Source organism: Hamadaea sp. NPDC051192 (genome assembly GCF_040682475.1).
GTDB lineage: Bacteria > Actinomycetota > Actinomycetes > Mycobacteriales > Micromonosporaceae > Hamadaea > Hamadaea flava.
Genome location: NZ_JBFBAZ010000051.1, coordinates 1 through 52277 on the forward strand (window position 1 = coordinate 1; position 52277 = coordinate 52277).

At 70.7% G+C, this 52277-nt stretch carries 50 protein-coding genes; 22 read left to right on the forward strand and 28 right to left on the reverse strand.

Going from position 1 to position 52277, the window contains the following annotated elements:
- Positions 1-444: 444 nt before the first annotated feature.
- The 3 genes from AB0M47_RS21975 (at position 445) to AB0M47_RS21985 (ending at position 4146) form a co-directional block, all read left to right on the forward strand.
- The gene (locus AB0M47_RS21975) at positions 445-774 is read left to right on the forward strand and encodes a hypothetical protein (RefSeq protein WP_363416642.1); all 330 of its coding nucleotides are present in this window, start codon (positions 445-447) and stop codon (positions 772-774) included.
- A gap of 8 nt (positions 775-782) precedes the next feature.
- A complete protein-coding gene (locus AB0M47_RS21980) occupies positions 783-2939 on the forward strand; it encodes a bifunctional polysaccharide deacetylase/glycosyltransferase family 2 protein (RefSeq protein WP_363416645.1) in 2157 nt (718 codons plus the stop codon).
- A gap of 85 nt (positions 2940-3024) precedes the next feature.
- A complete protein-coding gene (locus tag AB0M47_RS21985) occupies positions 3025-4146 on the forward strand; it encodes a peptidoglycan DD-metalloendopeptidase family protein (protein ID WP_363416648.1) in 1122 nt (373 codons plus the stop codon).
- A gap of 154 nt (positions 4147-4300) precedes the next feature.
- Here the strand turns inward: AB0M47_RS21985 and AB0M47_RS21990 are convergent, their stop codons facing one another.
- Positions 4301-5191, reverse strand: coding sequence for a serine hydrolase domain-containing protein (locus AB0M47_RS21990; protein WP_363416650.1), 891 nt, complete (start codon positions 5189-5191; stop codon positions 4301-4303).
- Positions 5192-5323: 132 nt separating this feature from the next.
- On the reverse strand, positions 5324-5965 hold the full coding sequence (locus tag AB0M47_RS21995) for a class I SAM-dependent methyltransferase (RefSeq protein WP_363416653.1): 642 nt from the start codon (positions 5963-5965) through the stop codon (positions 5324-5326).
- Positions 5966-6058: 93 nt separating this feature from the next.
- On the opposite strand from AB0M47_RS21995, the gene AB0M47_RS22000 reads away from it, so the two are divergent.
- Complete coding sequence (locus AB0M47_RS22000; protein WP_363416656.1) at positions 6059-6661, forward strand: DJ-1/PfpI family protein; 603 nt, start codon at positions 6059-6061, stop codon at positions 6659-6661.
- Here AB0M47_RS22000 and AB0M47_RS22005 read toward each other — a convergent pair.
- Entirely contained in the window at positions 6652-7236 is a 585-nt protein-coding gene (locus tag AB0M47_RS22005) for a hypothetical protein (RefSeq protein WP_363416659.1), read from the reverse strand. The genes AB0M47_RS22000 and AB0M47_RS22005 overlap by 10 nt on opposite strands.
- 226 nt (positions 7237-7462) lie before the next feature.
- On the opposite strand from AB0M47_RS22005, the gene AB0M47_RS22010 reads away from it, so the two are divergent.
- The gene (locus AB0M47_RS22010; protein WP_363416662.1) at positions 7463-7855 is read left to right on the forward strand and encodes a RidA family protein; all 393 of its coding nucleotides are present in this window, start codon (positions 7463-7465) and stop codon (positions 7853-7855) included.
- On the opposite strand, the gene AB0M47_RS22015 is transcribed toward AB0M47_RS22010, so the two are convergent.
- Entirely contained in the window at positions 7856-9028 is a 1173-nt protein-coding gene (locus AB0M47_RS22015; RefSeq protein WP_363416665.1) for an ROK family protein, read from the reverse strand.
- 105 nt (positions 9029-9133) lie between these two features.
- On the opposite strand from AB0M47_RS22015, the gene AB0M47_RS22020 reads away from it, so the two are divergent.
- The gene (locus AB0M47_RS22020; RefSeq protein ID WP_363416668.1) at positions 9134-10408 is read left to right on the forward strand and encodes an MFS transporter; all 1275 of its coding nucleotides are present in this window, start codon (positions 9134-9136) and stop codon (positions 10406-10408) included.
- Between the two features lie 65 nt (positions 10409-10473).
- Here the strand turns inward: AB0M47_RS22020 and AB0M47_RS22025 are convergent, their stop codons facing one another.
- From AB0M47_RS22025 to AB0M47_RS22035, 3 genes are read right to left on the reverse strand one after another with little or no spacing between them, the layout of a single operon-like run.
- On the reverse strand, positions 10474-12942 hold the full coding sequence (locus AB0M47_RS22025) for a hypothetical protein (RefSeq protein WP_363416671.1): 2469 nt from the start codon (positions 12940-12942) through the stop codon (positions 10474-10476).
- Complete coding sequence (locus AB0M47_RS22030; RefSeq protein WP_363416674.1) at positions 12939-14267, reverse strand: SWIM zinc finger family protein; 1329 nt, start codon at positions 14265-14267, stop codon at positions 12939-12941. Before AB0M47_RS22030 ends, AB0M47_RS22025 begins: the two co-directional genes overlap by 4 nt.
- A gap of 53 nt (positions 14268-14320) precedes the next feature.
- Positions 14321-14716: a VOC family protein gene (locus AB0M47_RS22035; RefSeq protein WP_363416677.1), complete on the reverse strand. Its 396-nt coding sequence runs from the start codon at positions 14714-14716 to the stop codon at positions 14321-14323.
- A gap of 59 nt (positions 14717-14775) precedes the next feature.
- Between AB0M47_RS22035 and AB0M47_RS22040 the strand changes: the two genes are divergently transcribed.
- The 4 genes from AB0M47_RS22040 (at position 14776) to AB0M47_RS22055 (ending at position 20481) form a co-directional block, all read left to right on the forward strand.
- The gene (locus AB0M47_RS22040) at positions 14776-15237 is read left to right on the forward strand and encodes a MarR family transcriptional regulator (RefSeq protein ID WP_363416680.1); all 462 of its coding nucleotides are present in this window, start codon (positions 14776-14778) and stop codon (positions 15235-15237) included.
- A gap of 192 nt (positions 15238-15429) precedes the next feature.
- Positions 15430-17328, forward strand: a complete 1899-nt coding sequence (locus tag AB0M47_RS22045) for an FAD-dependent oxidoreductase (RefSeq protein WP_363416682.1) — start codon at positions 15430-15432, stop codon at positions 17326-17328.
- A gap of 55 nt (positions 17329-17383) precedes the next feature.
- Positions 17384-18727, forward strand: a complete 1344-nt coding sequence (locus AB0M47_RS22050) for an MFS transporter (protein ID WP_363416684.1) — start codon at positions 17384-17386, stop codon at positions 18725-18727.
- Entirely contained in the window at positions 18724-20481 is a 1758-nt protein-coding gene (locus AB0M47_RS22055; RefSeq protein ID WP_363416687.1) for a sugar-binding domain-containing protein, read from the forward strand. Before AB0M47_RS22050 ends, AB0M47_RS22055 begins: the two co-directional genes overlap by 4 nt.
- Positions 20482-20488: 7 nt before the next feature.
- Here AB0M47_RS22055 and AB0M47_RS22060 read toward each other — a convergent pair whose 3' ends face one another.
- Entirely contained in the window at positions 20489-21466 is a 978-nt protein-coding gene (locus AB0M47_RS22060) for a DUF2804 domain-containing protein (RefSeq protein ID WP_363416689.1), read from the reverse strand.
- A 168-nt stretch (positions 21467-21634) separates the two neighbouring features.
- On the opposite strand from AB0M47_RS22060, the gene AB0M47_RS22065 reads away from it, so the two are divergent.
- Genes AB0M47_RS22065 through AB0M47_RS22085 form a run of 5 tightly spaced genes read left to right on the forward strand, consistent with a single transcriptional unit; the run spans position 21635 to position 28274 of the window.
- Positions 21635-22432 (forward strand): M15 family metallopeptidase, encoded by a 798-nt coding sequence (locus AB0M47_RS22065; protein ID WP_363416692.1) that lies wholly within the window; start codon positions 21635-21637, stop codon positions 22430-22432.
- Positions 22433-22458: 26 nt separating this feature from the next.
- Positions 22459-23103 (forward strand): N-acetylmuramoyl-L-alanine amidase, encoded by a 645-nt coding sequence (locus tag AB0M47_RS22070; protein WP_363416695.1) that lies wholly within the window; start codon positions 22459-22461, stop codon positions 23101-23103.
- 29 nt (positions 23104-23132) lie between these two features.
- Positions 23133-23780: a peptidoglycan-binding protein gene (locus AB0M47_RS22075; protein WP_253755201.1), complete on the forward strand. Its 648-nt coding sequence runs from the start codon at positions 23133-23135 to the stop codon at positions 23778-23780.
- Positions 23770-27009 (forward strand): BTAD domain-containing putative transcriptional regulator, encoded by a 3240-nt coding sequence (locus AB0M47_RS22080; protein WP_363416698.1) that lies wholly within the window; start codon positions 23770-23772, stop codon positions 27007-27009. Before AB0M47_RS22075 ends, AB0M47_RS22080 begins: the two co-directional genes overlap by 11 nt.
- Positions 27006-28274 carry a phospholipase D-like domain-containing protein gene (locus AB0M47_RS22085; protein ID WP_363416701.1) on the forward strand — a complete coding sequence of 423 codons (1269 nt, stop codon included), beginning with the start codon at positions 27006-27008 and terminating at the stop codon, positions 28272-28274. The genes AB0M47_RS22080 and AB0M47_RS22085 overlap by 4 nt, the downstream gene beginning before the upstream one ends.
- A 46-nt stretch (positions 28275-28320) precedes the next feature.
- Here the strand turns inward: AB0M47_RS22085 and AB0M47_RS22090 are convergent, their stop codons facing one another.
- Positions 28321-29091, reverse strand: coding sequence for an alpha/beta hydrolase (locus AB0M47_RS22090; protein ID WP_363416704.1), 771 nt, complete (start codon positions 29089-29091; stop codon positions 28321-28323).
- Positions 29092-29232: 141 nt separating this feature from the next.
- Here AB0M47_RS22090 and AB0M47_RS22095 point away from each other — a divergent pair, with 141 nt between their 5' ends.
- Complete coding sequence (locus tag AB0M47_RS22095; RefSeq protein ID WP_363416707.1) at positions 29233-30087, forward strand: helix-turn-helix transcriptional regulator; 855 nt, start codon at positions 29233-29235, stop codon at positions 30085-30087.
- A gap of 9 nt (positions 30088-30096) precedes the next feature.
- On the opposite strand, the gene AB0M47_RS22100 is transcribed toward AB0M47_RS22095, so the two are convergent.
- The 11 genes from AB0M47_RS22100 to AB0M47_RS22150 form a co-directional block, all read right to left on the reverse strand.
- Positions 30097-30474 (reverse strand): SHOCT domain-containing protein, encoded by a 378-nt coding sequence (locus tag AB0M47_RS22100; RefSeq protein WP_363416710.1) that lies wholly within the window; start codon positions 30472-30474, stop codon positions 30097-30099.
- 11 nt (positions 30475-30485) lie between these two features.
- A complete protein-coding gene (locus tag AB0M47_RS22105) occupies positions 30486-31607 on the reverse strand; it encodes an aminopeptidase P family protein (RefSeq protein WP_363416713.1) in 1122 nt (373 codons plus the stop codon).
- Between the two features lie 67 nt (positions 31608-31674).
- Entirely contained in the window at positions 31675-31962 is a 288-nt protein-coding gene (locus AB0M47_RS22110) for an SHOCT domain-containing protein (protein ID WP_363416715.1), read from the reverse strand.
- A gap of 53 nt (positions 31963-32015) precedes the next feature.
- A complete protein-coding gene (locus AB0M47_RS22115; RefSeq protein ID WP_363416718.1) occupies positions 32016-32444 on the reverse strand; it encodes a DUF6325 family protein in 429 nt (142 codons plus the stop codon).
- Between the two features lie 5 nt (positions 32445-32449).
- Entirely contained in the window at positions 32450-33814 is a 1365-nt protein-coding gene (locus AB0M47_RS22120) for a dipeptidase (protein WP_363416721.1), read from the reverse strand.
- Positions 33811-34254 carry a hypothetical protein gene (locus tag AB0M47_RS22125; protein WP_363416724.1) on the reverse strand — a complete coding sequence of 148 codons (444 nt, stop codon included), beginning with the start codon at positions 34252-34254 and terminating at the stop codon, positions 33811-33813. The genes AB0M47_RS22120 and AB0M47_RS22125 overlap by 4 nt, the downstream gene beginning before the upstream one ends.
- A complete protein-coding gene (locus AB0M47_RS22130) occupies positions 34251-35714 on the reverse strand; it encodes an APC family permease (protein WP_363416726.1) in 1464 nt (487 codons plus the stop codon). The genes AB0M47_RS22125 and AB0M47_RS22130 overlap by 4 nt, the downstream gene beginning before the upstream one ends.
- Positions 35715-35779: 65 nt before the next feature.
- On the reverse strand, positions 35780-36040 hold the full coding sequence (locus AB0M47_RS22135; protein ID WP_363416729.1) for a hypothetical protein: 261 nt from the start codon (positions 36038-36040) through the stop codon (positions 35780-35782).
- Complete coding sequence (locus AB0M47_RS22140; protein ID WP_363416732.1) at positions 36037-36252, reverse strand: hypothetical protein; 216 nt, start codon at positions 36250-36252, stop codon at positions 36037-36039. Before AB0M47_RS22140 ends, AB0M47_RS22135 begins: the two co-directional genes overlap by 4 nt.
- Before the next feature lie 96 nt (positions 36253-36348).
- Positions 36349-38901, reverse strand: coding sequence for a LuxR C-terminal-related transcriptional regulator (locus tag AB0M47_RS22145; protein WP_363416735.1), 2553 nt, complete (start codon positions 38899-38901; stop codon positions 36349-36351).
- A 126-nt stretch (positions 38902-39027) separates the two neighbouring features.
- Positions 39028-40536: an MFS transporter gene (locus AB0M47_RS22150; RefSeq protein WP_363416738.1), complete on the reverse strand. Its 1509-nt coding sequence runs from the start codon at positions 40534-40536 to the stop codon at positions 39028-39030.
- A gap of 377 nt (positions 40537-40913) precedes the next feature.
- Between AB0M47_RS22150 and AB0M47_RS22155 the strand changes: the two genes are divergently transcribed.
- Positions 40914-41504 carry a peroxidase-related enzyme gene (locus tag AB0M47_RS22155; protein WP_363416740.1) on the forward strand — a complete coding sequence of 197 codons (591 nt, stop codon included), beginning with the start codon at positions 40914-40916 and terminating at the stop codon, positions 41502-41504.
- A 53-nt stretch (positions 41505-41557) separates the two neighbouring features.
- Complete coding sequence (locus AB0M47_RS22160; protein ID WP_363416743.1) at positions 41558-42043, forward strand: GNAT family N-acetyltransferase; 486 nt, start codon at positions 41558-41560, stop codon at positions 42041-42043.
- A gap of 29 nt (positions 42044-42072) precedes the next feature.
- Here the strand turns inward: AB0M47_RS22160 and AB0M47_RS22165 are convergent, their stop codons facing one another.
- Together AB0M47_RS22165 and AB0M47_RS22170 are read right to left on the reverse strand one after the other, a co-directional pair.
- Positions 42073-42531: a hypothetical protein gene (locus AB0M47_RS22165; RefSeq protein WP_363416746.1), complete on the reverse strand. Its 459-nt coding sequence runs from the start codon at positions 42529-42531 to the stop codon at positions 42073-42075.
- 187 nt (positions 42532-42718) lie between these two features.
- The gene (locus AB0M47_RS22170) at positions 42719-43549 is read right to left on the reverse strand and encodes an alpha/beta hydrolase (RefSeq protein WP_363416749.1); all 831 of its coding nucleotides are present in this window, start codon (positions 43547-43549) and stop codon (positions 42719-42721) included.
- Positions 43550-43689: 140 nt separating this feature from the next.
- Here AB0M47_RS22170 and AB0M47_RS22175 point away from each other — a divergent pair, with 140 nt between their 5' ends.
- Positions 43690-43896, forward strand: coding sequence for an RNA-binding S4 domain-containing protein (locus AB0M47_RS22175; protein WP_253755171.1), 207 nt, complete (start codon positions 43690-43692; stop codon positions 43894-43896).
- 4 nt (positions 43897-43900) lie between these two features.
- Here AB0M47_RS22175 and AB0M47_RS22180 read toward each other — a convergent pair whose 3' ends face one another.
- Positions 43901-45124 (reverse strand): MFS transporter, encoded by a 1224-nt coding sequence (locus tag AB0M47_RS22180; protein ID WP_363416752.1) that lies wholly within the window; start codon positions 45122-45124, stop codon positions 43901-43903.
- A gap of 249 nt (positions 45125-45373) precedes the next feature.
- Between AB0M47_RS22180 and AB0M47_RS22185 the strand changes: the two genes are divergently transcribed.
- Positions 45374-46846 carry a multicopper oxidase domain-containing protein gene (locus AB0M47_RS22185; protein WP_363416755.1) on the forward strand — a complete coding sequence of 491 codons (1473 nt, stop codon included), beginning with the start codon at positions 45374-45376 and terminating at the stop codon, positions 46844-46846.
- A 58-nt stretch (positions 46847-46904) separates the two neighbouring features.
- Here the strand turns inward: AB0M47_RS22185 and AB0M47_RS22190 are convergent, their stop codons facing one another.
- Both AB0M47_RS22190 and AB0M47_RS22195 read right to left on the reverse strand, forming a co-directional pair.
- The gene (locus tag AB0M47_RS22190; RefSeq protein WP_363416758.1) at positions 46905-48413 is read right to left on the reverse strand and encodes a family 43 glycosylhydrolase; all 1509 of its coding nucleotides are present in this window, start codon (positions 48411-48413) and stop codon (positions 46905-46907) included.
- A 217-nt stretch (positions 48414-48630) separates the two neighbouring features.
- A complete protein-coding gene (locus tag AB0M47_RS22195) occupies positions 48631-48888 on the reverse strand; it encodes a helix-turn-helix transcriptional regulator (RefSeq protein ID WP_363416761.1) in 258 nt (85 codons plus the stop codon).
- A 349-nt stretch (positions 48889-49237) separates the two neighbouring features.
- On the opposite strand from AB0M47_RS22195, the gene AB0M47_RS22200 reads away from it, so the two are divergent.
- Positions 49238-49438 carry a hypothetical protein gene (locus tag AB0M47_RS22200; protein ID WP_363416764.1) on the forward strand — a complete coding sequence of 67 codons (201 nt, stop codon included), beginning with the start codon at positions 49238-49240 and terminating at the stop codon, positions 49436-49438.
- A gap of 2 nt (positions 49439-49440) precedes the next feature.
- Here the strand turns inward: AB0M47_RS22200 and AB0M47_RS22205 are convergent, their stop codons facing one another.
- From AB0M47_RS22205 to AB0M47_RS22215, 3 genes are read right to left on the reverse strand one after another with little or no spacing between them, the layout of a single operon-like run.
- Positions 49441-50637 (reverse strand): MFS transporter, encoded by a 1197-nt coding sequence (locus tag AB0M47_RS22205; protein WP_363416776.1) that lies wholly within the window; start codon positions 50635-50637, stop codon positions 49441-49443.
- Between the two features lie 9 nt (positions 50638-50646).
- Complete coding sequence (locus tag AB0M47_RS22210) at positions 50647-50907, reverse strand: MFS transporter (protein ID WP_363416767.1); 261 nt, start codon at positions 50905-50907, stop codon at positions 50647-50649.
- Positions 50904-51470 carry an NAD(P)H-dependent oxidoreductase gene (locus AB0M47_RS22215; RefSeq protein ID WP_363416770.1) on the reverse strand — a complete coding sequence of 189 codons (567 nt, stop codon included), beginning with the start codon at positions 51468-51470 and terminating at the stop codon, positions 50904-50906. The genes AB0M47_RS22210 and AB0M47_RS22215 overlap by 4 nt, the downstream gene beginning before the upstream one ends.
- A 76-nt stretch (positions 51471-51546) precedes the next feature.
- On the opposite strand from AB0M47_RS22215, the gene AB0M47_RS22220 reads away from it, so the two are divergent.
- Positions 51547-52191, forward strand: coding sequence for a TetR/AcrR family transcriptional regulator (locus AB0M47_RS22220; protein WP_363416773.1), 645 nt, complete (start codon positions 51547-51549; stop codon positions 52189-52191).
- Positions 52192-52277: the final 86 nt, after the last annotated feature.

The following is a 52277-nucleotide window of genomic DNA, read 5'->3' on the forward strand; positions in this document are numbered from 1 at the left end:
TCTTCGCGTTGATCATGGAGTTAACCGTGGTCTCGACGGTGTGTCGAGGGGGCAAACTCCATGATCAACGCGCGCGGGGGGTGGGGTGGGGAGGGGGCGCGGGGGAGGGGGTGGGGGGAGGGGGGAGGGGAGGCGGTGGGGGGATGACGAGGGGGTGTGACAGCGGGTGGGCTGATCGGGTTGAACCGGAGGGTGGTGCGGGTTCGTGCCCCGGCCCCGTCGGGCCTGGTGAGGCGGCATATCACCGACCTCATCGGATTCCGTGCCGCGCATCACGCCCGGTTTGCCGACCGCCTCGACGCGGGATCAAAGCCTGACGGTGATCGCGAGCGGCGGAGGCGGGAGCGGATGGGCAGCCAAGCGAAACGGCACATCGGACGTGCCCGGCCGAAGCTGCGACCGCCCAAACCGCCGGGTCAACGGGAACCGCTGGGGACCCGGGCCTTGCCGGTGGCACCGCAGCCGCCGCCGGTGTTCGTCGACGCCAGCGGTCGCCGCCGCCGGGTGCTGCACGTGGCCGCGCTGCTGGTCGTGCTGGCGACCGTGGCGGGGGCGATCGTGCTGCTCGTCGGGGTTTACGCCCAGCCGGTCGACCCGGCCCCACTCGAAGTCTGCCCGGCTGCCCCCACGAACCCAGCCGCTCGCACCAACCCGGCTGCCACTACGAACCCGGCCGCGCGCACGAATCCGGCCGCTGCCTCGAACCCGACGGTGTCGGTGAAGCGGGCCGGGGCGACGGTCCCGGTCGGCGGAGGGTCGTGTGCGCGCCGATGAGCCTCTACGTGAGCCGAAGCAAGGCGCAGACCCCTGCGTCACCCGGGCCGGGCGTACGCCGAGTGGCCTCACGCTTGGTCCGGGTGGCGCTGACCGCCACCGTCCTCGGCGTCGTCGCCGTGCTGCTGGCGATCGAGGCGTACACCGATGCGGCGTTCGCCCCCGACGCCCGTCCACCGTCGGGCCAGACGAGCGGGCAGGTTCCCACAGCGGTGAAGGACGACGGGGGACCGGTGATCGACGCGACCGGCGACCAGCCGCGTACGCTGCGGGTGCCGCGGAACCAGATCGTGCTGACCTTCGACGACGGCCCCGATCCACGCTGGACGCCTCAGATCTTGGACGTGCTGGCCCGGCACCACGTGCCCGCGACCTTCTTCGTCATCGGCTCCGAGGTGGCCCGTCATCCGGACCTGGCCCGGCGCGAGGTCGCCGAGGGGCACGAGATCGGCGTGCACACCTTCACCCATCCCGACCTGGGCGCGATCGGCGGCTGGCGGCAGCGCCTGGAATACGCCCACACCCAGCTGGCGATCGCGTACGCGACCGGGGTGAAGACCTCGATCCTCCGGCCGCCGTATTCGTCCACTCCGGACGCCGTCACCGACCGGGACTGGCCGGTGCTGGCCGCCACGGGCCGATCCGGTTACCTCACCGTGCTCGACGACACCGACAGCCAGGACTGGGCGCGTCCGGGGGTCGACCGGATCGTGGCGAACGCGACGCCCAGCGGCGACGGCGCGATCGTCCTGATGCACGACGCGGGCGGCGACCGTGCCCAGACCGTGGCGGCGCTGGACCGGTTCATCCCGCAGATGCAGGCCCGCGGCTACCAGTTCGCCACCGTCTCGCAGGCGCTGCGCGATTCGCTTGCTACTCCGGTGAACCAGCCGTCGTCCACGAACGACCGGTGGCGGGGCGCGGTGGTCGTGCACACCGTCGGGCTCGCCGATTTGACGCTGCGCCTGCTGTGGGTGCTGCTGCTCACAGTCGGCGTCCTCACGCTCGCCCGCACGCTGCTCATGTTCACCGTCGCCGTCCGGCACAGCCGATCACGTCGCGCGGCGGGCTTCACGTGGGGCGTACCGGTGACGGAGCCGGTCTCGGTGATCGTCCCGGCCCACGACGAGCAGGACACGATCGCCGCCACTGTGCGTACCCTCGTCGCCTCCGACCACCCGGTGGAGATCGTCGTGGTCGACGACGGGTCTGACGATGCCACCAGCGAGCGGGTCCGCGAGCTGGAGCTCGACAACGTGCGGCTCGTGCGGGTGCCGGGCGGTGGCAAGGCCACCGCCCTGAAGGCCGGGGTCGCGATGGCCAGTCACGCTCTGATCGTCATGATCGATGCGGACACAGTGGTACGCCCAGAGACGATCCGGCGCCTGATCCAGCCGTTCGCCGATCCCGCCGTCGGAGCGGTGGCCGGGAACGTGAAGGTCGGCAACCGGGCGAGCCTGATCGGCCGCTGGCAGCATCTGGAGTACGTGATCGGGTTCAACCTGGATCGGCGGCTCTACGACTCGCTCGGCTGCATCCCGACCGTGCCGGGTGCGCTGGGCTCCTTCCGCCGCCAGGCGCTCGCCGACGCCGGCGGCCCACCGACCGACACTCTGGCCGAGGACACCGACCTCACGATGGCCGTCCTGCGGGCGGGCTGGCGAGTCGTCTACGAGGAGAGCGCGCAGGCGGTCACCGAAGCCCCGGCCACCCTCCGGCAGCTGTGGCGGCAGCGGTACCGCTGGAGTTACGGCACCATGCAGGCGATGTGGAAGCACCGCCACGCGGTCGTCGAGCGCGGCGCGTCCGGCCGGTTCGGCCGCGTCGGGCTGCCGTTGATCGCGCTGTTCAGCGTGATCCTGCCGGTGTTCGGCCCGCTGCTGGACATCCTGGCCGTCTACGGGGTGCTGTTCCTCGACCGGTGGGCCACCCTGGCGGGGTGGATCGCGGTGCTGATCGTGCAGGCGATCACTGCCGTGCTGGCGTTCCGGCTCGACCGGGAACCGTTACGACCTTTGTGGGCACTGCCGCTCCAGCAGGTCGCGTACCGGCAGATCATGTATCTCGTGCTGGTCCAATCGGTGGTGACCGCACTGGCCGGACGCCGCCTCGGCTGGCAGAAGATCGGCCGCAGCGGCGAGGTCGCCCAGTCCGTCGGCGGTTAGCCGAATCCGCGGTTTCGTTGGGTTGTCCCCAGTAAATCGAGCGTGCTTGATTTTAACGAGCGTTGATTCCAGCTGGGGAGGACCGATGTACGAGGACAACCCAACGCAATCCTGCTGTGGCGGCCCGGGCGACGGACCGGCGACCGCTCCGGTCAGCCGCCGTGATCTGTTGCGGCGCAGCGCCATCGTCGGCGGCGGTGTGCTCGCGGGCGGGCTGCTCGTGCCGGGGACGGCCCTCGCCGCGCCGTCGATCTACAACCCGTTCAGCGCGTACCCGATCACCGGCACGTGGCAGGACCATCTCAACCGGGGTTCGCTGGGCGGCATCGACTTCGCGATGGCCGTCGGCACCCCGTTGCCCGCCTGCGGAGCCGGAACCATTCAGAACATCCCGTACAACGGCACCGGCGGTCACACCGTCACGATCAACCACTCCGAGGGATACCGCAGCCAGTACATGCACCTGTCACAGTTCCGGTTGGCCAATGGCACGGCGGTCGCGGCCGGGACCGTTGTCGGCTGGTCCGGCGGGGCGGCCGGAGCCGACGGGGCGGGCAACTCCACCGGTCCGCACGTGCACTGGCACATGATCGACCCGAACGGAGTGCGGATCAATCCGCTCACCTACGCGCCCGGCCCGAGCACCTCGTCGGAAGGCCGGATCCTCCAGGAGATCGGCCAGGCCGGCGGCTACACCGGGCCCGTCGACGGCGTACCCGGCGTCAACACGTGGAAGGGAGTGCAGACCGTCGTGCGTGGATACGGCTACACCGGCCCGATCGATGGCGTACCTGGGACGAACACCTATGCGGCCCTGCAGCGGCTGGCGCAGAAGGGCGGCTACGCCGGTCCCGTCGACGGCGCGCTCGGGCCCAACACGTGGAAGGGCATTCAGACGGTCCTGCGCGGGTTCGGTTACAGCGGCCCGATCGACGGCGTACCTGGGACGAACACCTATGCGGCGCTGCAACGGCTGGCCAAGCTCGGCGGCTACACCGGGCCGATCGACGGCGCGCTCGGGCCCAACACGTGGAAGGGCGTCCAGACCGTCCTGCGCGGGTTCGGTTACACCGGCCCGGTCGACGGAGTGGCCGGCGTCAACACCTACGCCGGATTGCAGCGGATGGCCCGCCTCGGCGGCTACGCCGGCCCGATCGACGGCGTACCAGGCCCGAACACGTGGGCCGGCCTCTCGCGGCTCATCTGACTCCGGCTCCGTGGGCGACCGGCGCGACGACCTGCGATCGGCTCCGGCGGCGTCCCCCGCGGCGGTCGGCTCCGGCGGCGTCCCCCGCAGCGGTCGGCGTCCGGCCCGGTTCAGTCCGGTGCCCGCCTCGGCTGATCCGGGACGGGCACCGGAGTCACGGGACGAGCCGAACCAGATCGTGGAGGATCGGCAGCGGGTCGGTCGTCTCCTCGTTGGCGAGGATGGCGATGCTCGCCCGCTGCTCGGGGAACCACACCGACAGCGTCTGGAAGCCGGGATTGTCGCCCGGGTGCAGGTACGCCGCCTTCCCGTCGACGGTCCCGGCGTAGAGCCCGTAGCCGTAGGACTCGGTGGTGATGCTGTCCTCGTCGGTGACCATCGCGACGTGCCCGATCAGGTCGCGTACGCCGCGCAGGGTGGAGGTGTGCAGCCGCGTGGTGAAGTCGGCCAGACCGGCGGCGGTCGCCCAGACGTCCCTGGTCCCGGGCAGGCTCGTGAGATCGTTCGTCGGGACCGGCTGCCCGTCCCGGTGGCCCTGGGCGATCGTCCGGCCGGCGGGCGGATCGCCGGCCGTGATCGCCGTTGCCCCCAAAGCTGCGAAGACGTACGCGTTGAGGCACTCGGCATACGGCCGCCCGGTGGCGACTTCGAGGACGCGGCCGGCGAGGGCGTACCCGGGACTGCTGTAGTGCCACGCCGCACCAGGCTCGGCGATCAACGGAGCCCCCTCCATGAGCCGCAACCGTTCCTCGACCGGCATCGGGACGTCGATGTCGAACCCCGGTACGCCTGGCTGCCAGTGCGCGACACCGGCCGTATGCGTGAGCAGATGATGCAGCGTGACCCGATCATCCATTGTGGGCAGCCAGGCGGCGACCGGCGTGTGAAGGTCGAGTCCCGCTTGGAAGATCGCGGTCGCGCAGATGTGCTTGCCGACCGACGCCAGCCGGTACCAGGTCGTCTTCGTCTCCGCCGACTCGAAGACCACTTCGCCCTCGACCGTCACGGCGGCCGCGCCCCGGAAGGCGCTCGTGCTCGTCCCCATCCGCAGTACGGTACGTGGCACAGACTCAACTCGTGGGGCGTGCTAGGCCCCGAAACCTGTCGGCCTCGGGCCCGTCGTCCAGGGCTCCCCGGCTCGGGCCTGAGCCGCGCTTCGCGGAGGACCTGGTTAGGCTCAGGCGTGGGGTCGTGCTTCGCCCAAGACCCAGTCGTCGCCGTCGCGCTGGATGTCACACTCCCAGCCCAGCTCGCGAAGCCGAGCGGTCATGTCGTCCGGCTCCACGAAGTACTTGACCACACGGAACGTGCTCCCGTCGGACAGCCGCCGCTCGACGACGCCTTCCCGGAGGTAGGACTCCTTCCCGCGTTCGTCCACGTGCTCGTCGAGGAACAGCACCCGGCCGCCGTCGGCCAGCATCGGTCGCAGCGAGTCCCAGAATGCGCCGAACCGCTCCGGCGGCACGTGTGACAGCCACGCCGAGAAGAAGATGACGTCGAACTGCGCGTCCGGCGTCCAGTCGAAGACGTCGGCTACTACGAACGTCACGTGCGCCGAAGTCACCCGCTCCCGCGCGATGTCCAGCGCCTCCGGCGCGGAGTCCACGGCCGTCAGCGAGTCGGCGTACGCGGCCAGCGGCTCCGTCCACACTCCAGTGCCGCACGCGATCTCCAGCACCCGCCCGGCCGGCCGCATCTGCTCGACCAGCCGTGCGATGCGTGGCCGTGCCACCGCGAGATCCCCGTACGCCGTCGCGTCATATTCGGCCGCCCGCCGCCGGTAATAGTCGACCTGCTCCGCCACTACGTCGTCGGTCATCCCGCCATCGTCACACGCGGGCCGGCTCCCGGCAGGCCGCTGTCGCCGGATTGGCCCTCGACCCGACTGCGCCGGATCGGCCATCGTCAGCTCATGCAGGTAGCCGTGGTCACCTTCGACGGGTTCAACGAGCTCGACAGCTTCATCGCCTCAGCGCTGATCAACCGCTGTCGCAAGCGCGGACTGGAAGCGTTCATCACCACGCCGACGCCGGTCGTCACGTCGATGAACGGCGTCGAGGTCACCGGCCAGCGGCCGCTGGAGTTCGTGACCGAAGCCGAGGTCGTGCTGATCGGCAGCGGCATCAAGACCCGCGACGTCATCGCGGACGACCAGCTGGTCTCCCGGCTGCCGCTCGACCCGGCCCGGCAACTCATCGGCTCCCAATGCTCGGGCGCACTGGTACTGGCCCGCCTCGGGCTGCTGGGCGACATGCCGGCCTGCACGGACATGATCAGCCGCCCGTATGTCGAGGCCTGCGGCGTCACCGTCCTCGACAAGCCGTTCCACGCCGAAGGCAACATCGCGACCGCCGGCGGCTGCCTCGCCTCCCAATACCTCGCCGCCTGGGTCATCGACCGGGTGCTCGGCGAGGACGCCGTCCGGGACGTCGTCGGATACGTGGCCCCGGTGGGTGAGAACGAGGAAACGGTCGAGCGAGCCCTCCGCGCGGTTCGCGTACCAGTTCAGGCGTAGAGCCCGAGAGTGGTGACAGCCGCGTCGTCGATGGTGTTCGGATCGAAGCTCCAGGCTGCGGCCATCAGCAGGACGTCGCCCTCCGACGGCGTCGTGCGGACCCAGGCCTCCGCCTCGTCGTCCGACCAGTCCGCGTAATCCGCGACCGGGCCGAGCACTCCCTTACCGATGCGGATCTCGTCCGCGGTGGGGTCGCCGACGAACAGCGGAATCTCGCCCTGCTCGCCGATGTAGCAGTAAGCCCGCAGGACCTCGCCCGCGCGGGCGATCGCCCACGCGTGATACCCGATGACCCGCTCGTTGGCGAAGAACTGGACCTCGCCCAGGCTGCGGCTCAGGTCGGCCAGCTGTTCGACGAAGCCCGAGTCGTACGCGCTGAGCGGCAGATCGCGTCGGCTGTGCGCGATCGTCCATTCCGGTATCGCCGAGCCTAGGTATACGCCCTGGCCGTAGGCGAGGTCCACGCCGGTGGCCCAGTCCATCGGCTGCCGGTCGCGCAGTCCGAGGGCGTCGGCGACGTCCGCCACGGTCCGGTCGCGTACCGCCAGCCAGGACGTCTTGTATCCGAAACCCACGTCTACCCTCGCTCTCTCGTCGCTCGTGCCCGAGGGTAGGCGCGGTATCGTCGGCGCGGTGCAGCGGCCCGCGATCTTCGCCTCGCTCGGCCCGGACCCCGCGCGCCTTTCCTCACTGATCAGTCCCGTAAGGAACTGATCAGGGCGCTGCGGACACGACACACCGGTCGATCACGACCGACAGTTCATGATCGCGCGGAAAGGGCGGGGAGGTAGCGTGGGCGGGGTGACAGAGCGACGCGCGATTCTCAGCGGTTCGACTTTCGAGGAGCAGATCGGCTACGCCCGCGCCGTGGTCCTCGGGGACGCGATCTACGTCTCGGGCACCACCGGCTTCGACTATGCCACGATGACCATCTCCGAGGACGTGGTCGAGCAGGCCGCGCAGTGCCTGCGCAACATCGGGGCGGCGCTGGCCGAGGCGGGCAGCTCGTTCGCCGACGTGGTCCGCGTTCGGTACCTGCTGCCCGACGCCGCGGACTTCGAGCCGTGCTGGCCGGTCCTGCGCGAGTGCTTCGGCGAGGTGCGCCCGGCGGCGACGATGCAGGTGTGCGGGCTGGCCGATCCGCGGATGAGGATCGAGATCGAGGTCGACGCGCGCCGGACCAGTCAGTCCTGATCATTTGCGGGCGCGATGGTCCTGTTCGTCGCGGATCAGCGCCACCGCGCCGAGCAGGTCGGCCTGGCTGCCGAGCGCACCGGGGACGATGCGGACAGCTGCCGCCGTCGTCGGGGCGGCGTACCGGACGACCTGCTCGGCCAGCCCGTCGATGAGGTAGGTGCCGGCTGGTCCGATGCTGCCGTCGATCACGATGGCGTCCGGGTTGAGCAGGGTGCACAGATCGGCCAGCGGACGGCCGATGACGCGCCCGACGTCACCGAGGATGCGGCGGAGCCCGACGTCGCCCTCGGCGGCCAGATTCAGCATCGTCTCGAAGGTGAGTGGTTCGGGATGGGCCGGGGCGAGTACTCGGGTGAGCCCCGGGCCGATCTCATCGATCAGGCAGCCCCGGCCGCCGCAGGCGCACAGGACGCCGTCGTCGCGGATCTGAATGTGGGCGAGTTCCCCGGCGAAACCGTTCGCGCCCCGGTGCAGGCGGCCGTTGATGATGAGCCCGGCGCCGATGCTCCGTGGGCCGAGTTTGAGGTAGACCAGGCTGTCCAGCCCCTGCCCGGCGCCGAAGGCGTGTTCGCCGAGCGCGCCGAGGTTCGCGTCGTTCTCGACGACGGTCGCCGTCCCGCTGCGCCGGCTGAGCGCCTCGCCTGGGTTGTCCCGAAGCCACCCCACGTACTGGCCGGTCGGGCCGCCGGTGGGGCGTACCGGCATCCCGACGCCGCGCTGATAAGGCGCCGGCACGCCGAGTACCAGCCTGGTCAGGCCGCCGATGGGGGCCTTGGCCTCGTCGGCGGCTTCGCGCAGCATCGTGAGGCCCGGATCCAAGAGTCCGTCGATGTCCTGCTGCGGCGTCATCGGTGCGGTGCGTTCGGCGACGATATCGCCGAGCAGCGTCGCGACGGCCACTCGCAGCAGGCCGGTCGACCACACCAGGACGCCGACGGCTGGAGGCGGTCCCGCCAACGCCAACGTCCGTGGCGGTCGCCCAGCTCCACCGGCGGGCGATGGTTCGCTCTCGACGACGAGCCCCCGGGTGATCAGGTCCTCGACGAGTCCGGCGACGGTCGCCTTCGGCAGGTCGAGCCGTCGGCTGAGATCGCTGCGGCGCAAGCGTTCGGCGTGCGACAACTCGGTCAGGATCCGGCGGTGGCTGGGGCGCAGCGAGGGGTCGTCCACGGCACGATCGTAGCGTCGTTCGTTCAGATCCGATCGAATGGGTTGATCGAGGACTGACCGGTGAACCGAGCCAAACCATTGTGCTCCAACACATACGGTCGGGCGGTGACGACGACAGGGCTGCGTACCAATTCGAGCGAATCTGAACTAATGGAGACCGGATCGGCGCAGGAAGGCATTCGCGGCGCCGTGGGCGCCCTGCGCGAACCGGCATTCCGCTGGTGGTTCTTCAGCCAGGTGCTGTCCGCGTCCGGCGGCATGACCCAGGCGGTCGCGCTGTCCTGGCTGGTCCTGCATCTGACTGCCCGACCGGTCGACCTCGGCGTCCTCGGGGCGATCACCTGGGCGCCGGTGCTGTTCGGCGGGGCCTACGCGGGCGCCGTGCTTGACCGGGTCGACACGCGCCGCACGCTGATCGTCACGCAAGCGGCCTACGTCGTGCTCGGCATCACGCAGGCGGTCCTGGTCGCGACCGGGTCCATGCAGATCTGGAGCTTGTACGCGACCGCGGTGCTGACCGGTGTGGTGACCGCGTTCGACGGCCCGGCCCGGCAGGTGTACGTCCTCGAAATCGTCGGCCGACAGCGCCTGGTCAGCGCGGTCAGTCTGCACGAAGTGGTGCTCAACTCCTCGAGGGTGATCGGCCCGGCGGTCGGCGGGCTGATTCTGGCGACGGCCGGGCTCGCCTGGTGCTTCGTCCTCAACGCCGCGACCTTCGTGCCGGTGCTCCTCGTGCTGACGCTGGCGCGTCGGCGTGCGCGCGACACAGTGGACAGGACCGTGCCGTCCCGGCGTGGCGGCGGCGCGAAGGAGGGGATCCGGCAGGTGTGGCGTACGCCGGTCGTCCGGTCGTGCGTCCTGGTGGCGATCGCGGGCGGCACGTTGTTCAACCTCGGCGTCGCGTTGCCGGTCCTCGTCACCGACACGTTCCACTTGGGCGGTGCCGGATTCGGCCTGATGATGGCGGCTTTCGGGCTCGGCGCGATTCCCGGGGCGCTGGTCGCGGCCGGGACCAGCGGTCCGAGCGGTCGTCGCGTACGCGTCCTGGCGGTGCTGTCCGGCGTGACTGTGCTGCTCACCGCTGCTTCGCCGCTGGCCGCACTCGCCTTCGTCGGCATCGCCGTCGCCGGATTCCTGTCGATCTGGCTGATCTCTGTGGCGAACACCCTCGTCCAGCTGCGCGCCGATCCCGCGTTGCGTGGCCGAATCATGGGGGTCTGGACCATGGCCCTGCCCGGCACGGTTCCCTTCACCGGTCTGCTCAGCGCGGCGGTCAGCCAAGGGCTCGGCGCGCGGGCCGGGTTCGGCTTCGCCGGAGTGGTGCTGACCGGGGTCGCGATGGTGACCTGGCGGGCGTTGGGAGATCGTCCCATCGTCTGATGCCGGGATCCTCGTCCCCTGCCCGGCCGACCCTCCAGGCAGGGGACGAGTGCTTCACGGGTCCGTCAGAGGACCCCGGCCAGGGCGTCGCGCAAGCCCTTGGCTGCCTTGGCGAACTGGCTGCTGCCGCCGCGATCGGCCACCGCGTCCAGGCCTTCGACCCGAGCCCGGCGGCCGAGCGTACGGGTGCACCGTTCGGCGAGCTGGAGGAGGTCGGCGGTGCCCACGCGAGGTTTGGGCAGGGCGAGCAGGGCCGGCAGCGCGCCGACGCTGATCTGCCACGCGGTTTCGATCGCGCCGGCCTCGGCCGTGTCGCGGAGCACGGTCGCGGCGCGCGTGAGGACGAGTGAGCCCGCCGCCACGCAGTCGCCGAGGTGCTGGCCGGTGGCCTGCCAGTCCACCGCCGTGCCGAAGCCGAGCAGGGCGTCGACGGCGGCGACCCGGTCGGCAGCCTCCGGGGCGGTCATGCCGTAGACGAGGGCGAGCTGGGTGGCCGGTCCGGTCGGCCCGTGATTCTCCGCGAGCAGCGGCAGGATCTGCGCCGCCGCGCCACCGGCGTTGGCGCTGTCGGCCGACATGGCCAGCTGCGTCAGCGCCCAGGCGGCGACCACCTCGCGATGCGACGGGAACGCTCCGGTCCACAGTGGTGCGCCGGAGCCCGGAATCCACGGCGAACTCCGCGGCTTCTGATGCCTCGGGTACGCGAACAGCGCGGCCTCGACGGGATCGGCGTTCGCCGGAGGCTGCATCATGACGGCCATCCGGCGATCCGGTAGCTTGCCGTACCACGAGTAGCGGCTGCCCCGGCCGTCTTGGGCGTACGCGGTGACGACGGGATCGCGATGGCCGTCGCGGAAAAGGCGGGCGAGCGCCTGCCCGGCCGGGCTGGTGAGCCGGCCCGCCCGTGCGCGTACGCCGTCGCCGGGGTCCACCCGGGGCAGCCGTAGCAGCGCCTGGACGAGGTCGGCGTGCCACGGCTGCCAGCCGTCCCGTTCGGCCTGCTCCAGGCGGCCGAGTAGAACTTCGGGATCGAGGTGGCCGTTGGTCTGCGTCGGGGTGGCCACGAGCCGGGGAACCGGAGTACGCCGTAGGTAACGCTTGATCGTCGCCAGCCGGATCTCCAGCAATGTGGACGGCGAGCGCTCCGAGTCGGACAGCGGCCTCGCCAGGGCGTGGTCGGCCCGCAAGTCGGCGAACGCCTCCATGAGCCAGGTCGACCGGCGCCCGGGCGGTTCGAGGAGGTCGACCAGCATCGCCCCGCATTCTCGCCAGAAGTCGCTCGTCCAGTGCGAGAGCAGGTTGTTGCGGCTCGGGTCGACAACCGGGGTGATCGCCGCGATCAGCCCGGCCCGGTCGCGACCGTACAACTCCACGACGGCGGCCATGACCCGCTCCATGGTGACCATCGAGCGGTCGCCGCTCATGATCGCGGCGATCTCCTCGGCGACCTCGGCCGGAGTCATGATCGGCGGCGGCATCTGCGGCACCGTCGGCGCGATCGGCGGCGTCGACGGCAGCAGATCGGGAGTCTCCGGCAGGTCGAGCGACGCGAGCAGCTCCGTCCTTCGCGCCGGATGCCGCTTGGCCGCCTTGCGTACCCAGCTGATCTGGGTCTTGATCAGTCCCTTCTCCTTGCGCCGCAGGATGATCGCGGTGACGTCGAGTAGGGTGTCGACCTCCAGCAGGCCGGCTTCGTCGGCCTGGCGCAGGCTGCGCTGGGCGAGTGTGGCGAGGGTGCCGAGGTCGGCGTCGGCGAGCCCGGCGAAGTCGGCGACGCGGGCACCGATCTCTTGTGGAGTGACGTTCAGCTCGTCATACATCGCGATGAACGAGCGCAGGTCACCGGGCCGGCCGCCGCGCAGAAGCCGGGCCAGGCAGCCGTCGACGAGCATCGTGCGGATCGAGGGGTCGTCCCCGGCGAGGCGTAGGAGCGCGGTGTTGAAACTGGTGCTGGGGTGGGTCAGTTCCGGCTCGCGGCCCATCGTGTCGTCCTCGAACAGCATCGGTAGCAGGCGGTGGGCGTAGGTGCCGGCCGTCAGGGCCGCATAGGAGTCCGGTTGCCGGTGGACCCAGGCGATCCAGCCGCGCGCGAACCCGGCTGTCTGCGGCCGTTCGGCGCCCGCCGCGCCCGCGATGGCATCGACCAGCTTCCACTCAGCCACGTCCGACAGCCGCGAGGCCTGCGCCCACAGCTGGGCCAGCTCCGCCAGCCACGGCACGTCACGGACGGCGAGCAGGTCCAGGGCCATCCGCCGGGGGATCGATCGCCGCTCCCACCGCAGGCTGCCTCGGTTCAGCGCCGTCATCGCCCGCTTCGCGGTCGGGGCGCACCCCAGGAACGCCAGGCCCGCGACGGCCGCATACCCGCCGCGCCAGTCCCGCAATTCCTCCTTTGTGTACGCGACCACGGCGGGGAACGCGGCCTTGCGTTCCTTCTCCGACAAGGTACGCAGATAGGCGTGCACGAGTTCGGTGGACCGTTTGTCGATGGCCCGGGCCAACTCGGGAGCCAACACGGGCGGGGCCGCGGTCATGCCGCGACCTCCTCGAGCACGCCGACGCTGATGAGTGCCGCCAGCTGGTGCTTGCACGGTCCGCGACCGCCCCGGTACTTGCCCCACCACTGGCAGGTGCAGCCGGCGGGCCGCCCGTCGGCCATCCGCACCTGATACGTCGTCTCACCACTGTCGACCTCGACCCGATCGGCGAGCGGCCGGACGGCACCGGCGTCGATCAGCGCACGGGCGCCGGCCAGCCGTGGGTTGAGCCGGGCGGCGGCGTCGGTGCCGAACGGCATCACGCGGTGGAAGTAGGCGCCCTCGGTCACGTCGAAGCCGACCCGTCCCGCCGTCCCGAGCAGCGTCAGCGCCGCGCGTACGCGGTCGGCGGGCAGGTCGCACGCGCTGGTGAGGCCGTCTACGTCGATGACCGGGTCCCAGGCCAGCAGCGCGCTCACCAGGTCGGCGTCGTCGGTGATCTGATCACCCGCCAACTGGTTCAGCACCGCGCCCTCGCCGGAGAACCCTCGGGAGACCTCCGGCGACAACGTCAGCAGCAGGCGTACCGTCGGCGTTTCGAGCAGCCAGGCGCTGGCCAGCGGGGGACTGGCCGGGCCGGCGGGCGGGCCGAAGACGGTCAGCGTGGTCGCGTGCCGCAGCAGGCCGCGCAAGGTGGCGAGCCGGGCGCCCCCGGACAGGCAGACCGCCCCGGCGACCGGCCGGGAGGTCAGCCGCAGCGACCGTCCCGCCGGGACGACCCACATCACCTTCCGGTCGTTGGGCAGCCGGCGCAGGAAGTCGGCGGCCTCGGCCGCGCCGATCGTGGCCCGGGGCTCCATGCCGGACGCGATGACAGCCACCTCGGCGAACCCCCGCAGCCATCGTCCGGGCAGCGGCACCTTCCGCTCGACCCGCGTACCGTCCATCGTGGAGACGGTCAGGTCGTCCGGGCCGACTGCGAGGTGCAGCGGATCCATTCCGGCCACTCGGGCCAGGCTCAGCCGCAGCGGATTGTTCACGTCTACATTGGTCGTGCCGTGGTCGGGCGTACGCCCGTCGAGTCCCGCCGGCAGGACGTCCATCCGGGCGTACACGCCGCAGCAGCCGCTGAACGACTCGAACCGCAGCATGTCCCGGCTGCCGGTGACGACGGGGTCCAGGCTCGCCCGCGCGGTCGGCTGGTAGTAGCGGGTGCGGGCCACGTCGGCCACCGCGAGCAGGCCCAGCGCCACCGGCTGCGGGGTGGTCACGAAGCCTTCGAAGAACCGCGGATTCGCCGCGTCACCACCGGACGTCTGCAGATCCAGGCCGCTGCCGGACAGCTCCGACGGCCGGGCGTACGCGTAACTCGCAACGGACATGCGGGGAAGATAGCGGAGACCGCCGACAAAGTTCGGAGCCTCCGCTATCCGTCCTAGTAGGACTGAATTTCGATCAGAACGCCGCCGGGCGCCCGAAGATGAGCGGTACGCAGATTCGGTCCCCATTGTGGACGGTCGGTCGGCGGGGCCACTACGGACGCACCGTTTTCCACGCAGGTGCGGGTTCCGGCGTCCACGTCGGCGACCCGGCAGACCAGCATGACGGAGTTCTGTGGGTCGGCCGAGGTCTCGACGCCGACCGCGGCTGCCATCAGTTTCGCGTCGAACATGGACAGCAGTCCTTGCCCGTCGACGTCCCAGCTGGCGTAGGGCCCGGCCGGGCCGCCGGCGGCGAGGTTCGCCCCGGCCAGTTCGGGCAGCACGGCGGCGTAGAAGGCGTATGCCGTGGCGAAGTCGGCGACCAGGAGACGGGGGTGCAGCGCGTCCATTACTTCTCCAAAATTAGTGGGTGCGCACCCACTATAGGGCATCGCCTACAATTGCCGTCATGGAGAAGCCACCGACCCTGCTGGCCATCGACGCGTACCTGCTGTCACGCAGTGGCAAGGCCGGCCGCGACCGGGTGGCGGCCCGGCTGGCCGCGTACGGGTTGCGGCTGTGGCACTTCGCCGTGCTGGCCGCCCTCGCCGACTTCGGCCCGCATTCGCAGCGCGACCTGAGCGCACGGCTCAACGTCGACGTCAGCGACATGGCCAAGGTGATCGACCAGCTCGCGGTGGACGCGCGGATCGACCGTGTCCGGGACGAGGCGGACCGGCGGCGGGTGCTGGTCAGCCTGACCGATCGCGGACGGGGGTTGCTCGCCGAGCTTCAGCGGGAGGCGGCCGACGTGGATCGCGAACTGCTGGCAGGGCTCGACGCGGGGGAGCGCAAGCAACTACGTGCGCTGTTGCTGAAGGTGTTCGCCCAGGTGGACGGGGCCTCAGGTGCAGTTGTAGATCAGTTGTAGTGGCGCTCGCTAGCGTGCGGGCTGCGCCTGCCGGTCCGCGACACGACTCCGGTGCCGGGGTGGCGACCGAGGTTCCGGAGGGGGCCGTCGTGGCTGGGTCGCAGACCGGCGCCCCGGCTCCCTCCGGCAACCGGTACCGCGTGCGGTGGACTGATTGGACATAATGCGTTATATGTCCGATAACCTGCTAATGTGGAGAAACCCAGTGTTCTGGTGATCGGTGCGGGCATCGCCGGGCTCACCGCTGCGCGTGCCCTGCAAGAGCGCGGCCACCGAGTGACGGTCCTGGAGGCCCGCGACCGGGTGGGCGGGCGCATCTGGACCGACGAGGACGGCGTCGACCTCGGCGCGCACTGGATCCACGGCACCGAGGGCAACCCGATCACCGACCTGGTGGAACAGCTGGAACTGCCGTACAGCTACGTCGGCGGCGACAGCTCCTACACCGGCGGCTTCGACAACCTCGACCTCTTCGGCACCGAAGGCCTGCTGACCGGCCAGAACGCGAAGCATCGCACCTTGCACCTGGCCGACGAAGTGCTGCAGGAGCTGGAACGACGAGCCGAGTTGGCCCGGCGCCAGGGGCATCCGGACACGTCGCTGGCGTACGCCCTGCGGGAGATCCTGGCCGCCCGGAGCTATCCGCCGCAGGACGAGCAGGCCGTCCGCTATCACCTCAACGTGATCCTGCGCGAGGACGTCGCCGAGGACGCCGACCGACTCTCCTTCAAGCACTGGGAGGAGGGCTATCTCGTCTACGGGTACGGCGACAGCGTCCTGCACGGCGGCTACCAGACGGTCGTCGACGCGCTCGCCGACGGGTTGACGATCCACCTCGGTCAGGTCGTGACGCGGGTCGAGATCGGCGACACGGCGTGCGTACGCACGGCGGCTGGGCGCTTCGAAGCCGACCGGGTGCTGGTCACGGTGCCGCTCGGCGTGCTGAAGAGCGGTGCGGTGACCTTCGACCCGCCGCTGCCCGAGGCGAAGCGGCAGGCGATCGAGCGCCTCGGCTTCGGCACCCTCAACAAGATCGCGCTGCACTATCCCGAGCGTTTCTGGTCCGAGGAGCAGTACGTCTTCGGCTACCTGTGCCGCGACACCGACCGGTATCCCACGGTCCTGATCAACATGTGGAAGTCGCACGGCAAACCGGTCCTGGTGATGCTGCTGGGCGCCTCGCTCGGCCGGGACTTGGAGACCTGGCCCGACGAGGAGGTCCACCGGTACGCCGTCACCGTCGTCCGCGACGTGTTCGGCCCGGACGCGCCCGCGCCGCAGCGCATCTCGCGTACGGCGTGGACCGCCGACCCGTACGCCCGCGGTTCCTACACCTGCATCGGGGTGAACGCGTCGCCGGCCGATCTGCGGGCGCTGGCCGAACCGGTCGGCGACCGGTTGCACTTCGCCGGTGAGGCGACCAACGGCTATCACTGGGGCTGCGTGCACAGCGCTTACGAGTCGGGACTGCGCGAAGCCGCGCTGATCAGCGGGGACGGCTCCATCTACGCCCCGCCGAGCGCGGGCGGCGTACGCCGGAATCGGCGCGACATCGACCGGCTGAAGCGGTTCTCGAAGCTGCGCATGCTGCATCTCAGCGATGCCGAGCTGCGCCGCCGGGTGGCGTGCCTGCGCGAGAGCGTCGATCCGTACGGGGTCCGGCTGTTCGACGGACTGCTGGAGTCGGAGCTGGAGACGCTGGCGTCGATGCTCGACGAGCTGCCGTTCGCCGCCGGGGAGGCGATCTACCGCGAGGACGACGCCGCCCAGGGCATCTGCCTGATCGCCGACGGCGAGGTGACCGTGGACTTCGGCGGCATCTACGAGCGGGCGTCCATGGCGCGCGGCGCGTTGCTGGGCGCGCACGACCTGTTCTTCAACGCCCGGACCACCACGGTCGTCGCCGTCACCGACGTCCGGCTCTACTTCCTGGACCACTACCGCTACAAGACGTTCCTGTACGCCTTCCCCGACACGTTGATGACCATGACGGCGGACCTCGTCACCCGCTGGGAGCAGCTGGAATCGGCGTTGGGGCAGGAAGTCCTCCAGGGTGCGTTGCGGCGATCGACTCCGGGGTCGCGTATGTAGAATCCGCTTCACGTTCGGGCCGCCCGGCCCGGTTCCACCCCTCTGGAGGCAGGTCGTGACTGTTCCCACGGCCACCGAAGCCGCCGCCACGCCGGCCGTCGCCGGTTCGGCGGACCGCCTCGGCGTACGCGTCTGGACCTCCCTGGTCCTGCTCGGCTTCGTCGGGCAGCTCGCCTGGACCGTCGAGAACATGTACCTCAACCTGTTCGTCCACGACACCGTGTCCGGCGACCCCAACGCCATCGCGACCATGGTCGCGGCCAGCGCGGTGGCGGCCACCGTCGCCACCCTGCTGATCGGGGCGATCTCCGACCGCCGGGGCCGCCGCCGGGTGTTCATCTCCGTGGGCTACCTCGCCTGGGGTGTCACCACCGCCGGGTTCGGCCTGATCACCGTCGGCGGGATCGGCGACGTCCTGCCCGGCGCGGACGCGGTGCTGCTGGCCGTGGTCGCCGTGATCGCGCTGGACTGCGTGATGTCGTTCATCGGCTCCGGAGCCAACGACGCCGCGTTCCAGGCCTGGGTCACCGACGTGACCCGGCCGGCGAACCGAGGCCGGGTGGAGTCCGTCCTCGCGGTGATGCCGCTGGTCGCGATGCTGGTCGTGTTCGGCGGCTTCGACGGCCTGACCCGGGCCGGGCACTGGCGTACGTTCTTCCTGATCGTCGGCGGGCTGATCACGGTGATCGGCGTGGTCGCCTGGTTCCTGGTCCGCGACGAGCCGACCCCGGTGCGACGCGAGTCCGGCCTGCTCAGCTCGCTGCTGCACGGGCTGCGCCCATCGGCCGTCCGCGCGAACCCCGGGCTCTATCTCGCGCTGTCGGCCTGGTGCCTCTGGGGCGTCTCGACCCAGGTCATCCTGCCCTACCTGATCATCTACATCCAGCGATACCTCGACATCGACGGGTACGCACTGGTGCTGGCCGTGGTGCTGATCGGGTCGTCCGTGGTGAGCATCGTGGCGGGCCGGTTCATCGACCGGATCGGCCGCATCCGCTTCCTGGTGCCCGCCGTCGGCGTCTACGGAGCCGGGCTGCTGGCCATGTACTTCGCGCGCGGCACCGTACCGGTGATCCTGGCCGGGCTGGTCATGATGTCGGGCTTCATGCTCGTGCTGGCGCCCATCGGAGCCCTCGTCCGCGACTACTCGCCGCCGGATCGGGCCGGGCACGTGCAGGGCCTGCGCATGATCTTCGCGATCATGGTGCCGATGATCGCCGGCCCGTTCCTCGGCGCGGCCGTCATCAGCAACGCGGGGGAGACCTACACCGACCTCGGCGTGGTCAAGCAGGTCCCGACCCCGGCGATCTTCCTGGCGGCGCTCGCGGTGCTGGTCCTCATCGCCGTGCCCATCGTGGCGCTGCGCCGCCGCCACCAGCCTCCGCAGGCCACCGCATGACCGAGCTGCTGACGCCGTGGGGTGCGGATCTCGACCCCGACCACGTGCTGACCGAGTATCCGCGCCCGCAACTGGTCCGCGACAGCTACCTGAACCTCAACGGACACTGGGATTACGCCATCACCGACGGCGGCATCGCCGACGGCGAGCCCACGGCGTACGACGGGGTGATCCTGGTGCCGTTCTCCCCGGAGACGCCGTTGTCGGGCGTCGGCCGGCAGCTGGGACCTGACCAGACCCTGTGGTACCGGCGTACGCTGCGGCTGCCCGACGGCTTCCGGACCGGCCCGGCGACCCGGGTCCTGCTGCACTTCGGCGCGGTCGACCAGATCTGCGAGGTGTTCCTCAACGGCGTCGCCGTCGGCGCGCACGTCGGCGGCTACCTGCCCTTCCACTGCGACGTCACCGACGCGCTCACCGACGGCGACGACACCCTGGTCGTGGCGGTACGCGACAGCACCGACACCGGCCACCACTCGCGAGGCAAGCAACGTACGCGGCGCGGCGGGATCTGGTACTCCCCGCAGTCCGGGATCTGGCAGACCGTCTGGGCGGAATGCGTACCCCAGACGCATGTGCGGCGGCTGACCCTGACGCCGCGACTGGATTCCGACTGCGTCGAGATCACCGTGCACACCGACGCGGATGCTCCACACGCGACGGTACGCGTCCTCGACGGGGACACGGTGCTCGGCACCGCGACGGCCGCCCCGAACCGCCCGGTGTGCGTACCAGTGCCTGATGCGCGGCGATGGAGTCCCGACGATCCGCAGCTGTACGACGTGACCGTGACCCTCGGCGACGACGCGGTCCGCAGCTATGTCGGAATGCGATCGTTCGGCGTGGGCCCAGGCCCCGACGGTACGCCGCGGCTGCTGCTCAACGGCGAACCGTATTTCCACGCGGGCATCCTGGACCAGGGCTACTGGTCGGACGGGTGGTACACCGCGCCGTCGGACGAGGCGATGATCCACGACATCGCGACGATGAAGCGGCTCGGCTTCACCATGCTGCGCAAGCACATCAAGATCGAGCCCGCGCGCTGGTACTACCACTGCGACCGGCTGGGCATCCTCGTCTGGCAGGACATGGTCAACGGCGGCGGCCGATACCGGCCCCTGGTGGTGACGGCGCCCGCGGTGACCCCGCTGCGGCTGTCCGACCGGCATCACAGCTGGTTCGGCCGCGCCGCCGCCGAGGGACGCGAGCAGTTCCGCGTCGAGCTGCGCGAGACGATCGAGCACCTGCGCAACGTGGTCAGCATCGCGGTCTGGGTGCCGTTCAACGAGGGCTGGGGTCAGTTCGACGCCGCACGGATCGCCGCCGAAGTGGCCGCGCTCGACCCGACGCGGACCGTCGACCACGCCAGCGGCTGGCACGATCAGGGCGCCGGCGATCTGCGCAGCCTGCACATCTACTTCCGGCCGTTCCGCGTGCCCCGGCGCGGGCGGGATCGGCGGGTGCTGGTCCTGTCGGAGTACGGCGGCTACAGCCTGCCGGTCGCCGGGCACACCACGACCGAGCGCGAGTTCGGCTACAAGCGGTTCGCCGACGCCGAAGCGTTCGGCGCGGCCTTCCGGCGGCTGCACGCCGAGCAGATCGCGCCTGCGATAGCGCGAGGGCTCAGCGCGACCGTCTACACCCAACTCTCGGATGTGGAGGATGAGGTCAACGGGCTGCTGACCTACGATCGCCGCGTCCTCAAGGTCCCCGAAGACCTCGTCCGGGAGGTCAACGGGCAGCTCCGGCTCTGAGCGCCGGCTACCAGCGGTTGCGGGCCTCCTCGGCCCAGCCGACCAGCCCGTCCAGGCTGACCCGGTCGCCGTCGTCGGTCAGCGCCCAGCCGTCGAACGTCCCGAAGCACTGGTGCGTCTCGTTCGCCACGACCGCCAGATTCGTCTTCGCGACCTTCTCGTGGAACGGGTGGAACTGCGCCTGCACGCGCTCGCCGCTGATCCGCCACGGGCGCAACCAGTCCGACCGGTCGTAGTCCCAGCGCAGCTCCTCACCGATCTTGTGCAGGCGGCCGTCGACGAACAGACCGTTCTCGGTCACCCCGGTGCCGTCGGTCCACTTCCCGCCGAGCTGGATCGCCCGGCCGTCCGCCGCACCCGCCGCCCAATTCCAGGTGATCGAGTAGGGCCATTTGCCGCGTCCGTGGTCCAGGACCGCGAACGCCCCCGGGCCGATCTCGTGCGTACGCCCGTGCAGCACCAGCGTGCCGGTGACCGGCCGGCCGAGATCCTTCACCGTGTACTGGAACCGCCGGTCGCTCCACGGCACCACCACGCCGAGCGACTCGTGGCCCGGCGGCAGTGGGATCTCGACGTCCAGCCGCACGTCGCGGGCGGTCGCTGTGATCGTGGTGCCGTCCGGCCGCTGCGTGATGTCGATCGACAGGCCGCCGCCTCGCGCTGACGCGTCGCCCTCGCCGCTGCGCGGCGGCATCACCACCCCACGAGCCAGCGGGACGACCGCGTCCGTGCTGGTCTCGCGGCCGGTCGCCCGGTCCAGCACATAGACGCCGTGTACGCCGGCGTAGTCGATCGACGAGGCCACCAGGCCGACGATGTGATCTGGCGTCACGATGCCCCAGTACTCCCAGCGCTTGGCCCGGCCCCAGCCCCGCAGGTTCGCCGTGTGCAGCGGGCGGCGCGTCCAGCCCACCGCGGCGCGGTTGAGCCGTCCGTCCGGCAGGCACAACTCCACGGGTGCGGTCAGCTCGGGCTCGTGAGTCATGGCCGCACGATATCGCCCCATGATCTCCGCGGGCGGCCGGACCTGCGGAATTCGCCACCATCGTTGCCATGTCACCGGGCGTGTACGCCGCATGTACACCTATTCATTGCCATGCGTGATTGCCCGTCCCTACTGTGCTCGCACACATCCCGTCCCGCGGAGGTTCCCTTGTCTCGACGCTCTCTCGGCGCGCTCGTCGCGCTGTGCGTGGCGATGACGACGACAGCCGTCGCCCTCGTCGCCGCACCCGCTCAAGCGGCGTGTGCGTACCAGTGGAAGAACTCGTCCCTGTCGGAGGGCGACACCGGTCCGGACGTCCGGGAGCTGAAGATCCGGCTCTCCGGCTGGACCGGCTACGCCAACACCTACTACCTGGACGACGTGTTCGGCTCCGAACTCGGCGACGCGGTGAACCGCTTCAAGAAGGAGTACGGCCTGCCGAACGACCGGATCGCCGGACCGGCCGTCATCGCCAAGCTCAACTCGTTGCAGTCCAGCGACTGCAGCACCGACCACTTCGACTGGGCCGAGTACAAGGACGGGTGCAGCGCGCCCTGGGACTCGGCGCCGCTGAACGACGCGGCCGAGGCCAAGGCCAACGTCCGGGTGCTGTTCTGGAAGCTCGAAGCGCTCCGCCGGGACCTCGGCGACGTGCCCCTGATCGTCACCAGCGGCTGGCGCGGCAGCTCGTCGTGCTGGAGCTTCCGCGAGAGCAACCACAACTACGGGCTGGGCATCGACATCCAAGGCACCAAGGGCGCGAACACCAGCCAGCTCTGCACCATCGCGAAGGCCGCCCGGTACCACGGCTTCAACGAGATCCTCGGACCCGGCAAGCCCAGCGGCGACCACGAGACGCACGTCCACCTCGCCTGGTTCCGGACGAAGGCCGCGCCCTACCCGAGCTGGGAAGGCTGGAACGCCTGGAACTGGAACGCCCCGACCTGCGGCGTCGTCCGCAGCTGACCCCCCATCGATCCTTGGAGGACGCTGTGCTCAGCACCCCTGGCGTACGCCGGCGCGCAGTTCTCGGCGCGGTGGCCGGCCTCGCGGCCGCGCCGTTCCTCGCGAACCCGGCCTTCGCCGCCGCGCCGAAGATCTACCTCGACCCCGGGCACGGCGGCACCGACGGCGGAGCCGCGGCGAACGGGCTGGTGGAGAAGAACATCACCCTCGACATCGCGCTGCGTACACGCACGATCCTGCTGAACAACTGGAGCGTGTCGGTGCGGATGTCGCGTACCACCGACATCACCCGCAGCCTGACCTACCGCACCGACGACGCCAACGCCTGGGGCGCGAATCTGTTCGTCAGCATCCACATCAACTCCGGCGGCGGCACCGGCTTCGAGAGCTACGTCTACCCCGGCGTCGGCTCCCGGACGCTGAACCTGCAGGACGACGTCCACGCCGCGGTCCTGACCAACGTCCGCGACATCGGCTCGGTCACCGACCGCGGCCAGAAGCAGGCGAACTTCCACGTGCTCCGGGAGACCGCGATGTCGGCGGTGCTCACCGAGAACATGTTCATCGACACCAGTCACGACGCGGCATTGCTCGCCCGTGACGACTTCCGGCAGGCGGCCGCCCGCGGTCACGCCCGTGGCATCGCCCGTTTCCTCGGCCTGATCGCCTGACCGTCCCCCCGTTCTGAGAGGAGCTGACGATGATCGGAATCCGGCGCGTCCTCGCGGCGCTCGTCGCCGCGGTGGCCGTCGGCGGTGGCGCGGTGGGTTTCCTGCCCAGTCCCGCGTACGCCGCGACGACGCTGTGCACGACGACCCTGCGGTACGGCGACAGCGGAAGCTGCGTCAGCAAGTTGCAGACCAGGCTCAACGAACTCGGCCTGGACTGCGGTAACAAGCTCACGGTCGACGGCAGCTTCGGCCGGTTGACCCGCATGCGCGTGTACGCCTTCCAAGGGCGCTTCCGGCTGGCCGTCGACGGCGTCGTCGGCCCGAACACCCGGTCCGCTCTCGCCTCGGCGACCGACGGCATGGGTGTGATCTGCGACTCCACCGTCGCCGACCACATCCGGGCCATCTGGCCGGACGGGTCGCAGGAGAAGGCGATCCGAGTGGCCCGCTGCGAGTCGGGGTTGAACCCGATCGCGGTCGGCGGGCCGAACACGAACGGGACCCTCGACTTCGGGGTGTTCCAGTTCAACGACGGTGGAACCCTGCAGGAATACCTGCCTGGCTCCACCCGGGCCGCGAAGGTCGACGCCGCGCTGACCGCCGACGACAACATCCGGGCAGCCCTGCGTCTGTACCAGGCGCGCGGCTGGCAGCCCTGGTCGTGCCGTGACGCGTGACGCGCTGCGCGTCCGTTCGTGGGTCAGCTGCCGCACGGTGCGTGTGCGGCAGCTGACCCGCCGGCGTCGCAGCGGCGTGGTAGAACCGTTGCCCATGCGGTTCCTGATGCTGGGGGCGCTGGACGTCCAGGTCGGCGGCTTGTCGGTGCCATTGGGCTCGGCCAAGCAGCGGCTGCTGCTGACCGCGCTGCTACTGGCCCCCAATGAAGTGCACCGGACGGGCGACCTGGCCGACCTCGTCTGGGATGACGACAAGCCCGCCTCGGCGCCGGCCAACCTGCGCACGTACGCGCATCGGCTCCGGCAGACGCTGCACGACGAGTCCGGCGGCCCGAGCCGGCTGGTCAGCCGGGGCGGCGGCTACCTGCTGCGGGTCGAGCCGGGTGAACGCGACCTCGACGGCTTCGACCAGGCCGCCCAGCGAGGGCGGCAGGCGCTGCTCGCCGGTGATTCGGCCGCCGCCGAGCTGTGGCTGGGCCGGGCGCTGGAGGTCTGGCAGAACCGGCTGCTGGCCGGCCTCGTCCTGCCCCGTGAGCTGGCCCGGCGGGTGGCGCACCTGGAGGAGCAGCGGCTGCTCGTCGAGGAGGACTACGTCCAGGCGCACCTCGACCGGGGCGCCGCCACGGAGATGATCGGCCGGCTCCGGCAACGGGTGGAACAGCACCCGCTGCGGGAAGGCAGCTGGCGGCAGCTGATGAGCGCGCTCTACCAATCCGGCGACGCCGTCGGCGCGGTGACGGCGTACCTCGCGGCACGGCAGACCCTCGCCGACCGCACCGGACTCGATCCGCATCCGCGCCTGCAAGCGCTCTACCAGGACATCCTGCATCACAATCCGGAGCTGGCGAAGGCCGATCCCCGGCCGGGCGAGTCCGGTCCGGGCGTCGAACCGGCCCAGCTGCCCGCCGACGTCGCCGCGTTCGCCGGCCGGCTGCGGGAACTCGACCAGCTGGACGAGCTGTGCAAGCCGTCCGCGCCGTCGGCCTGCGTCATCACCGGCATGTCCGGCGTCGGCAAGACCGCCCTGGCCGTCCACTGGGCGCACCAGGTCAAGGAGCAGTTCCCCGACGGCCAGCTCTACATCGACCTGCGGGGGTACGCCGCCGAACCGCCGCGTACGCCGCTCGACGCGCTCACGCAGTTCCTGCGGGCGCTGGGTGTGCCGTCGACGCAGGTGCCGATGGACACCGACGAGGCGGCCGCCCTGTTCCGGACGATGCTCGCGCACCGGCGGCTGCTGATCCTGCTCGACAACGCGCGTACCGCCGACCAGGTGCGCTCCCTGCTGCCCGGCGGATCCGGCTGCCGGGTGCTGATCACCAGCCGCGATCGGCTCACCGGACTCGTCGCGCGGGACAACGCCCAGCGCGTCAGCCTGCGCCCGTTCAGCCCGGTCGAGGCGGTCGGCCTGCTCCGGTCGGTGCTCGACGATCCGGGCCGCCACGCTTCGGCGGAGCTGTCCCGGCTGGCCGAGGCCTGCGGTCACCTGCCCCTGGCGCTGCGCATCGCCGCGGCGAAACTGGCCGACCATCCCGACGAGGACCTCACCGGCTATCTGGACCAGCTGACCAGCCAAGGCCCGCTGCGTCAGCTGGCCGTCGACGACGACGGGCAGGCATCCATGGCGGCGGCGTTCGAGGCGTCCTACCGGGCGCTGACCGGGGCGGCCCAGCGCATCTTCCGGCTGCTGGGCGCGGCGCCGGGCGGCGACGTCACGGCGTACTCGACGGCGGCGATGGCCGGGATCGACGCGGCCGAAGCGGCCCGGCTGCTCCGGGTGCTCGTCAACGCCCACCTGGCCGAGCCGCGCGGCCGTGACCGCTACGGCCTGCACGACCTGCTGCGCGAGTACGCACGCGAACTCGCCGACGCCGCGAGCGAGCGGCCCGACGCCGTGGCACGGCTGTGCGACTTCTACCTCGCGACGATCAACAACGCCGCCGCAAAGCTGTACGCGCACACGATCCGCCTGCCGGAGGGCGCCGCCCATCGCAGCGACGGCGCGCTGGACCTGACCGACGCCGGGGCCGCCCGGCGCTGGCTCGACGAGGAACTGCCCAGCGTCACCGCCCTGATCGGCCACTGCGCCGAGACCGGGCCGGCCCCGATGACCTGGCTGCTCACCGACGCGCTGCGGGGCTACCTGTGGATCCGGCGGCCGGTCGCCGAATGGCTGCACGCGGCCACCCTCGGTCTGGCCACGGCCGAAGCGCATGGGCAGCACGCGGCGGTCGCGGCGATGCACCTGGGCCTGGGCCAGGCCTGCCGGGCGGTCGGCCAGCTCAGCGAGGCCGACGAGCATCTGCGCCACGCCATCGACGCGGCCGGGCGGTCCGGCTGGGACGACGTGCAGGCCTCGGCGCTGACCCAACTGGCCGTGGCGTACGCCGGCAGCGGGGCCAGCCGGGACGCCGAACGCCTGCTCGGCCAGGCTCTGGAGATCTACGGCCGCACCGGGCGGCGATCCAGCGAGGCGGTGGTGCTGACCAACCTCGGCACGCTGCACTACCTGCTGGGCGACATCCGGCAGTCGGTCGTCTTCGGACAGCGGGCCCTGGACCTGTATCGGCAGACCGACAATCCCAGCGGCCGGGCGACCGCCCTGTGCAACCTCGGGATCAACCTCGCCCTGCTCGGCGAGACCGAGGCCGCCCGCGTCCACCTCGTCGAGGGGATGCGGATCGCCGTCGACCTCCAGGACCCGCTCAGCCAGGCCCTGGGCGAGCAGGGACTGGCCCAGGTGGCGGCGCAGGAGGGGCAGGCCGTCGCGGCGGTGCGCCACGCCGACGCGGCGATCGAGCACGCCCGCCTCGCCGGGGACACCGGTCACCTGGTGCGCTGCGCGGTCGAAGCCGCCGTGCTGCGCATCGACCTCGGGGAGCGGTCCGACGACGCCGCGGCCGAGTTGGACCGGCTGCACCGCGAAGCCACCGCGGCCGGCAACGCGCACACGGCCGCCGTGGCGTTGATCGGACTCGGGCGTACGCATCTGCGCGACGGCCGGTACGCCGACGCCGCGGAGAAGCTGCGCCAGGCCTCGCAGCTGGCCCAGCAATGGCAGTACGAGCTGGTCGAGGCCGAGGCGCTGGACGCGCTGGCGGTGCTCGCCCGCGCGGAAGGACACCACGACCACGCATGTGATCTCGCCGAGCAGGCCGCCGACCGGATGGCGGCATGCGGCCTGCTGCCTGCTCGGCACAGTCGATTCATCCTGGGGAGGAACGTATGAGACTACGGCGATTCTCGGCCTGGCTGGCGATGTCCGGCCTGGCCTTCGTGCTCGCGCCGATGGCGGCGGCCCAACCGGCGGCGGCCGCGTACGCACCCGTCACACATCCCGTGTTCAACAACCCGTACAACTCGACCTCGACCGCCGTCTACGACGAGGTGATCCGGCTCGTCGACGGGGCGGACGCGGGGGCGATCGTGCGGGTGGCGATCTTCGAGGCCCGCAGCGCGGCCATCGGGGCGGCCCTGCAGCGGGCGATCGCCCGGGGCGTGGACGTCCGGATCGTGCACGGCTCCAACACCGGTCCCGAAGGCGGATCCGACGACTGGACGTATGACTTCCTGCCCGCGCGTACCGAGGCCAACGCGGCCGGATCCTGGCATGTCGCCTGCGGCAACGCGCCCGGGTCGGCCTGCGTGGGCACCGGGATCATGCACAACAAGTTCATGACGATCACCTCCGTCGGCGGCGTACGCAACGTGGTGCTCATCAGCTCGCAGAACTGGTGGGGCAGCAGCCCCTACTGGGAGAACGCGATGGTCGTCGTCGACAACGCCGGCCTGTACGGCAAGTTCAACGCGTACTTCTCCGACCTCGCGCTCAAGCACAAGAACAACGACTACTACAACTCCGCCGACGGCAAGCCGGTCTCCTACAACGCCGACGGCACCGAGGCGGCCAGCGGCTATGGCGCGTTCCGCAACTACTTCAGCCCGATCGCCGACGGCGATGGCAACTTCGTGCTGGACATGTTGTCGCGTGCCGACTGCTCGGCCCGGAACCTGCCCGACAGCCTCGGTCACAACGGGCGGACCCTCATCCGGGTGGCGATGAACGGCTTCACCCGCTCCGACATCGCGCGGCTGCTCGCGTCGCTGGACGCCGAGGGCTGCGTCGTGCAGCTCATCTACCACGTACGCACCGACGGGGTGAACGCCAGCGTCGTCGACGCGCTGCGCTGCTCGGGTGTGCAGCGCTGGTGGAAGCCGACCGGCACCGACCTGCCCCGCAGCGTGCACTCGAAGTGGTTCGCGATCTCGGGCAAGCTCAAGTCCGGGGCGACCGAGGAGATCGTCTACACCGGTTCGACGAACTGGAGCGGACCGGCGATCTACGACAACGACGAGTCGCTGTTGCGCATCTCGGGTCACAAGACGTTCCAGGCGTACTTCGACAACTTCTCCGACATCGTCCACACCCCGGAAGCCACGTCGACCACCTCCGACGACTGGCGTACGTCCCGGGAGCCGGGCGGCAGCTGCTGATCGCCGGCCGGGGGTGTCTCCACTATGGAGACACCCCCGGAGCGTTTTACTGGATGAAGTCGCGGACGAGCTTCACGAACTCGGCCGGTCGCTCGGTCGCCATGAGATGCCCGCAGTCCAGCTCCGCGTACGCGGCTCCGGAGATGCCGGCGGCCAGCTCACGGGAGTGTTCCACGGGGACCAGCGTGTCGCGGCTGCCACCGATCACCAGGGTCGGCGCCTGGATCCGCGGCAACAGGTGCCGCACGTCCAACCGCAGATCCAGGTCGAGCTGCCGGAGCCGGTTCGCGTTCGGCTGATAGCCGCCCGCGAGTTCCTCGACGGCGGCCCGGTCGAGGGAGTTCAGGTACTCGCGGCTGAACGCCTGCAGCATCGCGTACCGGGCGAACGTGTCCGGGACGCCGGCCAGGTCGCGCCAGACGGTCAGCACGTTGCGGAAGTACTCGTCGCCCTGCCCGGCGAAGCCGGCGGCCAGGACGGCCGTGCGTACCAGGTCGGGCCGCGTGGCGGCGAGCGTCGCGACGACCACCGCACCCATGGAGTGCCCGACCACGTCGGCGGGCCCGGCCCCGACATCGGCGATGACGGCGGCGACCTGGTCGGCGAGCTGCTCACCGGTGAGGTCGCGGCCGTCGTCGCGGGCCGGATCGCTGCCGGACAGGTTCGGCAGCACGACGGTGCTGCGGTCGGCGAACGCGTCGGCCACGCCGTCCCAGGAGGCGCCCCCTCGGTTGGTTCCGTGCACCAGCACGAGCGGGCGGCCCTGGCCCGTCGTCCGGTACGGCACATGGGCGGAGCCGACTGTGATCTCGATCATTTCGCTGTCCCTTTCTGATGGCGGTACGCCAGCGACAGTGCCAGGACCGGGTAGTGATGAGGAGGGGAGCGGTTTGCCTAGGAGCAGCGCTCCTAGGCTGCTCAGCGGCGATCCGGGCGCGAAGGGCCGAGGATGGACGACATGAAGATGGACCAGGCCAAGCTGGCGGACTTCCTGCGCCGGTCGCGGGAGCGCCTCCAGCCGCAGGAGGTCGGGCTGGCGGCCGGACCGCGACGCCGGACGCCCGGTCTGCGCCGCGAGGAGCTGGCCCAGCTGTCGGGGGTGTCGGCCGACTACGTCATGCGGCTGGAGCAGGCGCGCAGTTCACAACCGTCGACGCAGCTGCTGGCCGCGCTCGCCCGGGCGTTGCGGCTGACCGAGGACGAGCGCGACCACCTCTACCTGCTCGCCGGTCACCGCCCGCCGGAAGGTGCCCGAGCCGGCAGCCACGTGCGACCCGGTCTGCTCTATCTGCTCGACCGGCTGGGGGACACCCCGGCTCAGCTGCTGACCGACCTCGGCGACCTACTCGCGCAGAACGCCCTGGCCGAGGCGCTGTTCGGCTGCGTCTGCTCGATCGCCGAACCGGATCGCAACGTCGTCTGGCGCTGGTTCACCGACCCGTTCGTCCGGGAGGCGTACGCCGTCGAGGAGCACGACGACCTCAGCCGGATGCACGTCGCCGACCTGCGCGCGGCGGCGACCCGGCACGGCTACGACCGCCCCTCGACGCTGCTGATCCAGCGGCTCGAAGCGGCGAGCGAGGAGTTCCGCGCGCTCTGGCAGGAGCACGAGGTCGCCGTACGCCGCGACAGCCGGCTGCGCGTACGGCATCCGGCTGTCGGGCTCATCGAATTCGACTACGAACTACTGCAGACTCAGTCCGCCGATCAGCGGCTGCGGTTGTTCACGCCGCCGCCGGGCTCGCCGAGCGTCGACGCGCTCGGTCTGCTCCGCGTCGTCGGCCCGGAGACCGCGCATCGCCGCCACCGATGACCAGCCCGGTCAAGCGGTCAGACCCATCGCCCGCTGCTTGAGCGTGGCGTACTCGGCGTCGTCGATCTTGCCGTCGTCGTGCAGTTTGCTGAGCCGCTCGATCTCGTCCGCGGTGGAGTGGACCGCAGCCTCCGGAGCGCCGCGATACGGCATCATGCCCATCGACCGCAGCTCGGCCTCGGTCGGCTTCGGCCGTGCGATCAGGTAGACCAGCGCACCCAGGAACGGCAGGATCACCACGAACGCGATCCAGCCCGCCTTGCCCCAGCCGGACAGGTCCTTGCGCCGGAACACGTCGGCGAAGACCGCGATGAACATCCAGATGAACATGAACCAGAAGAAGAATACGATCATCGACCACAGCACGTCGCCGAAGTCCATCGTCATCGACCTCTTTCCTACTCGACGACCCGCAACTCATGGCTGGTCGTGTTCAATCGCCGGCCGCCGGACTCGGTGACGGTGACGATGTCCTCCAGGCGTACGCCGAACCGGCCCGGCAGGTAGATCCCGGGCTCGATGGAGAAACACATGCCGGGCACGAGGCGCTGCTGCTCGCCTTCGACCATGTACGGCGGCTCGTGCGTGGTGACGCCGATCCCGTGCCCGGTGCGGTGAATGAAGTACTCGCCGTAGCCCGCCGCCACGATGACCTCCCGCGCGGCGCGGTCGATCTCCTGGCAGGCGACCCCGGGGCGGACCGCCTCGAACGCCGTCTGCTGCGCCTCGCGTACGACGCCGTGCACCCGGGTCACCTCGGGATCGATGTCGGGTCCGACGTGGACGGTACGCGTGGTGTCCGACCCGTAGCCGGCCATGAGCCCGCCGAAGTCGAGGACGACGGTGTCCCCGACGCCGATGACGCGATCACCGGCCTCGTGGTGCGGATTGGCGCCGTTCGGGCCGGAGCCCACGACGGTGAAGTCCACCTGCTCGTGGCCGTGCTCCCGCAGCAGCTCGGCCAGGTCGGCGGCCACCTCGTTCTCCGCCCGCCCGGCGAAGCGCACCTTCACGATCTCCCCGTACGCCTGGTCGGCCGCCGCTCCCGCCGCGGCCAGCCGGTCGAGTTCGTGGGCGTCCTTGACCGCGCGCAACATGGGCAGCGCATTGGTGATCGCCTCGAAGCCGACCTGCGGACGGGCCTTGAGCAGACCCAGCACGTGCAGCGCCCACGCCGAGTCGGAGACGCACAGGCGACCCTCCTCGGGCAGGAGCGCGGAAGCGGTCGCGTACGGATCGGTGGCGTCGCTCCAGTCGCGGAAGCCCATCTCGGCCGCGGCCGGGCCGGCCTGCGCGTCCGGCATCTCCAGTTTCGGCACCACCAGCTGCGGCCGCCGGCCGGGCAGCAGCACGAGCACGGTCAGGCGCTCGGTGATGGCGGTCGGCCGATAGCCGGTGAGCCACACCAGGTCGGGACCCGGCGTCACGAGTACGCCGTCGTATCCGGCTCGCTGGGCGTCGTCGGCGGCCCGCACCATCCGTGTGGCGTAGTCGTCGGCGGTGAACTCGGCGGACGTCACGTCGGCCCCCCTCTCCTGACGGTCGCGCTGTCTCGGCTTTGCTGACGGTCGCGCTGCGAGCGCGGGGTCAGCCGGCGAGGATGCGTTGCTTCTGCTGCTCGAACTCGGCGTCGGTGAGCACGCCCTGAGCCTTCAGGTCGCCGAGCGTCTTGAGCTGATCCAGCTTGTCGGCCGGAGCCGCCGCCGGCGGGGCCTGCTGCTGCTGCGCGGCTGCTTCCTGCTGGGCGTACTCGTATTGCTGCTGCTGATCCTGCGCGGCCCAGCGGCCGGCCTGGCGGCGGGACACGCGGTTGGACACCGCCGTGGCCGTGCCGGCGACCACCGCGGTACGCGCGACTCCTCGTAGCAATCCCATGGTGTTCCCTCTCGCGTTTCGTTTCGGTTCGCTCGGATCGGTTCGGGATTAGGTCAGGCGCTGGCTTCGGCCGCGGCGAGCAGCGCCTGGATCTGGATGCGGCCGGACGCGACCATCTGCGCGCCCCCACGACGCCAGGCCATGGCCAGCGGGGCGGCCCAGGTGTTCTCGTAGACCATGATTCCGGCGGAGTTGCCGGGCTCGATGACGTCGGCGGCCTCGCGCAGTTCGTCGTCGCCGAGCAGGCCCGAGGACGCGCCTTCGAACACCGCGAACTCCGCGGCGCCCTCGGCGTCGAGGTCCTCGATCTTCAGCGCGGTGATGATGCCGTCGGCGTCCTTGCGGATGAAGGCCAGGTCGAGGATGCGGATGATGCCGCGTTCGACGAGGTCCAGCAGCAGCGGTACGCCTTCGCCGGTCATCCGGTTTCCGGGGAACTCGATCACGAGGTAGTCGACCGGTCCCATCGTCTCGACATCCACTATTGTCACTCCTTTGTGTCGGCTGCGGTGGCGAAGCGTTGCAGGAACAAGGCTTCGGCGAGCGCCATGTCGGCGATCTCTTGGGGATGCACGCTCTCGTTCGGCGCGTGCATCAGGGTCTGGGGCTCTTCGACGCCCATCAGGATGATCTCCGCGCCGGGGCAGGCGGCGGCGAAGACGTTGCACAGCGGGATGGAGCCGCCCTGCCCGAGCATGGTCATGGGCTGCCCGAACGCGTCCGCCATCGCTTCGCGGAGGGCGGCGTACGCCGGACCCCCGGTCTCGGCCCGGAACGGTGCGCCGGAGGCCTCCGGCTCCACGGTCACGCGTACGCCCCACGGCGTGGCCGCCGTCAGATGGTCGGTCAGGGCGGTCAGCGCCTTGCCCGGATCGGTGCCGGGCGGGATGCGCAGGTTGAGCCGGGCGGCCGCGTGCGGTTGCAGGGCGGCTGCCGAGCCGACCACGGGTGGGCAGTCGATGCCCAAAATCGACACCGCCGGCCGGGCCCAGAGCATGTCGGAGACCGCTCCGGTGCCGAGCAGTTCGGCGCCGTCGAGCAGACCGGCGTCGGCGCGGAAACGATCGTCCGGATAGGGCTCGCCGTCCCAGATCTGGGTGTTGTCCAGCCCGGCGATCGTGGTGTCGCCGTGCTCGTCGCGCAACGTGCCCAGGAGGCGTACGAGGGCGGCGAGCGCGTCCGGGACCGGGCCGCCGAACATTCCGGAGTGGACTTCGCTCCGCAGCGACTCGACTTTCACGACGACGTTCACCAGGCCGCGCAGGCTCACCGTCGCCGCCGGCCGGCCGACCGCCGCGTTGCCGGTGTCGCAGACCAGGATCGCGTCGGCGGCGAACAGGTCGGCGTTCGGCGGCACGAAGTCCTCCAGGCCGCCGGTGCCCTGTTCCTCGGAGCCCTCCACGATCAGCTTCAGGTTCACCGGCAGCTGGTCGCCGAGCGCCCGCAACGCGGTCAGGTGCATGACGATGTTGCCCTTGCAGTCGGCGGCGCCCCGGCCGTACCACCGCCCGTCGTCGCCCTCGGTCAACGTGAACGGCGGTGTGCGCCAGGCCTGGTCGTCCAGCGGCGGCTGCACGTCGTAGTGCGCGTACAGCAGCACTGTCGGCGCGGACGGATCGCTGCTGAGCCGGGTGCCGTAGACGGCGTCGCTGCCGTCGGCGGTGGTGACCAGGCGGGCGTCGGTGAACCCTTCGGCCCGGAAGGCCTCCAGCACCCACGCGGCCGCCTTGGCGCACTCCTCCGGCGGGAACTGCCGGGCGTCGGCCACCGAGCGCATCGCCACCAGGTCCGCCAGCTCGGCCTTCGCCTGCGGCATCAGCGCCTGAATACGGTCTCTGAGCTGCTCGGTCATTGCTTCACCACGTTGTCGAACTTGAGGCTGTCGGCGTACTGCTGGAAGTCCGGCAGTTTGTCCGGGCAGTAGACCTTCATGATCGCCAGCTGGCCGCGCACCGCGATGCTGTCGCTGATGACCGGCCGCGCACCGGGACCGCCGGCGCCGTTGGTCATCATGGCGTTGAGCGTGGCCTTGCGCAGCGCGCTGGCCGGGTCGGCGCAGACCGCGCCGCCGTCCTCGCCGAGCACCGTGACGATCTGGTCCTTGCTGGGCGCGGTGTAGCCGGCGGCCGTGATGTTGCCGATCAGCTCGTCCGCCTTGGCGTTGGCCGACGCGGACGCCTTGGCCGAGCGGAACACGCCCAGCGCGACGATCGCGAGGATCAGGAAGATCGCGCCCAGCAGGACGTAGGTTATCCAGCGTTTCGAGCGGTCGCTCATGTCGACGGTGGTCATGACACCGGCACCTCCTCGGCCTCGGCGGTCTTCCACGACGGCTTGCGCAGCTTGTAGAACAGGTACGGCACGAGCAGGCCCAGGCCGAGCGCGCCGCCGCCGACGATCAGCAGGTAGATCCCGGAGTTGCCGGACTCGAACTGCGACGGCGGGATGAAGCCCACCAGCAGCGCGGCGAGCGAGGCGGCGAAGCCGACGCCGCACAGGCCGACCAGCATCGGCGCCCGGTAACCCCGCGGGTGGTCGGGCTGGGTGCGGCGCAACCGGATCGCGGCGAGGAACATCAGCAGGTACATGATCAGGTAGACCTGCGTGGTGATCACAGAGAAGATCCAGTACGCGCTGGAGACGTCCGGGATGAACGCGTAGAGCAGCGCGATGACCGTCGTGATGACGCCCTGGGTCACCAGGATGTTCTGTTGTACGCCGAACTTGTTGAGCCGCTGCAGGAACGGCGGCAGGTAGCCCTCCTGCCGGGAGATCATCAGCAGGCCCTTGCTCGGCCCGGCGAGCCAGGTCAGCATGCCGCCCAGCGAGGCCGTGACGAGCATGATGCCGATCAGCGGCGTCATCCACTGCGCTCCGAAGTGGGCGAAGACCGCGTCGAAGGCCTGCATGACACCGGCGGTCAGCGACAGCTGCTCGGCCGGGACGACCCAGCTGATGGCCAGCGCCGGCAGGATGAAGATGGCCAGGACCAGGCCCATCGCCATGAACATCGCGCGCGGGTACTCCCGCCCGGGGTTCTTCAGCGAGGAGACGTGGACCGCGTTCATCTCCATGCCCGAGTAGGACAGGAAGTTGTTGACGATCAGTACGAGGCTGGCCAGGCCGGTCCAGGCCGGCAGCAGGTGCGCGGCGTCCATCGGCGCGGCCGACTCGTTGCCCTGGCCGAGGAAGATCGCGCACAGGGTCAGCAGGATCGCGCCCGGGATCAGCGTGCCGATGGTGAGCCCGGCGCTGGCCAGCCCGGCGACGCCCTTGGTGCCGCGCGAGGAGATCCAGACGCCGGACCAGTAGCAGACCATGATGACCGCGGCGGTCCACAGCCCGTTCGAGGCCAGCGGTGGGTTGAACACGTACGCCAAGGTGCTGGCGACGTAGCCGAGCAGGCTCGGGTAGTAGAAGATCGTCATGGCGAACTGGCACCAGACGGCGAGGAAGCCCAGCGGCTTGGACAGGCCCTGGCTGACCCAGTTGTAGACGCCGCCGGTCCAGCCCGAGGCCAGCTCGGCCGAGACCAGCGAGGTCGGCAACAGGAACACGACCGCCGGCAGTAGGTAGAGGAACACGCACGCGAGCCCGTACATCGCCATGGTCGGCGCGGCTCGGAGGCTGGCCACCGAACTGGTGGTCATCAGGGCCAGGGCGACCCAGGTGATGTACGCCTTGGCCGGCGCTCTGGTCGCCGCTTGTATTCCTCCCGCTGCCGGCCGGGCCGGCACATCCATCGCACTCATCTGAGGAACCCCCGTGACAGATGCGGCAGGACTCTCCGCCGCGTTGGCACTCCGTAACGCTGTGATCACCTTCGGCCATCGGCGATGGGCGAATCATCACCCGCCTCGGGTAGGTTTTCCGCCGCACGGTTCCGGTGGAAGCGAACGGCTCGAGCGACGTGGTCGGCCTGGTCCAGCCGGCCCAGCAGCCGCCACAGCGCGGCGGTGTCGGCGGCGGTCACCCGCAGGACCGTGACCAGCCGGCAATCGGCGACCGGGGTGCCGGAGATCGCCTCGCGGAGCAGCGGCCCCACCCGGCCCGAAACGGTGATCTCGACGGCGTTCATAGGCTCGGGTCGTCGGTGGTGCGTACCTCGACGAGGTCCAGCCCGAGCGCCTGCAGCTGGTCGAGCAGGCCGTACAGCGCGGCCTGGTCGAGGTCGGGACCGTAGAGCACGGTCCGGACCTCCGGCGGCCCGATCGTCAGCCCGGGAAGCTCGGCCAGAAGGCGATCGTCGACGGAGCCGCTCACGTGGATCTCGTAGCAACGGTTCGGCATGGCGCACCCCCCTCGACACCAGCCTGGGCGTGCGGCCACCACCGCGCCTCACCCGGCGGGGGTACTTCCGGCCGGCGGTCGCCAGGCGGCGGAGGGTCAGAGAAGATGCAGCTCGCGGGCCCGGTTGACGGCCTCGCGGCGGTTGCTGACGGCCAGCTTCCGATAGACCGCCTTCAAATGCGACTTGACCGTGTTGACCGAGACGAACATGCACTCGCCGATCTCGGTGTTGCCGCGCATCGTCGGCAGGTAGCGCAGCACGGTCAGCTCGCGTTCGGTGAGCGCCTCCAGCAGCGCCGGGGCGGCGGCGCCGGCGTCGACGGCCAGCTCGATCCGCCGGGACTTGCCCGGCGTACGCAGGAACGGCAGGCGCAGTCGTTCGGGCGCGGCCAAGTCCATGGCATGCCGGCGGGCGTCCTCGGCAGCCGCTTCGTCGTGCCGGCGGTCCTGCACGGCCGCCTGAACGAGCCAGGCCTCGACGGCGGCGACCGACGTCGGCTCCTCGGCCAGGATCGGCTGCAGGAGCTGCTCGGCCTGCTTGGTGCGGCCCAGACCCAGCTCCGCCTGCGCGAGCCGGATCAGTTCCGCGGGCAGCAGATCGCCGTCGCCGACACGGTCGCGCAACTGCTCCGCGACCGTCGCGTAGTCGGCTCCAGCCAGCCGGGCGTCGGCCTCCACCAGGTCGATCCAGTGCCGCAGCAACGGCGTACCCGCCTGGGTCTCCTCGGCCTCGGCCCGCACCTGGGCGACCGTCGCCGCCGCCTTCGCCGGGGCGTCGTGGGCCAGCAGCAACTCGGCTGCGGTCAGGCGTACCGCCAGATGAGCCCGGCGGTCCATCATGGACTCATCGGCGGCCAGTCCCAGCACCACATGCCGGGCGGCCTGGTCGAAGTCCGCCTGTTGCAGGCTGACCTGGGCCAACGCGAGATGAGCGGTGGCGGTGTCGCCGACCTCCCGCAGCGCCGACTCGGCTCGATGCCGGGCCGACGCCAGCGCGCCGTTGCGGGCGTCGAGCACCGCGAGGTGGCTCAGGCACTGAGTCCGGAGACCCTCGAGCCGCTGGTGCTCCGCGTTGTCCGCGGCGGCCCGCAGGTGCCACTCCGACTCCGCCGTCTGCCCGGTCCACATCAGCTCCACCCCGAGGTGGGTCTCGGCGACCGGCTGGTAGCGCGCCGCCGCCGGGCTGAGGGCCAGTGCGCCTTCGCGGAGGCGGCGGACCACGTTCCGGACCTCGTCCAGGTCGCCCGCGCCGCCGGTCCGCAGCACCGACGAGGTCATCCCGAGCAGGCTCAAGGCCGTCTGACCGGCCTCGGCCACGTCCGTGGGCAGCCCGGCCAGATGCCGGCCCGTCTCGTCGACGTCCGCGCTCAGCGAGGCGGCATCCCGCTCGTACGCGTGCCGCGCGGCCGCATGCAGCGCGTCGACCAGCGGATCGCCACCACGCCCGGCGGTCTCCCGGAGGGCGGTCATGGCGGTGTCGCCCTGTCCGGCCAGGATCTCCGGGATCGTCATGGTCAGCAGAACCCGGACGCTCACCTCGGGGTCCCGGGACAGCAGCGCGTGCCGGGTCGCCTCGGCCACGTCACCGCCGGCGGCGTACCAGGCGGCCGCCCGGCCGTGCTGCTGGTCCCGCAGCGCACCGTCCTCCAACGACAGCTGGTGGTAGAGCATCTCCCGCAGCAACGGGTGATACGCGTACTCCCGGCCGTCCCGGGTCGCCCGGATCATCAGCTCGTCCTCGCGGGCCAGCCGGGCCAGGAGCGCGTCGGCGGTGCCGCCCCCGAGCGACTCCGCCAGGGACACCGTGAGACGTTCGGCCACACTGGTACGCAGCAGGAAGCGGCGTACCGGCTCAGGGACGTGGCTGAGCACCTCGCCCGTCAGGTACTCCATGACGGTGCGCTCGTCGCCGGTGAACCGCGTGATCCCTTGGTCGACCGCGTCGGGTTCCAGCGACATCGCCGCCAGCCGCAGCCCGACCGCCCAGCCGTCGGTGCGGTCGAGCAGCGCGCGTACCTGCGGATCGGACAGCGTGACGTCGTACTCCGCGAACAGCCGGGTGACCTCGCCCGTATCGAAGGCCAGGTCGCGGGCGCGTACCTCGGCCAGTTCGCCACGGATGCGCAACCGGTGCAGCCGCATCGCGGGATCGGACCGGCTGACCAGCACGACCTGAAGGTCCGGCGGCGCATGCTCGATCAAGTCGCGCAACTGTTCCAGTACGCCGACGTCCCGCAGGTAGTGCAGGTCGTCGACGACCAGGATCGTCGGCGCGCCGATCATCGTGATGGTGCGCCGCAGCCGATCGAGTTCGGCCTTGCCGGCCCGGGTCACGGGCGGTTGCCCGGCGGAGTTGGCGAGGTCGCCGCCGACCGTGCTGGGGGAGACGACCGCGCTCAGCAACGCATGCCGGGTCTGCCACCAGAAATGGGCCGGCGACGCGTCCCGGGTGACGCTGACCCAGGCGATGCGTTCGCCGAACGCCCGGCGTTTGCACCACTCCGCCACGGCGGTCGTCTTGCCACTGCCCGCCCCGGCCGTCACCAGCAGTACGCGAGTGTGCCGCAGCCGCGTCGACAGCAGATCCCGCACCCGGGGCCGATCGATCGGGGACGGCGATTCGGGGATGTGCGACGTCCACCCGTCCATCGCAGTTCACCCCCGGTTTTCGCGTTCACTTCGAACCCGTCGGACCCCGTGACCCGGCTGAAGTCAGAATAGGTCCGGCCCGAGCCGCCGCGGGCGGGTTCAGCAGCAGTTCAGTGGCTTGCCGGGTTACGCGGTCGGGACTTCTGCCCCCGAACGGGACGACTGGGCACGAGCCGCCGGGGCGTGCAGCGTATGCGTCGTGCCGGCCGCCGCGGTGGCGTAGTCCAGCGGCTGTGGCTTCCCCGGTCGCAGCCGCCCGATCAGCAGGGCCACCAGCACACCCAGGACGCACCAGATCGCCATCGCGATCGCCGTACGCGAGACGCCGGCCGCGAGTGCGCTGCCGGTCGACTCGCCGGCCGCCAGTCGATGTGCGGAGACCCCGGCGTAGATGGAGGCCACGATCGCCGTCATCACCGAGGCGCCGACATAGCGGGCCATGTTGGAGACGCCCGACGCCGCGCCGACCTCGTCCGGCGACACGACGGCGGTGGAGATCGACGAGGCCGGCCCGTTCTGCAGGCTCATGCCGACGGCCGACAGCACCAGCGGGATGACGAACGCGGCGTACTTCCAGGATGAGTCCACGAGCGTGAGCCAGCCGAACGCCACCGTCATGATGACGAACCCGGACACGATCGTCGTACGCGCCCCGATCTTGCCGACGATCGGCGTGATCAGCGGGGCGAGCACGACCGCGGCCGCCGCGACCGGCAGCGTGGCGAGCCCGGCCTGCAGCGCGCTCATCCCCAGCGCGGCCGGGTCCTGGAAGTAGAGGCTGATCACGTACATGATCGCGTTCAGCGTGCCGGATCCGATGAGGATCGACACCGTCGCGCCGACCAGCACCTTGTTCCGCAGCAGTCGCAGGTCGAGCAGCGGTGCGGCCCGGCGCTGCTCGACGACGACGAACGTGGCGAGCGCGGCGATGGACAGCACGAGGCAGCCGAGCGTGCGTCCGGACAGCCAGCCCCAGTCCTGGCCCTTGCTCAGCGCGAAGATGAGCGCGGCCAGGGTCACGGCGATGAGGACGGTGCCGGGGAAGTCGATGGAACGGGACCGGTTGGGGTCACGCGACTCGGCGGTGCGGGCCAGCGTCAGCGGAATGCAGGCCGCCGCGATCGCGGCGTCGATCCAGAACAAGCCCTGCCAGCCGGTGAGTTCGACGAGCAGCCCGCCGACCAGCGGACCGGCCGCCGCGCCGATGGCCGACGCGGCGCCCCACAAGGTCACGGCGCGCAACTGCTCCTTGCCGGTGTTGGCCGCCGACAGCAGACTCATGCCGCAGGCCAGGATCGTCGACCCGGCCGCACCCTGAATGCAGCGTCCCGCGATCACCCCACCACCGCTCTGGGCGAGGGCGATCATGGCGCACGACGCCACGAACAGGATCAGCCCGCCGAGGAAGATCTTGCGCCGGCCGAACACGTCGCCGAGCGCGCCGGCCGTCACGATCGTCGCCGCGCCCACCAGGGAGTATCCGGTCACCGCCCATTGGAGGGTGGAGACCGGCGTACCGGTGTCGTCGGAGATCGCCGGCAGCAGGATCGCCACCGCGGAGGTGTTGGCGTTGACGACCAGCGCCGAGACGCAGGTCGCCAGCAGCGTCCCAGACGAGCCACGGCGATCCGTCACGTCGACCCACCTCTCCGCGTACTCCGCCGGTGGAGTCGCGCAGGACAAGCAGACCAGCCACAGCCGCACACCGATTCACCCGCGCCGGGTGAGTGGTCGCGCCACCGGCGACAGGGGAGTGTGCCGGCGCCGGAGGACCTGAGAGGTCCGGCGCCGGCGAGGACGTGAAGTGCTGTCCCGGCCCACCCCGATGCGGGCCGGATGCGTCGCTGACCGCGTCCGCGTCCCAGAGACACGGTCGGGCCCGGCCATCGCGATCACCGCGCGAATCCATGACGAACCAATGACAATCAGCGCCACCCACTGGTACGCGCACAGCACTGACGTCATTCCGCCAGTCGTGCCCACACTGGAACCCGCGTATGCACAATGACGGCATGTTCATCGAGACGACGCCCGAGCAGGCTGCGACCGGCGCGACCGCCGAGTACTTCGAGCAGCAGCGTTCCTCCTGGGGTTTCCTGCCCAACTACACCGGCGCGTTCAGCCACCGCCCGGACGTCGCCCAGGCCTGGAACACGCTCAACCTGGCCATCCGTGGGGGAATGGACCGCCGGCGCTTCGAGATCGCCACCATCGCGGCGGCCCGCGCGCTGCGGTCGACCTATTGCACGGTCGCGCATTCGAAGATGCTCCGCGACATCTGCGGTGACGAGGCGTCGTTGCACCGGATCGCCGAGTCGCCAGACGGCGAGACCCTCGACGAGCAGGACCGGGCTGTGTACCGGTTCGCCACGAAGGTCGCGGGGGACGCCGCCTCGGTGTCTCAGGACGACGTCGACGAACTGCACGCGGCCGGGCTTTCCGACGGCGACATCGCCGACATCGTCTACGCCGCGGCCGCGCGCAGCTTCTTCACCCGCGTCCTCGATGGACTCGGCGCGCAGCTCGACGTGGAGATCGCTGCGGAGTTCGACCCCGACCTGTACGCCACCATGGTGGTCGGCCGCGAAGCCGCCAAGGAGTAGCCGCCGGCGAACTCGGTTCGCTGGATCGCTGATCGCTTTGGCAGAATGCCGCCGTGGCGTACAAGATCCGTAAAGCGGGAGCGGACGACGCGGCGTTCCTGGTCGAGATGCTGTTGGCCGCGTTCGACTGGCGCGGAACCGGCCAGTTCACGGTGTCCGAGGTGCTGGCCCGGCCGGACATCGCGCATTACGTGGCCGGTTGGCCACGCCCCGGCGATCTCGGCGTCGTCGCGACCGACGGCGACGGCCACCCGGTGGGCGCTTGCTGGCTGCGGTATCTGCCGGCCGACGATCCGGGCTATGGCTGGGTCGCCGCCGACATTCCGGAGCTGACGCTCGGCGTGGCCGCGGCCCATCGGAACCGGGGTCTCGGCCGCCTGATGCTGCGTGAGCTGGTCCGGGTCGCGCGGGAGGCCGGAGTCGAGCAGCTGTCGCTGTCGGTCGAGCCGGACAACCACGCCCACGGCCTCTACCTGAGCGAGGGCTTCGAGGTCGTCGGCAGGTACGGCGGAGCGGACACCCTCAGCCGCCGTACCTGACCTCCGATGTCAGTCCGGGCGTGACCAGATCAGCAGAGCGGGGCGACCGGGACGGTCGTGGTGCTCGGCAGCCCGTTCGGCGGCGTGCTCTGGAACGCCAGCCGCATGTCGGTGTAGAAGTCGTGGCCGCACAGCTGCTGCGGGGCGCTGAGGGTCACGGTGACCGGGATCGTCACGCTCTTGCCGGTGGCGCAGTTCGGGTCGCACAGGTTGACGGTCGCGCTGCCTGTGCCGGAAGCGCTGTCGGACCAGCTGGTCCAGGTCATGCCGGACAGCTTCAGCGAGGAGTCCTGCGAGATGGGGGCGGTCTGCGGCGTCACCGCGGCGGAGGCCGCGTTCTTGCCGTTCGCGGCGAGGTAGACCGAGCTGTCGCCGGTGGCGGCGACGGAGGTGCCGCTGGTGGCCGATGCCGACATGGCCGACTGGATCAGAACGGCGGCGACGACCGTCGCGACCGCGATGGATCCGGCGAAGAGCTTCCGGCTCATGAGCACTCCCTCGACGTAGGTGCAGGTCAAGTTGACTACGGCGAGTGTTCCAGCGGTCACGCGACGTCGTCTACTTTTTCTTTTCGCACCTTTTGCGCGATTTCGGCATGCTCATGACCGGTTGCAGCAATGACGGTTTCGGATATAGACGGCTAAACCGGATGTAGAGGGCTAAATCAGAATTTTCTCACCCCGTGAGTAGCCAGGTGAGCGTGTCCCGAGTCGCGGCGAAGTGTCCCGCGTGCGAGGCATCGGCGTCGGTCACGAGGGTGGCGCCGGGGATGCGCTCGGCCAGCCATCGGCTGTGCGCCGCCGGAACGAGTTCGTCCAGCTCGCCGTGCCACAGGTGGGCGGGCACCCGCACCGATCGCGGGCTGAACCCCCAGGGCAGGCCGTACAGCGCGAACACGTCGTCCACCCAGCCGGAAACACCGGGCGCGAGCGCCTCCGCCATCGCCGGCTGGACCATCGCGGCGATCTCCGGCTGGCCCAGCACCGCGAGGTCGCGCTCCGGCAGCGGCAGCGGGCTCTCCGCGGCCTGGGTCAACCGCGCCGTCAGCTCGTCGCGGCCACGGCGCGCCGCGACGGAACTCCCCTGATTGCCCTCGGTCATCCCGGCGGTCCATTCCAGACCGTCCGCGTCGCACGGCGCCAGGCTCGCGAGGGTCGCCACCCGCGAGATGCGATGCGGGTACGCCGCGGCAGCGGCCAGGGCATGCGGCCCGCCGCCGGAGACCCCGAAGACCGCGAAGCGCGACAGTCCGAGCGCGTCGGCGAGCGTGACCACGTCCTCCGCGGCGTCGGCGACGATCCGGCCCGGCTGTGGCGTCGAGCGGCCGAACCCGGGCCGGTCATAGGTGATCAGCCGGATGCCGAGGTCGATGAACATCTGGTCGTCGGGGTGCCGGGCGAGCCGGCTCATCGGGGTGCCGTGCAGATACACCACGGGCACGCCGCTGGGCACGCCGTACTCCTCGACGGCGAGGACCCGGCCGTCGGAGGTGATCACCGAATGCATGGTCGCGAAGCTACCTGGTGCCGGCCCGTCTCCGCGGGAGGACCCCGCCGGCCGGCCCATGGCCAGGCGGTGACGTGGTGTGATCGACATTGCCGCGAGTCGCCTGGGCGCGGCCCGGCCGGAGGGCCGATGATGCAGGGATGAGAGACGTTCCGATCCGCGACGACATGATTCGGCTGGGCCAGTTCCTCAAGCTGGCCGGGGTCATCGAATCGGGCGGTGAGGCCAAGACCGCCATCGGCGCGGGCGAGGTCACGGTCAACGGCGAGGAGGAGCTGCGGCGCGGCCGGCAGTTGCACCGCGGTGACGTCGTCGACATCGACGGGGAACAGCTCCGGGTGGCCTGACCGGCTACGCGTACGCCGGACTGTGCCGTTCGGTCCAGCGCACGACGGCCGGCATGGCCAGCCCGACCAGGACGAAGACGCCGCCGAGCAGTAGCCAGCCCGGCGCACCCCAACTGAGGCAGAGCACCGCGACGACCGTCGGCGCGACCACGTTCACCAGGCCGCTGCCGAGGCTGGCGACGCCGGTGTACTGGCCTTGGGCGTACGCCGGGACGAGGCTGAATCGCAGCTCCATCGAGCCCGCCGCCTGCCACAGCTCGCCGACGGTGTGCACGGCGACCCCGGCGACGACGAGCACGGCGGCCATCCAGCCCGGTTCTCCCGTGGCGGCGGCCATCAACGCCATCCCGGCCAAAAACGCCAGCCCAGCCCGGCGGAACGCCCGGCCGCCCGGCGCGCTGCCGTCGACGTCGCGGCCGGCGCGTACCTGGAACACGACGATCAGCACCGTGTTGAGGAGCATCGCTGCCCCGACCAGCCAGCGTGGCGCCGAAGTGTGTCCGACGATCCACAGCGGCAGGCCGAAGACCAGGACCCGGCCCTGGATCGACATGATCGCGTCGAGGACGGTGAAGGCCAGGTACCCCCGATCACGCAATGCCAGCCACCGCCGGGCCGCCTGAGGCGCTTCGACCGGGGCGACCGACGGCAGGCGTACGGTGATCGCAGCGCTCACCACGAAGCTGGCCGCGTTGCCCACCACCACCGCCACGTACGCCGTCCGCGTGTCGAGCTGCACCGCGAATCCGGCGGCCACCGCACCCAACGCGCCGGCGAGGTTGGCCACCGATCGCAGGTACGCCCGGAACCGGGGCAGCTCGGTGTCGCCGAAGCGGCGTACCAGTGGGGCCCGCGCGGAGACGCTGGCGATGCGCGCGAGTTCCCCGACGCACAGCGCCACCAGGAAGACAGCGAAGGACCGGGCCGCGACTAGGGCTGCCATCGCCGCGGCCTGCACGCACAGCGTGACGAGATAGACCTCCCGCGGACCGCGACGATCGGCGAGGTGCCCGACCGGAATGCCCGCGGTCATCCCGACGATCGCCGCGATGCCCAGCGCGACGGCGACCTGCGCGACCGACAGGCCGACCACGCGTGTGGCGAACAAGGCGGAGCTGACCATGAACATGCCGCTGCCGAGCATGTTGACGAACGAGGAAAGCGCGATGACGCGCTGCGGCCCGGCCTCGGGAAGCACAGCTCGGAGAAGACGCGACAAGATCGGCACGCGGAGGAGGCTAACGGCCCGCGCCACCTCGGGGGAGTCGGTTCGTCGCCCGATACCGCCGGGCGGCCCTGGCTGCTAACTTACTTGTACGCGATCATCCCGCCGCCGCCGCCGCCGCCGCCGCACCGGGCGCCGCAGCCGATTGCAGTGACAGTGCAACCCCTAAGTGGTTTCGTCGGCAGTTCCTGGGTGGTTCCTGGGTGGACTCCCGCATGGTTCCCAGCCGGCTCCGATGAAACGATTTCGATCATGCAACGCCGACGGTTCCTCCTCGCCGCAGCCCTTCCCGCCCTCGCCGCAGCCTGCGGCACCGACCAGGGTGGTGGCGGCTCGTCGGTGCCGCCCGAGAAGCTGACGTTCAGCAACCGGCTGCGCATCCCGCCGCTGGCCCAGCCGAGGGTCCAGCCCGACGGGATCAAGCGGTTCGACCTGACGATGCGCAGCGGCCAGACCGAGATCCTGCCGGGAAGGCAGACGCCGACCTGGGGGTTCAACTCCGGTTTCCTCGGCCCGACGATCCGTGCCTCCCGAGGGGATACGGTGCAGCTGGCGGTCGCCAATACCCTCGGCGAGGCCAGCACGGTGCACTGGCACGGCATGCGGCTGCCGGCCCGGATGGACGGCGGGCCGCACCAGCCGGTCGAGCCGGGCGCCACCTGGAGTCCTCGATGGACGATCGACCAGCCCGCCGCGACGTCCTGGTATCACCCGCATCCGCACGGCTCCACCGCGATGCACGTCTACCGGGGACTGGCTGGGCTGTTCCTCATCGACGAGCCCGGCGGCCCGGACCTGCCGCACGCGTACGGGGTGACCGACGTGCCGCTGATCCTGCAGGACAAGCGGTTCGCCGCCGACGGCTCGTTCACCGGCGACCCGCTCAAGGGCACCTTCGGCATCCTGGGCGACCACGTCCTGGTCAACGGCACCTACAACCCGTTCTTCGAGGTCAAGGCGCAGCGGATTCGGCTGCGCGTGCTCAACGGGTCGAACGCCCGCCGGTACCACCTCCGGTTCGCCGACGGCCGCAGGTTCCATGTCGTGGCCACCGACGCGGGTCTGGTCAACGCGCCGGTCGAGGTCGACACGGTGTCGCTGACCCCCGGCGAACGGATCGAGATCGTCGTCGGGTTCGCACCCGGCGAGCAGGTGGTGCTCACCTCGGTCGGCGGCAAGGCCGACATCGACGAGGGAGACCTCGACCTGATCAAGTTCGTCGCCGCGGCGAAGCTGGCCGCCATGCCGGACCTGCCCGCCCGGCTCGCCGATCGGCACATCGACGTCCCGGCCGGGGCGCGCGTACGCCACTTCAAGCTCAACGGCCACGACGCGATCAACGGCGAGTCGATGGACATGACCCGCATCGACGAGATCGTGCCCGCCGGCGCGCAGGAGATCTGGGAGATCGAGAACAACGTCTACGCCCACAACTTCCACATTCACGAAGTGGCGTTCCGGGTGCTCGACGTCGACGGCAAGCCGCCGCTGGCGTACGCGGCCGGCCCGAAGGACACCGTCTACGTACCCGGCAAGACCACCGTCCGGCTGGCCGTCCAGTTCGGCGAGCACACCGACCCCGGCTGGCCGTACATGTACCACTGTCACATCCTGCGGCACGAGGACTCCGGCATGATGGGCCAGTTCGTCATCGTCAAGCCCGGCACCGAGCAGTTCGTCTCGCGTACGCTGCCCGGCGCCGAGCACGCGGGCCACCTGCGCTGACGGCCTCTGCCGGGTACGCCGCCGGGCGGGAACGAGCTGATCCCGCCCGGCCGCGTGGTCAGTACACGAACGGCCAGCCGGCCGAGTCGTAGCCGATGAGGTTGATGCCCAGGTACGACGCGCCGCTGTCGGCGTAGTAGTGGTAGAAGAGCACTTCGGCGTCGACGTCGGTGATGACCGCCTGGTGGCCGGGGCCGTGGATCGAACCGTGCCCGGCCAGGACCTGCGTACCGCCGCCGGAGGTCATCGCGGTGCCCGCCCGGTCGGTGAACGGCCCGGTGACCGAGGTCGACCGGCCGACCATGACCCGGTAGGTGCTGGCCGCGCCCTGGCAGCACAGGTCGAACGAGACCCACAGGTAGTAGTAGCCGCCGTGCTTGAAGATGAACGGCGCTTCGACCGCCCCGCTCGCGGTGGTGCGCGTGGCCAACGCCCGTACGGCGGTGTCGCTCGTGGAGCGTTTGCCGGTGGCGGCGTCGAGCCGGATCATCTTGATCCCGCTCCAGAACGAACCGAACGTCAGCCACCACTGACCGGCGTCGTCGACGACGAGGTTCGGGTCGATCGCGTTGTAGTTCACGGCGGTGCTGCTCTCGATGATCAGGCCCTGGTTGGTCCAGGAGCCCTGCAGGCCGGTGGGGCTGGTGGCCAGGAAGATCGCCGAGTGCTGCGACCCGAACGTGGACGCGGCGTAGTAGAGGAAGAACTGGCCGTTGCGGTAGGAGATGTCCGGGGCCCACAGGTTCGCGCTGCCACCGGTGTACGCCGTCGTCCAGGACGCGCCGTTGGGCCACACGACACCGGCGTTCGACCACGCGGTGCGGTCCGTGGAGGTCTTGAGCGACAGGTTGTTCGCGGTGGCGGCGAGGACGTAGGTCCCGTTCGGTCCCTTCGCCACGCTGGGGTCGTGCGCGCCGGTGCTGCCGGTGACCGTCCCCGGGTTCGGGTACGCGGCGGGCGGGGTGGTCGGCGTACCGGAGATCGTCGGGCTGGCGGTGGGGGTCGGGGTGCTGAGCTTGGTCAGCAGGAACTGCTGGTTGGCGCCGCCGTTGTCGGCCCACTGCACGACGGTCGCGCCGTCGGCGGTGGATCGTCCGGACACGTCGAGGGCTTTGCCGCTGTTGCGGTTGAGCAGCTTCACGTAGCCGCTGTCGGTGTCGACGACCGACCACTGCTGGTTGGTGCCGTTCAGGTCGCTCCACTGGATGACGGCTGCGCCGTCGGCGGTGGACCGATTGGACACGTCGACCACTTTGCCGCTGTGCCGGGCGCGCAGCCGGAAGAATCCGCCGCCGGAGTCGACGAACTGGAACTGCTGGCTCGTGCTGCCGGAGTTGGCGGTCTGCTGGACGATGCCGGCTCCGTCGGCCGTCGACGAACCGGCGACGTCCACCGCCTTGCCGCTGTGCCGTGCCGTCAGGCGGTACCACGCGGCGGTGTCGATGGTCGCCGCCTGCGCGGGCTGGCGTACGGCGACGGTCATGGCTGCGACGGCTGCGGCGCTGGCCAGGACGGCCACGACGGCGCGGAACCGCCAGCGGGGTGAGGGTGCGGAGAGAACGATCATGGTGCCTCCAGCCTTGTCGGGAGCGGGTGGGGGACCGCGACGTCCCCGGCTGGCCACGCTCGGAGGGAGGGTGTCGCGAAAGGCTGCGGCAGCAATGTTCGCGCTAACATTGATGTCTGTCAAGACCTACAGATATGCCAGGGCGGCCCGAAGATCACTTCGGGCCGCCCTCTGCGCTGGTCAGCGCCTCAGCCAAGCGGTATTGCGGAGTAGCTGGTCAGTGGGGCTTGTCGACGATGTCCATGATGTCCCGGCGCTCGGGACCGAGCAGTCCACACGCGTTCAGCCAGGCGTAGACGAGCTGGCGTGGGCTCAGCTGGTCGCCGTTCTCGATGGTCTCCACGTCGGCCGCGGTGATGCCGATCCGGCTCGCCAGCTCGTCCGCGGACAGCTGTGCTTGCTCGCGCTGCTGGCGCAGCCGGGTGGCAAGTTGACGCGCGGCCGCGTCGTCGGCTCGTAGATGAGCGTCCGCCATGTCTGTTCGTCTCCTCCGCTGCGGTGCCGGTGCGGGTATAGGACGCCTGTTCGGCGAGAATGGCTCGACCGGTATGGATAACCAGGTCACGATCTGACGATATCGTTCACCGCTCAAATATCCCGGAAAACCGGTGGACCGGTGCCGTCGCGCGTCACTACCGTGCTGTCCAAGTCATCCGTCTAGCCGAGGACACGCCGTTGTACTCCCTGTGAGAACCCTCCAGAGCTGATTCGTCGCGCGCCGCGTCCCGTACGCCGCCGCGCTCCTTCCTGCTGCGGACTTCTCACCGATTGGGTGTATATCTGTGCTCACCACTTGGGTGGTCGTACCCACTCGTCTCTCTGTCGTGCTCCCCGCCCCCGCTCCGCTCACCGTCCTGGAGCAGCTGACCGCGCGGCTCCACGCCACCCGGTCGGCCGGACCGGCCGCTCGGCGCGGCTGCCGGGGCGCCTGCCGGGCGACCCCGGGCTCGGCCCGCGAGCTGCCGCAGTCGCGTCGCCGTCGGCTCGGCCAGTGCTTCGCACCGGGACGCCGGCGCATCGGCTGACGTCAACCCCGCGATGACCGGCCGTGGACGCCCTCGGGCAGCCGGGTGGCGTCCACGCCGGATCTCCTCGCCGCCCGGGAGTGTTCGGCGACGGTCAGCCAGGCGGCGGTGGCCAGGCCGAGCGCCGAGGCGGCGGTGAGCCACCAGAACGTCTGCCGGAACGCGGCGTCGACGCCACCGGGCAGCCGGGTGGCCAGGAGGACGGCGAAGACGGCGCCGCCCAGCGCCCCGCCCACCCGCTGCGCGATGTTCACCTGAGTGGTGGCATCGGGCAGCTGAGCGGTGGTGACCGCCTTGAACGCCGCGATCGACGCCGGGCCGACGGCGAACGCGATGCCCACGCCGCGCAGGAACAGCAGGCCGAGGACGGCCGGCGTGGGCAACTCGGTGCCCGCCAGTGCGAACGGCACGGTGGAAGCGGCCGTACCGAGCCCGCCGACCAGGCTGACCAGTCCGCCGCCGATCCGGTCCAGCAATCGGCCGCTGATCGGCAGCGCCACCGCGGTGCCGAGGCCGAGCGGAATCAACGCCACTCCGGTCTCGAGGACGCCCGCGCCCCGGCCGATCTGGAAGTACAGCGGGAACAGCAGCGTCGCGCCGAACATGGTGGCGCCCATGACCGCACCGGTCGCGGTGGCTGCCGCGTACGCCCGATTGGCGAACAGTCGCAGATCCAGCACCGGCCGGACGGTGCGTCGTGCGTACCAGACGAATGTCACCAGAAGCAGTGCCCCGAGCGTGACCGGGCCACCGGAGCCGAGGGTCGCGAGGCTGCCCTGTTCGCCCCAGGCGGTGAGCCCGTAGACGAGCAGCGGCACGCCGGCGCTGACCAGCAGCAGGCCGGGCCAGTCGAGCCGGCCCGGATGCGCGTCGGGGCGCTCGCGCGGCACGAACCGCCAGCCGAGGTAGAGCGCGATCCCGCCGAGCGGGAGATTCACCAGGAACAGCCACGGCCATGATCCGTTGTGGATGATCAGGCCGCCGGCGACCGGGCCGAGCGCGGGACCGAGGCTGACGGCGATGCCGAGGGTGGCCATGACCCGGCCGAGCCGCTGGGGGCCGACCGCCTGGCCGAGGATCGTCTGCCCGGCCGGCAGCAGCAACCCGGCGCTGAGTCCCTGCGACACGCGAGCCGCGACCAGCCACCACACGCCGTCGGCGAGCGCGCACAGCGCGGACGTGACCGTGAACGCGGCCAGCGCGGCGAACTACACCCGCCCGACGCCGAGCCGCCGCCCGAGCCAGCCGCTGGCCGGCAGCGACAGTCCGAGCGCGATCAGGTACGCGCTCGCGACCCATTGGGCGTCGCCGAGATCGGCGCCCAGATCGGCGGCGATGGTGTCGAGCCCGACGTTGACGACCGAGGTGTCGAGCTGGCTCATGAAGGCGGCGAACGCGATCACCAGCGCCAGTCGCCAGACCGGCCATCGGATCGCCTCGTCCCGGCGCGTCGCCACGGTGGTCGTCATCGCCGGACCGTCCGCAGGGCGTGACTCCAGGTGGTGAGCTGGTCGAGCAGCATGTCCAGCTGGCCGGACCGATGCGGCAAGGGCTGGAACGCGTCGCCGTCGAAGTCGCCGCCCAAGGTCAGCGCGACCTGCGCCCGCACGTCGGCGACCTGCAGCTCGCCCATGACCACCCTTAGGTGCTCGACCGCTCGGGTGCCGGCCGCGTCCATGCCGTAGCTGACGAACCCGGCGGACTTGTTGTGCCACTCGGCGTACAGGAAGTCGATCGCGTTCTTCAGCGGCCCGGGGATGGAGCGGTTGTACTCCGGGGTCACGAAGACGTACCCGTCGAAGGCGGCGATGGTGTCCGCCCACGCCTGGGTGTGCGGATGCATATAACGCCCGTACGCCGCGGGCAGCGGTTCGTCGAGCACCGGCAGCTGGTACGCGGCGATGTCGACGACCTCGGCCTCGACGCCGGGCCGCCGGGCGGCGTGACGCTGGACCCATCGCCCGACGGCGTCGGCCCGGCGACCAGGCCGCACACTGCCCAGGATGACCGCGAGTTTGAGAGCCTCGCTCATTGGACCGCCTCCCACTGAGGTAAAGTAAAACGTGTACGGCAGAAATTAGCGCGGCCCGGCCGCCGAAGGGGAGATCATGTCGGAGACGTCACAACCGTCCACCCGTGGGCGGCCGGCCAAACGCGACGCGATCGTCGAGGCGGCGCGCGCGGTCTTCGGCCGCGACGGGTACGCCCGCACCACCACCGACACCATCGCGCGGGAAGCCGGCGTCTCCACGCGTACGCTCTACAAGCACTTCCCGAGCAAGGAAGCGCTGTTCTCCAGCGTGCTGGCGATGAGCGCCGTCCGGGTCGCCGACGCGTTCTCGGCCTATCTGGACGACGGCCTGCGTGACGCCACCGGGCCGGAGGAGCAGCTCTTCGTGATCGGCCACGCGCTCGTCGCGCACGGGCTCGACTTCCCCGACCACTTCGCACTCGTCCAGCAGATCAACGCCGAGCGGCGGCATTTCCCGGCCGAGATGCTCGACGGCTGGCTACAGGCCGGGCCGTTGCGCGTACGCGCCGAGGTGGTCGAGCGTCTCGGCGTACTGGTCGAGGAGGGCGTGCTGCGATCCGGTGACCTGGAACGGATGGCGTTGCACTTCACGGCGCTGACCACGTTCGAAAGCACCACGCTGTTCCGCGAGGGGCGTACGCCCACCCGCGAGGAGCTGGCCGAGATGGTCGCCGCAGGCGTCCGGACCTTCCTGTACGGCTACCGCGCGACCGAGGACTGACAGTCCATCATGGAGTGGACCCGTTCACCGGCGGCAAAGGCGCCATGTGGCTGATCGGCTGGCGAGTCGTGCAGGCGATCGGCGGC

Bases quoted from the DNA above. Each gene is read 5' to 3' on its own strand.
- AB0M47_RS22165 (WP_363416746.1), bottom strand. From the start codon at position 42,531: ATGAGCCGGAAGCTCTTCGCCGGATCCATCGCGGTCGCGACGGTCGTC.
- AB0M47_RS22110 (WP_363416715.1), bottom strand. From the start codon at position 31,962: ATGGGATTGCTACGAGGAGTCGCGCGTACCGCGGTGGTCGCCGGCACG.
- AB0M47_RS22190 (WP_363416758.1), bottom strand. From the start codon at position 48,413: ATGATCGTTCTCTCCGCACCCTCACCCCGCTGGCGGTTCCGCGCCGTC.
- AB0M47_RS22040 (WP_363416680.1), top strand. From the start codon at position 14,776: ATGGAGAAGCCACCGACCCTGCTGGCCATCGACGCGTACCTGCTGTCA.
- AB0M47_RS22090 (WP_363416704.1), bottom strand. From the start codon at position 29,091: ATGATCGAGATCACAGTCGGCTCCGCCCATGTGCCGTACCGGACGACG.
- AB0M47_RS22085 (WP_363416701.1), top strand. From the start codon at position 27,006: ATGAGACTACGGCGATTCTCGGCCTGGCTGGCGATGTCCGGCCTGGCC.
- AB0M47_RS22135 (WP_363416729.1), bottom strand. From the start codon at position 36,040: ATGAACGCCGTCGAGATCACCGTTTCGGGCCGGGTGGGGCCGCTGCTC.
- AB0M47_RS22185 (WP_363416755.1), top strand. From the start codon at position 45,374: ATGCAACGCCGACGGTTCCTCCTCGCCGCAGCCCTTCCCGCCCTCGCC.
- AB0M47_RS22075 (WP_253755201.1), top strand. From the start codon at position 23,133: ATGATCGGAATCCGGCGCGTCCTCGCGGCGCTCGTCGCCGCGGTGGCC.
- AB0M47_RS22035 (WP_363416677.1), bottom strand. From the start codon at position 14,716: ATGGACGCGCTGCACCCCCGTCTCCTGGTCGCCGACTTCGCCACGGCA.
- AB0M47_RS22210 (WP_363416767.1), bottom strand. From the start codon at position 50,907: ATGACGACCACCGTGGCGACGCGCCGGGACGAGGCGATCCGATGGCCG.
- AB0M47_RS22170 (WP_363416749.1), bottom strand. From the start codon at position 43,549: ATGCATTCGGTGATCACCTCCGACGGCCGGGTCCTCGCCGTCGAGGAG.
- AB0M47_RS22095 (WP_363416707.1), top strand. From the start codon at position 29,233: ATGAAGATGGACCAGGCCAAGCTGGCGGACTTCCTGCGCCGGTCGCGG.
- AB0M47_RS22120 (WP_363416721.1), bottom strand. From the start codon at position 33,814: ATGACCGAGCAGCTCAGAGACCGTATTCAGGCGCTGATGCCGCAGGCG.
- AB0M47_RS22215 (WP_363416770.1), bottom strand. From the start codon at position 51,470: ATGAGCGAGGCTCTCAAACTCGCGGTCATCCTGGGCAGTGTGCGGCCT.
- AB0M47_RS22100 (WP_363416710.1), bottom strand. From the start codon at position 30,474: ATGACGATGGACTTCGGCGACGTGCTGTGGTCGATGATCGTATTCTTC.
- AB0M47_RS22195 (WP_363416761.1), bottom strand. From the start codon at position 48,888: ATGGCGGACGCTCATCTACGAGCCGACGACGCGGCCGCGCGTCAACTT.
- AB0M47_RS22140 (WP_363416732.1), bottom strand. From the start codon at position 36,252: ATGCCGAACCGTTGCTACGAGATCCACGTGAGCGGCTCCGTCGACGAT.
- AB0M47_RS21985 (WP_363416648.1), top strand. From the start codon at position 3,025: ATGTACGAGGACAACCCAACGCAATCCTGCTGTGGCGGCCCGGGCGAC.
- AB0M47_RS22155 (WP_363416740.1), top strand. From the start codon at position 40,914: ATGTTCATCGAGACGACGCCCGAGCAGGCTGCGACCGGCGCGACCGCC.
- AB0M47_RS22125 (WP_363416724.1), bottom strand. From the start codon at position 34,254: ATGACCACCGTCGACATGAGCGACCGCTCGAAACGCTGGATAACCTAC.
- AB0M47_RS22025 (WP_363416671.1), bottom strand. From the start codon at position 12,942: ATGACCGCGGCCCCGCCCGTGTTGGCTCCCGAGTTGGCCCGGGCCATC.
- AB0M47_RS22145 (WP_363416735.1), bottom strand. From the start codon at position 38,901: ATGGACGGGTGGACGTCGCACATCCCCGAATCGCCGTCCCCGATCGAT.
- AB0M47_RS22030 (WP_363416674.1), bottom strand. From the start codon at position 14,267: ATGTCCGTTGCGAGTTACGCGTACGCCCGGCCGTCGGAGCTGTCCGGC.
- AB0M47_RS22060 (WP_363416689.1), bottom strand. From the start codon at position 21,466: ATGACTCACGAGCCCGAGCTGACCGCACCCGTGGAGTTGTGCCTGCCG.
- AB0M47_RS22055 (WP_363416687.1), top strand. From the start codon at position 18,724: ATGACCGAGCTGCTGACGCCGTGGGGTGCGGATCTCGACCCCGACCAC.
- AB0M47_RS22130 (WP_363416726.1), bottom strand. From the start codon at position 35,714: ATGAGTGCGATGGATGTGCCGGCCCGGCCGGCAGCGGGAGGAATACAA.
- AB0M47_RS21995 (WP_363416653.1), bottom strand. From the start codon at position 5,965: ATGACCGACGACGTAGTGGCGGAGCAGGTCGACTATTACCGGCGGCGG.
- AB0M47_RS21990 (WP_363416650.1), bottom strand. From the start codon at position 5,191: ATGGGGACGAGCACGAGCGCCTTCCGGGGCGCGGCCGCCGTGACGGTC.
- AB0M47_RS22000 (WP_363416656.1), top strand. From the start codon at position 6,059: ATGCAGGTAGCCGTGGTCACCTTCGACGGGTTCAACGAGCTCGACAGC.
- AB0M47_RS22175 (WP_253755171.1), top strand. From the start codon at position 43,690: ATGAGAGACGTTCCGATCCGCGACGACATGATTCGGCTGGGCCAGTTC.
- AB0M47_RS22220 (WP_363416773.1), top strand. From the start codon at position 51,547: ATGTCGGAGACGTCACAACCGTCCACCCGTGGGCGGCCGGCCAAACGC.